This is a genomic window from Methanobrevibacter acididurans, assembly GCF_046197875.1.
Lineage (GTDB): Archaea > Methanobacteriota > Methanobacteria > Methanobacteriales > Methanobacteriaceae > Methanobrevibacter_A > Methanobrevibacter_A acididurans.
On sequence record NZ_CP166991.1, the window covers coordinates 722501 to 780171 of the forward strand.

The 57671-nt window shown below is 26.9% G+C and carries 49 protein-coding genes and 1 pseudogene (2 of these 50 running past the window's edge); 36 read left to right on the forward strand and 14 right to left on the reverse strand.

Going from position 1 to position 57671, the window contains the following annotated elements; translation table 11 throughout:
• The 7 genes from ACA135_RS03695 to ACA135_RS03725 all read left to right on the forward strand — a co-directional run.
• A protein-coding gene (locus tag ACA135_RS03695; protein WP_409198950.1) for a carboxypeptidase-like regulatory domain-containing protein crosses the window boundary here: on the forward strand, window positions 1-770 show its 3' portion. It extends 199 nt beyond the left edge of the window; the window shows 770 of its 969 coding nt (coding positions 200-969); its start codon lies beyond the left edge, outside the window; it ends in the stop codon at window positions 768-770.
• A 167-nt stretch (window positions 771-937) separates the two neighbouring features.
• A complete protein-coding gene (locus tag ACA135_RS03700) occupies window positions 938-2815 on the forward strand; it encodes a sensor histidine kinase (RefSeq protein WP_409198951.1) in 1878 nt (625 codons plus the stop codon).
• Window positions 2812-4668 (forward strand): histidine kinase dimerization/phosphoacceptor domain -containing protein, encoded by a 1857-nt coding sequence (locus tag ACA135_RS03705; RefSeq protein ID WP_409198952.1) that lies wholly within the window; start codon window positions 2812-2814, stop codon window positions 4666-4668. Before ACA135_RS03700 ends, ACA135_RS03705 begins: the two co-directional genes overlap by 4 nt.
• A 31-nt stretch (window positions 4669-4699) precedes the next feature.
• Entirely contained in the window at window positions 4700-6562 is a 1863-nt protein-coding gene (locus ACA135_RS03710; protein WP_409198953.1) for a sensor histidine kinase, read from the forward strand.
• Window positions 6552-8435 carry a sensor histidine kinase gene (locus tag ACA135_RS03715; RefSeq protein WP_409198954.1) on the forward strand — a complete coding sequence of 628 codons (1884 nt, stop codon included), beginning with the start codon at window positions 6552-6554 and terminating at the stop codon, window positions 8433-8435. The genes ACA135_RS03710 and ACA135_RS03715 overlap by 11 nt, the downstream gene beginning before the upstream one ends.
• A gap of 180 nt (window positions 8436-8615) precedes the next feature.
• Entirely contained in the window at window positions 8616-8867 is a 252-nt protein-coding gene (locus ACA135_RS03720) for a hypothetical protein (protein WP_409198955.1), read from the forward strand.
• Window positions 8868-9050: 183 nt separating this feature from the next.
• On the forward strand, window positions 9051-11942 hold the full coding sequence (locus tag ACA135_RS03725; RefSeq protein WP_409198956.1) for a beta strand repeat-containing protein: 2892 nt from the start codon (window positions 9051-9053) through the stop codon (window positions 11940-11942).
• A gap of 66 nt (window positions 11943-12008) precedes the next feature.
• Here ACA135_RS03725 and ACA135_RS03730 read toward each other — a convergent pair whose 3' ends face one another.
• The gene (locus ACA135_RS03730) at window positions 12009-12716 is read right to left on the reverse strand and encodes a plasmid pRiA4b ORF-3 family protein (RefSeq protein WP_409198957.1); all 708 of its coding nucleotides are present in this window, start codon (window positions 12714-12716) and stop codon (window positions 12009-12011) included.
• A 202-nt stretch (window positions 12717-12918) separates the two neighbouring features.
• A complete protein-coding gene (locus ACA135_RS03735) occupies window positions 12919-14763 on the reverse strand; it encodes a helicase C-terminal domain-containing protein (RefSeq protein WP_409198958.1) in 1845 nt (614 codons plus the stop codon).
• A gap of 356 nt (window positions 14764-15119) precedes the next feature.
• On the opposite strand from ACA135_RS03735, the gene ACA135_RS03740 reads away from it, so the two are divergent.
• From ACA135_RS03740 to ACA135_RS03790, 11 genes are all read left to right on the forward strand, one after another.
• On the forward strand, window positions 15120-15287 hold the full coding sequence (locus ACA135_RS03740) for a hypothetical protein (RefSeq protein ID WP_409198959.1): 168 nt from the start codon (window positions 15120-15122) through the stop codon (window positions 15285-15287).
• Complete coding sequence (locus ACA135_RS03745) at window positions 15271-15396, forward strand: hypothetical protein (RefSeq protein WP_409198934.1); 126 nt, start codon at window positions 15271-15273, stop codon at window positions 15394-15396. Before ACA135_RS03740 ends, ACA135_RS03745 begins: the two co-directional genes overlap by 17 nt.
• A gap of 42 nt (window positions 15397-15438) precedes the next feature.
• Window positions 15439-15762 carry a hypothetical protein gene (locus ACA135_RS03750; protein WP_409198960.1) on the forward strand — a complete coding sequence of 108 codons (324 nt, stop codon included), beginning with the start codon at window positions 15439-15441 and terminating at the stop codon, window positions 15760-15762.
• A 45-nt stretch (window positions 15763-15807) separates the two neighbouring features.
• Complete coding sequence (locus tag ACA135_RS03755; protein WP_409198961.1) at window positions 15808-15981, forward strand: hypothetical protein; 174 nt, start codon at window positions 15808-15810, stop codon at window positions 15979-15981.
• Between the two features lie 46 nt (window positions 15982-16027).
• A complete protein-coding gene (locus ACA135_RS03760; RefSeq protein WP_409198962.1) occupies window positions 16028-16327 on the forward strand; it encodes a hypothetical protein in 300 nt (99 codons plus the stop codon).
• A gap of 98 nt (window positions 16328-16425) precedes the next feature.
• Window positions 16426-18765: a response regulator gene (locus ACA135_RS03765; RefSeq protein WP_409198963.1), complete on the forward strand. Its 2340-nt coding sequence runs from the start codon at window positions 16426-16428 to the stop codon at window positions 18763-18765.
• A 15-nt stretch (window positions 18766-18780) separates the two neighbouring features.
• Entirely contained in the window at window positions 18781-19377 is a 597-nt protein-coding gene (locus tag ACA135_RS03770) for a hypothetical protein (protein ID WP_409198964.1), read from the forward strand.
• A gap of 277 nt (window positions 19378-19654) precedes the next feature.
• A complete protein-coding gene (locus ACA135_RS03775) occupies window positions 19655-20140 on the forward strand; it encodes a MarR family winged helix-turn-helix transcriptional regulator (protein WP_409198965.1) in 486 nt (161 codons plus the stop codon).
• Window positions 20133-21539, forward strand: a complete 1407-nt coding sequence (locus ACA135_RS03780; protein WP_409198966.1) for an MATE family efflux transporter — start codon at window positions 20133-20135, stop codon at window positions 21537-21539. Before ACA135_RS03775 ends, ACA135_RS03780 begins: the two co-directional genes overlap by 8 nt.
• Window positions 21540-21752: 213 nt before the next feature.
• A complete protein-coding gene (locus ACA135_RS03785) occupies window positions 21753-22733 on the forward strand; it encodes a hypothetical protein (RefSeq protein WP_409198967.1) in 981 nt (326 codons plus the stop codon).
• Window positions 22734-22889: 156 nt separating this feature from the next.
• Entirely contained in the window at window positions 22890-23177 is a 288-nt protein-coding gene (locus ACA135_RS03790; RefSeq protein ID WP_409198968.1) for a hypothetical protein, read from the forward strand.
• 8 nt (window positions 23178-23185) lie between these two features.
• On the opposite strand, the gene ACA135_RS03795 is transcribed toward ACA135_RS03790, so the two are convergent.
• Entirely contained in the window at window positions 23186-25183 is a 1998-nt protein-coding gene (locus tag ACA135_RS03795; protein ID WP_409198969.1) for a helicase C-terminal domain-containing protein, read from the reverse strand.
• Between the two features lie 179 nt (window positions 25184-25362).
• Here ACA135_RS03795 and ACA135_RS03800 point away from each other — a divergent pair, with 179 nt between their 5' ends.
• The 6 genes and pseudogenes from ACA135_RS03800 to ACA135_RS03825 all read left to right on the forward strand — a co-directional run bounded on the left by ACA135_RS03800 (window position 25363) and on the right by ACA135_RS03825 (window position 34126).
• Complete coding sequence (locus tag ACA135_RS03800) at window positions 25363-26505, forward strand: hypothetical protein (protein WP_409198970.1); 1143 nt, start codon at window positions 25363-25365, stop codon at window positions 26503-26505.
• A gap of 98 nt (window positions 26506-26603) precedes the next feature.
• Window positions 26604-27083: a DUF2299 family protein gene (locus ACA135_RS03805; protein WP_409198971.1), complete on the forward strand. Its 480-nt coding sequence runs from the start codon at window positions 26604-26606 to the stop codon at window positions 27081-27083.
• A 329-nt stretch (window positions 27084-27412) separates the two neighbouring features.
• Window positions 27413-31510, forward strand: coding sequence for a beta strand repeat-containing protein (locus tag ACA135_RS03810; protein WP_409198972.1), 4098 nt, complete (start codon window positions 27413-27415; stop codon window positions 31508-31510).
• A 414-nt stretch (window positions 31511-31924) separates the two neighbouring features.
• A pseudogene (locus ACA135_RS03815) lies at window positions 31925-32481 on the forward strand (TMEM175 family protein).
• A 180-nt stretch (window positions 32482-32661) separates the two neighbouring features.
• Window positions 32662-33012: a hypothetical protein gene (locus ACA135_RS03820; protein WP_409198973.1), complete on the forward strand. Its 351-nt coding sequence runs from the start codon at window positions 32662-32664 to the stop codon at window positions 33010-33012.
• Between the two features lie 283 nt (window positions 33013-33295).
• Window positions 33296-34126, forward strand: coding sequence for a DUF4013 domain-containing protein (locus ACA135_RS03825; protein WP_409198974.1), 831 nt, complete (start codon window positions 33296-33298; stop codon window positions 34124-34126).
• 41 nt (window positions 34127-34167) lie between these two features.
• On the opposite strand, the gene ACA135_RS03830 is transcribed toward ACA135_RS03825, so the two are convergent.
• Window positions 34168-34344: a hypothetical protein gene (locus tag ACA135_RS03830; protein ID WP_409198975.1), complete on the reverse strand. Its 177-nt coding sequence runs from the start codon at window positions 34342-34344 to the stop codon at window positions 34168-34170.
• Between the two features lie 9 nt (window positions 34345-34353).
• Window positions 34354-34695 carry a hypothetical protein gene (locus ACA135_RS03835; RefSeq protein ID WP_409198976.1) on the reverse strand — a complete coding sequence of 114 codons (342 nt, stop codon included), beginning with the start codon at window positions 34693-34695 and terminating at the stop codon, window positions 34354-34356.
• Between the two features lie 246 nt (window positions 34696-34941).
• Here ACA135_RS03835 and ACA135_RS03840 point away from each other — a divergent pair, with 246 nt between their 5' ends.
• The 4 genes from ACA135_RS03840 (at window position 34942) to ACA135_RS03855 (ending at window position 38006) form a co-directional block, all read left to right on the forward strand.
• Window positions 34942-35766, forward strand: coding sequence for a response regulator (locus ACA135_RS03840; RefSeq protein WP_409198977.1), 825 nt, complete (start codon window positions 34942-34944; stop codon window positions 35764-35766).
• 622 nt (window positions 35767-36388) lie between these two features.
• Entirely contained in the window at window positions 36389-36553 is a 165-nt protein-coding gene (locus tag ACA135_RS03845) for a hypothetical protein (RefSeq protein ID WP_409198978.1), read from the forward strand.
• A 503-nt stretch (window positions 36554-37056) separates the two neighbouring features.
• Entirely contained in the window at window positions 37057-37473 is a 417-nt protein-coding gene (locus ACA135_RS03850; RefSeq protein WP_409199085.1) for a sugar phosphate nucleotidyltransferase, read from the forward strand.
• A 152-nt stretch (window positions 37474-37625) separates the two neighbouring features.
• Entirely contained in the window at window positions 37626-38006 is a 381-nt protein-coding gene (locus ACA135_RS03855) for a hypothetical protein (RefSeq protein WP_409198979.1), read from the forward strand.
• Window positions 38007-38047: 41 nt separating this feature from the next.
• On the opposite strand, the gene ACA135_RS03860 is transcribed toward ACA135_RS03855, so the two are convergent.
• Together ACA135_RS03860 and ACA135_RS03865 are read right to left on the reverse strand one after the other, a co-directional pair.
• Entirely contained in the window at window positions 38048-38293 is a 246-nt protein-coding gene (locus tag ACA135_RS03860) for a hypothetical protein (protein WP_409198980.1), read from the reverse strand.
• A 30-nt stretch (window positions 38294-38323) separates the two neighbouring features.
• Window positions 38324-38515, reverse strand: coding sequence for a hypothetical protein (locus tag ACA135_RS03865; protein ID WP_409198981.1), 192 nt, complete (start codon window positions 38513-38515; stop codon window positions 38324-38326).
• Window positions 38516-38869: 354 nt separating this feature from the next.
• On the opposite strand from ACA135_RS03865, the gene ACA135_RS03870 reads away from it, so the two are divergent.
• The gene (locus ACA135_RS03870; RefSeq protein WP_409198982.1) at window positions 38870-40957 is read left to right on the forward strand and encodes a DUF262 domain-containing protein; all 2088 of its coding nucleotides are present in this window, start codon (window positions 38870-38872) and stop codon (window positions 40955-40957) included.
• 1661 nt (window positions 40958-42618) lie between these two features.
• On the opposite strand, the gene ACA135_RS03875 is transcribed toward ACA135_RS03870, so the two are convergent.
• Entirely contained in the window at window positions 42619-42816 is a 198-nt protein-coding gene (locus tag ACA135_RS03875; protein ID WP_409198983.1) for a hypothetical protein, read from the reverse strand.
• Window positions 42817-43089: 273 nt separating this feature from the next.
• Between ACA135_RS03875 and ACA135_RS03880 the strand changes: the two genes are divergently transcribed.
• Both ACA135_RS03880 and ACA135_RS03885 read left to right on the forward strand, forming a co-directional pair.
• Window positions 43090-43530: a hypothetical protein gene (locus tag ACA135_RS03880; protein ID WP_409198984.1), complete on the forward strand. Its 441-nt coding sequence runs from the start codon at window positions 43090-43092 to the stop codon at window positions 43528-43530.
• A 42-nt stretch (window positions 43531-43572) separates the two neighbouring features.
• Window positions 43573-44451, forward strand: a complete 879-nt coding sequence (locus tag ACA135_RS03885) for a hypothetical protein (protein ID WP_409198985.1) — start codon at window positions 43573-43575, stop codon at window positions 44449-44451.
• A 181-nt stretch (window positions 44452-44632) separates the two neighbouring features.
• Here the strand turns inward: ACA135_RS03885 and ACA135_RS03890 are convergent, their stop codons facing one another.
• Window positions 44633-46615, reverse strand: a complete 1983-nt coding sequence (locus ACA135_RS03890; protein WP_409198986.1) for an FUSC family protein — start codon at window positions 46613-46615, stop codon at window positions 44633-44635.
• 257 nt (window positions 46616-46872) lie between these two features.
• Here ACA135_RS03890 and ACA135_RS03895 point away from each other — a divergent pair, with 257 nt between their 5' ends.
• Window positions 46873-47784: an ABC transporter ATP-binding protein gene (locus ACA135_RS03895; RefSeq protein WP_409198987.1), complete on the forward strand. Its 912-nt coding sequence runs from the start codon at window positions 46873-46875 to the stop codon at window positions 47782-47784.
• 2 nt (window positions 47785-47786) lie between these two features.
• Window positions 47787-48524: an ABC transporter permease gene (locus tag ACA135_RS03900; RefSeq protein WP_409198988.1), complete on the forward strand. Its 738-nt coding sequence runs from the start codon at window positions 47787-47789 to the stop codon at window positions 48522-48524.
• A 25-nt stretch (window positions 48525-48549) separates the two neighbouring features.
• Here the strand turns inward: ACA135_RS03900 and ACA135_RS03905 are convergent, their stop codons facing one another.
• Window positions 48550-49929 (reverse strand): DHA2 family efflux MFS transporter permease subunit, encoded by a 1380-nt coding sequence (locus tag ACA135_RS03905; RefSeq protein ID WP_409198989.1) that lies wholly within the window; start codon window positions 49927-49929, stop codon window positions 48550-48552.
• Window positions 49930-50110: 181 nt separating this feature from the next.
• Here ACA135_RS03905 and ACA135_RS03910 point away from each other — a divergent pair, with 181 nt between their 5' ends.
• Window positions 50111-52633: a DUF3656 domain-containing protein gene (locus ACA135_RS03910; protein WP_409198990.1), complete on the forward strand. Its 2523-nt coding sequence runs from the start codon at window positions 50111-50113 to the stop codon at window positions 52631-52633.
• Window positions 52634-52651: 18 nt separating this feature from the next.
• On the opposite strand, the gene ACA135_RS03915 is transcribed toward ACA135_RS03910, so the two are convergent.
• From ACA135_RS03915 to ACA135_RS03925, 3 genes are read right to left on the reverse strand one after another with little or no spacing between them, the layout of a single operon-like run.
• The gene (locus ACA135_RS03915; RefSeq protein WP_409198991.1) at window positions 52652-53224 is read right to left on the reverse strand and encodes a zinc ribbon domain-containing protein; all 573 of its coding nucleotides are present in this window, start codon (window positions 53222-53224) and stop codon (window positions 52652-52654) included.
• Window positions 53225-53255: 31 nt separating this feature from the next.
• On the reverse strand, window positions 53256-53837 hold the full coding sequence (locus tag ACA135_RS03920) for a PadR family transcriptional regulator (protein WP_409198992.1): 582 nt from the start codon (window positions 53835-53837) through the stop codon (window positions 53256-53258).
• A 26-nt stretch (window positions 53838-53863) separates the two neighbouring features.
• Entirely contained in the window at window positions 53864-55081 is a 1218-nt protein-coding gene (locus ACA135_RS03925; protein ID WP_409198993.1) for an aldo/keto reductase, read from the reverse strand.
• Window positions 55082-55493: 412 nt separating this feature from the next.
• On the opposite strand from ACA135_RS03925, the gene ACA135_RS03930 reads away from it, so the two are divergent.
• Window positions 55494-55766, forward strand: a complete 273-nt coding sequence (locus tag ACA135_RS03930) for a hypothetical protein (protein ID WP_409198994.1) — start codon at window positions 55494-55496, stop codon at window positions 55764-55766.
• Between the two features lie 125 nt (window positions 55767-55891).
• Here the strand turns inward: ACA135_RS03930 and ACA135_RS03935 are convergent, their stop codons facing one another.
• On the reverse strand, window positions 55892-56338 hold the full coding sequence (locus ACA135_RS03935) for a hypothetical protein (RefSeq protein ID WP_409198995.1): 447 nt from the start codon (window positions 56336-56338) through the stop codon (window positions 55892-55894).
• 135 nt (window positions 56339-56473) lie between these two features.
• Between ACA135_RS03935 and ACA135_RS03940 the strand changes: the two genes are divergently transcribed.
• On the forward strand, window positions 56474-57671 hold the 5' portion of the coding sequence (locus tag ACA135_RS03940; RefSeq protein ID WP_409198996.1) for an MFS transporter. 179 nt of this gene lie beyond the right edge of the window; only the first 1198 of its 1377 coding nucleotides appear in the window; its start codon is at window positions 56474-56476; its stop codon lies beyond the right edge, outside the window.

Sequence of the window (57671 nt, forward strand, 5' to 3'; positions counted from 1 at the left end):
CAAATAAAACCATTCAAGTTAATATTAATGGTACTAATTTCACCCTTACTACTAATGTTAATGGTAAGGCTTATATGACTTTATCTAATTACACTCCAGGTCAATATATTGTGAAATATTATTTTGAAGGAGATAAGACTTATAATCCAAGTAGTGGTATTGAAACTATAAGTATTACAAATGGTACTGGTTCTATTGGTGGATTATATGGTGAAAATCTCACAATGGTTTATGGATCACTAGAAAATTACACTGGAAAACTCATTGGAGATGACGGAAACCCTATAATAGGTCAACATGTTTCTATTAAACTTTCTAATAGTCAAGGTCAAAGCAAAATTTACTCTGCCACTACTGATGTTAAAGGTGAGTATCAATTAGAAATCAATCTTTATCCCGGAGAGTATACTGCTCTTGCAAGTTATGGTAAATATTCATGTCTTAACACTATAAGTGTGGTTAAAGATTCAAACACTACTAAAACTGTATTAAGTGCTAATAAGTTTAAGGAACCTTATGGAGCTGGTCAAAACTTCACTGGAAAACTCTTAGATAATACTGGAAAACCTATTATTGGTCAACATATTGCTATTACTCTTTCTAATAGTCAAGGTCAAAGTAAACTTTATTGGGCTAGTACTGATTATAATGGTGAGTATCAATTAGAAATCAATTTATATTCCGGTGAGTATAAGGCACAATGTAGTTTTGGAGGCAATTCTATATATTCAGAAAGTAATGATTCAACAAGTATAACAGTTACTAGTTAAAATTTAAACCTTTATTTTTTCTTATTTTTTCTTATTCTTTTAATTGGAAATTTTAAATTATTTAGTTTTCTAAGCTAATCCATAAACTTATTATATAATAAATTTAATATTATATATTAATTAATTAGTACTTTTGTGAATATTTTTATTTATTCTTTAAAGGGACAATGTTTAATTTAAGACTAATTGAGAAAAACGATTTTGGAATCGATCAAGCTGTGAATTTTAAATCATGGGCTGATTTTTCTATTGAAACTGATCAGAATTATTCAGTTCCAAATTTACTTTATCCTAAACTTTTCAATGAAAAAGATTTAGGTGTAAATATTTTATCTTATTCTAAAGTTAAAGATGATTTTATTATTGTTAAATTATCTAATTTTGACACTATTAATAATATTACTGGTTCAAATTTCATTGGACAATTAACTGGGGATACTTTTCCATTATTAAAAATGGTTGGGCTTTTAGATTTAATTAAAAAATCTTATAATAATGATAAAGTTGTTGATTTTGAGGTTAGAATTTCAAAAAATGAAGTTTTAAAGTATAGTTTTCATTTTAAAACTTACTGTGAAGGTAATTTCTTTTTTTTAATTAGTAAAAATATTAAAACTCATAATATCCGAACTCAAAAGCATAATAATGTTTTTAAAAATTATTCTCAAGGTATTTTCTTTATTCAGAATAAAAAAATCATTTTAAAGAATCAGGCTTTTTTGCGTATGGAGCAGGATAATAATTATCTTAAACCTTTCACTTTTAAGGATATTCAATTTAAGGATATTTCTAATGGTGAGTGGTTGCGTATTTATAATGAGTTAATTAATCGTGATAGATTATTTTTTGAGGATATTATAGTTTATAATAATCCTATTACTCAGGATAAAGCTTTTTTCAATGCTTATTTTTCTTCTTTCACTCGTAATGATGTTCCTGGTGTTAAGGTTAATTGTGTGAATGTTACTCGTGAAATTCTTGCTCGGATTAAATATAATGAGTTTTTAGAGAATTTACGGATTGTTCAAGGTATAGGTAAATTTGCTATTATGTTTAGAACACGTGAAGAATTTATTAATTATAGTTCTGAGATTTATAATATTCTTGAGATTCCTGATCCTTCTATTATTCCTGAAGGAGCTGATGTGTTAGATGATTATGTGCCTTTGAATATTAAGAATGCTTTTTATTCTTTTGTTAATAATTCTAATAGTAAAAATGATTCTTTATCTTTTACTTATCCTGTGACTACTTTTAAGGGGAATAAGAAATATTTAACTAGTAACCTATTTTATGTTAGTTCTGATGTTGGTAATCCTAATTTAGATTATATTATTAGTGTTATTCAAGATATCACTAGTTCTGTTAATAATAGGGGTGAGATTATTGAAGCTAACAATGATTTGCAGAAATTATTACAGGATAAGGAAGTTTTAATTAATGAAGTTCAAACTCGTATTAATAGTAATTTAAATATTATTATTAATTCATTGGATTTAGATTTAAAATACTATAAAAATAATCCAGATTTAGTTATTCAAAATAGTATTAATCGTATTAACAGTATTGCTTTGATTCATGAATATATTTATAAATCTGATAATTTAAACAGTTTAAATATTCATGATTTCATAAAATCAGAAGTAAATTATATTTTAAATCGTCATTACTTACAATACATTGATAGGGTTTTGGATGTTGAAAATATTGAAATAAATATGAATAATATTGTTCCTTTAGGTTTAATTATAAATGAATTAATTCATAATAGTATAAAACATGCCTTTGATGAAGAATTTGATAAAGCTTTAATTAAAATTAAATTTTATAAGAAAAATGATGAATTCAATTTAATCATTTCAGATAATGGTAAAGGTTTACCTGAAGGGTTCAATATTTTAAAATCTGAAAATACTTCTGGTTTCACTATAGTTAATAGTTTAGTTTCACAAATAAATGGTGAATTAATTCAAATAGATAATTTAAATGGATGTACTCTTAAAATTGTTTATCCTGTAAATGAATATGATGAGGGAGTATTATGATTGAAATTTATCTTTTTTTAGGGAATAATTTAACATATTCTGCATCTTTTCACTATGAAAAGGACGGAACTGATTTTTTAAATTTAAATACCCCCTCTTATCCAGTTAAAGATTTACCTTATAATGGATTATTTGAAGATTTAGATTATGGAGTGAGTATTTTACATCCCACAAGTGATGGTGAAGATTTTATTTATGATTTAATGTCTGAATATTTGAGAAATCATTTTCATGTTTCTAATGAAGAAGTAATAGGACATAAATATAGTGAAGTTTTCTATCTTTTCGCCCATAATCTAAGAATTCTAGATTTAATGAAAAAAGCTTACTTTGATAATGAAAGAATTGATTATAAGCATGCAATTTTTGTTGATGGAGAATTAAAATACACTTTAGATAATACTTTACTTCGTGAAGATGATTTATTAATTTTAACTAGTATCATGACTTCTGCAGCAGTTAATAAATTTGACTTAGATATTTTTAATGAATATACTCAAGGATCTTTCATTATTCAAAATAAAAAAATTGTTTGTAAAAATAGTGCTTTTAATTTAATGGAACATGATAATGGTTCCCTACGACCATTTACATTTAAAGATATTAAATTTGAAGGATTAACATATAATGAATGGTTAAATATTTATGATAAGATTTTAAGTTGTGATTTACTAAATTATAATGGGTCTGTAAGATATTCTAATTATATTACTGGAGACACTACTTATTATGATATGTATTTATCTTTCACACTATTTGAAAATAAAGCTGCAATTAAAGTTAACTTAACTGATGTTACTAATTTTAGACAAGAAGAGACAAATGTTCGTAGATTAGAAGAACACCTTTATAATGTGAATGTTTTAAATAAATGTGCTATACTACGTTCAAATAGTAAAGGTAATCTTTATTGGACTCCTGAAATTTATAATCTTTTAGAAATGAGTATAGATGAAATTAGTAGGGTTAAAGATAATGAAAATGTATTAGATAGATATGTAAGTGAAAATGAGAGGAAAAAGTTTTATGATTGGGCGAAAAATGCAAAAACAGATGATGATGTTTATAAATCCCAATTTAAAGTTGTAACATCTAAAAATCATACTAAATACTTCTATGTTAGTGCTATAGTTAAACATGATGATGCTGATTATAATTCAACTTATTTAGTTAGTTTAGTAAGGGATATTACAGATACATATGTTGGAGAATTAGAGTTAAAAGAGAAAAATAAACAATTATTGGACTTATTAGAAGATAAAAAGATGCTCTTAAGAGAAGTTCATCATAGGGTTAAGAATAATTTACAAATAATTTTAAGTTACCTATGTTTAGATTTACATTTTAACAGGGATAATCCTAATGTAACTATTCATAATACTCGTGATCGTATTAATTCTATGGCTTTAATGTATAATAAAACGTTAAAATATAATGCTGTAGATTTAATTAATATTCATGACTTTTTAAAATCTTTAGTAAGTAAATTAATTGAAGTTTATAGTTATGGTAATATTAAAGTAAATTTAAATGTGTTAGATAAAGGATTAGATATAGATATTGTAACTCCTTTAGGTTTAATAATTAATGAATTAGTATTAAACACTATAAAATATGCTTTTCCAGATAACTGTGAAGGTGAATTAAATATACTATTTACAAATGATGAAAATAATTATAAATTAGTAATTTCAGATAATGGTATAGGATTGCCTGAAGATTTAAATATTACAAATCCAAGTACTTTAGGCATGGTAATTGTTCAAACATTAACTCAACAATTAGAAGGTAGTTTTACTAATTTAAAACCGAGTAACGGTATGGCTTTACAAATCATTTTCCCAAAGAAATAAAAACCAAATTTTTTTTTAGTAGGATATCCATATGATTACAATAAAAATAATAGAAAAAAATGATGAAGAAAATGAAGAATATACATTAGAGTTTCCTAAACCAAATTTAGTTAAACCTTCATCAATTAAATATTTAACTCCAGAGTTTCCTAAAAAAAGATTAATAGAAGAATTAGGTATTTCTGCAAATATTTTATCACCTTACCTTGAAGGTGAAGATTTTATTTTTATCCATAAATCTAAAATGTGGGAGGGTATTGATTTATATCCTTATGACGTGTTATCACAAAGATTTAAAGAAGTTTTACCAAATATGGGTAACAGTAAATACTTCACTTACTTAAAAGATGCATACACTAATGGGAAAGTAACAGATTTAATCATATCCTTTTATCATAATAACCATTTATATTTACAGGAAAAACAGAAAATTTATGCAGAAAAAGGTTTAGTTTTCATAATATGTGAAAATATATATTCAATTTCAAATCAAAATTATTTTAAACCAAATAATGATGATGTTCAATGTGTTTTTTGGGTGAAAGATAAAAAAATTGTTAAAAGGAATAATGCAATTTTAGAATTTCATGAAAAATATAATATAGGGCCAACTAATTTTGAAGACTTACATTTCAGAAACTTAAATCATGAAGAATGGTTAAATATTTATGATAAACTTATGAATAAAGATTTAAATTTATATGAGGATGAAATTGTTTATCATAGTTTATTCACTCATGAATTTTTCTATTTTAAAGTTTATTTAACTCCTATTACAGTTAAAGGGGAAATATTAATCCAATTTACTTGTTTTGATATAAGTAATATTCGTCGATCTGAATTAAAAGCTGAATCTTATAAGAGAGATTTAGATTTAGTTCAAGAATCTTCAAGGTTTGCGATACGTTATGGTCCAGTTAATGATTTAAATGATTGGAGTCCTATGATATATGATATTTTAGAAGTTCCTCAAGATAATCGGGCAAATGTTTCATTAGACTCTATTTTGTATAATATAATTTCTGATAATCATAAAAAGGCTTTAAATGATTTTAAACTTAATCCTGAAAAATATGATTATTTATTTAATGTTTATGTTCCAGTTAAAAGTTATTCTGGTAATGATAAATTTTTATCTTATCATGCAGTTTATATGAAAGATTTAGAGGATGATTCTAAATCTCGGATATCTTCAATTTTACAGGATTTTAGTGAAATTCATGAATCTGATGAGGAATTAAAAAGATCTAATGAAAAATTAAGTGAATTGTTAAATGAGAAAGGATTATTATTAAAAGGAGTTCATCATCAAGTTAAGGATAATTTACAAATTATTTTAAGTTTATTAAATCTTGACATGCGTTATAATAAAGGTAATCCATTAGAAACTTTAATTAACACTAAAGGTTATATTCAAACTATTTCCTTAATGCATGAGAAGACTTATGAATCCTCTAGTTTAAATGGTGTTAATATTCATCATTACTTAGAAGATTTATCTAAACGTCTTTTACTTAACTCTAATAAGCCAAATATTAATCTTCATTTAAAAATTGAGGATATTGAATTACCAAATGATATTATTATTCCTTTTAGTTTGATTTTAAATATTTTAATTGAAAATGTGATTAAATATGCTTTCCCTAATCATAATGATGAGGGTAATTTATGGATTAATTTAAGATTAAATGAGGAGGATATTATTTTCAATATTCAAGATGATGGTGTTGGTTTAAGTGATTCTAATGTTTTCAGTGATTTATCAAGTTTAGGTTTTACTTTAATTCAAACTTTAACTCATCAAATTGGGGGTAAAATTAGTGTAATCCCTTCATATAATGGTTTGCATGTTAGATTAGTTTTTAATAAGAATGGTGTTGTCTATGAAGATTAAGGGTCCTTTGAATGTGATTTATTTTGAGAAGGGAAATTCTGATTCATTTAAAACAGTTACTATAGATAATGTTAAAGATTTTACAGGTGTTCCTGAAACTTTTCATAATGTTAAGGAGATTGATTTTCAAGCATTATTTAATTTTTCAGATTATGCTGTAGATATTTATGAACCTTTAAATGAGGATTGTACTGATTTTATTATAGAATACTTAGCTAAAAATAATGATGATGATCGTTTAAGAGGTGAAAATTTAGAAAAGTTTTCAGGATGCTTATTATCTGAACTTTTACCAATTTATTTTGAATTAGGTTTTGTTAATTCTTTAAAGAAGGTTTATCAAGAAGATATTACTGTTAATTTTAAATTAATAGTGCAAGATTTAAATGATAATCTTGTTTTAAGTTATGAAGCTAAGTTATTTAAAATTCAAGGTTTGATTTATGCATTATATACTCATGAAGATGTGAATAATTCATTTATTAATGATGAATTTAAAGAATTTTATCAATTTAATCTTGCTTCTGCTATTAGTCAGGATTATATGTTTATAAAGAAGAATCAGAAGTTTGTTGATTTGGAAAAAATGTATTCTATTTCACCTTTGACTTTTGAGGATATGAGTTTTAAGGGTGTTTCTAATAGTGAATGGTTAAAAATTTATGATAATATTATTAAAGGGGAAGTTTTATCTTATTCTGGTGAGGTTAAATTTGAAACTGATAAAGGTTCTCCTTGTTATTTTATTGCTTATCTTAGTCCTGAATTTCATAATGGTAAATTAGCTGTTAAGTTTAATTTTTCAGATATTACCAGTTTTAACAAGACTGTTGAGCAAGGTAAAATTTTGAATGATAATTTAGTAGTTTGTCAGAAGCTTAATAAGTTTGCATTGTTACATGGGGATAATAGAGGTTTTTTCGGTTGGGATGATGAGATTTATAATATTCTTGAATTTGATTCGGAGGAAGTGGAGAAGATTCCTCAAGGTTATAATATTTTCGATGAATATATGAATGATGATGATCGAGAAATTTTTGATGGTTTATTAAATGGGGATTGTGATTTTCTTCATGAGAAAACTTTTAAAATCCGTACTCATAAAGGGAATGTTAAGTATTTAGTTATTTATAGTTTTGCTCAGGTTAGTGAGTATGATCCTAGTTACCGGTGGATTGTTACATGTGTTCAGGATGTTACTGACATAATTCTTATTCGTAAGCAATTAGAAGAAAATAGTGATAAGATTAAGAAGGCTATTGGTGAGAAGGAGATTTTGCTTAAAGAGGTTCATCATAGGGTTAAGAATAATTTACAACTTATTGTTAGTCTTTTAAATATTGATTTACATTTTAATAAGGATGATCCTGAGAGTACTATTTGGAATACTATTGATCGTATTAATAGTATGGCTTTGATTCATGATAAGACTTATCAGTCTGGTAATTTAGAGAGTGCTAATGTTAATGATTATATTGTTACTCAAGCTTCTCAAATTTTTAATTTATATGGTACTAATAATATTAAATTAATCACAGATATTGAGGATATTGAATTAGATATGGATATTATTATTCCTTTAGGTTTAATGATTAATGAATTGATTTTAAACACTATTAAGTATGCTTTCCCCGGTGATAGTAAAGGTCATTTAAGTATTAAGTTGAAACGTAGCGATGAGGGTATGTTTTTAAATGTTTGTGATGATGGTGTTGGTTTGCCTGATGATTTAGATATTAATTCTAGTAATAGTTTAGGTATGACTATTTTACAAAATTTAACTAGTCAAATTGGTGGGGAATTAATTGATTTAAAACCTAGTAAAGGTTCTAGTATCTTAATTAAGTTTCCTCTTAATTTAAATACTGATTAAGTTTTTATTTTATACTTTTTTTTTAAGGTTTTCTAAATTTTTTTTGGTGAGAGTTAAATAGGAAGTTATTTATTCAATGTTTTAAAGATTTTCTCATATAAATTCATTAAGAAAGATTTTTAATCTTTTTTTTATAGGATTTATTCATTGTTTTATTTTTTTTTATAGGAGAAATATAAGGTGAAGTTTAAGAAATCCTTAATAAGCATTAGTTTATTGTTAGTGTTTTTCATTGTTATAAGTAGTGTGTCTGCTGTTAATGATGATTTTACTAATTTTAGTACTAATACAAGTAATGTTACCTTTACTAATGTAGGGGATGAAAGTAACCTGTTAAGTGATAATGGGTTGAATACTAATTCTGGAGATGGTGTGGATAATTTAGCTAGTAATAATAGTAATATTATTTATATTAGTCCTAATGGTACATGAAGTGGAGCCAATAGTAGTGATGCTAGTAATTGGTCCAGTGCTTATGATAAAATTACAGATAATGGATGTATAATCTTTGGTGATGGTACATATAATCTTGTAAATCAAAGTATAAGTAAGAATTTAACTTTAACTGCAAATAATATTGGTAATGTTAGTTTAACTAGTTCCAATACTGGTTATGTGTTCAGTACTGGAAATTGTAGTGTTAATTTTAATGGTTTAACTTTTATTAATAGTTCAAGTGCTATTTTTGCAGATTCTAATAATTTAATATTTAATAATTGTTATTTCTATAATAATACTGCGGAATCTGGTAGTGCTATTTTTGCTTTTAATTCAAATCTCATAATAAATAATTCAGTATTTAAGAAAAATCATGCTCAAGATATTGGTGGGGCTGTTTATTTATTTAGAGGAAGTCTTTTAAATAATAACACTGTTTATTTAAATAATAGTGCTGGTGTTGCTGGTGCTATATGTGTAATTAGAGGTAATATTTCAAATATTAATTCTAGTTTCTATTCTAATACGGTTACTGGTTTTTCAGGACGTATTAATTCTACTGGTGGTGCAATTACCATTTTTAATGGAGTAATGAATAATAGTTATGTTAATTTCATTAATAATACTGCAAGTTTCTCTGGAGGAGCAGTTGAAGCACATAATAGTACTGTTTTTAATGATCATGTATTCTTTGGAGGGAATACTGCTGATTTTGGTGGAGCAATAGATTCAACTATTTGTGGTATAATCTATAATGTTAATGTGATTTTTTATAAAAACACTGCATTAAAAAGTGGTGGGGCTATTTATGTTCCTTTCTGTATAATCAGTAATAATGAAACTGTATTCTATTTAAATAATGCAAGTAATTATGGTGGAGCTATACGTATTGAAATAGGAGATGTTCTTAACATTAACTCTGATTTTATTAATAATACTGCTAGTTATGGTGGGGCAATCTTTGCTGATAGTGATGCTAATTATGATAATTTAACAAATAGTACTAACTGTGATATTTATAATCTTAACACTGATTTTATTAATAACACTGCAAATTTTAATGGTGGTGCAATATGCTCTACTAATGGTACTATTTTTAATAATTTAACTAATTTTGAAGATAACACTGCATCCATGGTTAATGGTAGTGGTGGTGCTATAAGATTAAGTAATGGATCCTTAGAAAATTATAATTCTAACTTTACAAGTAACTCTGCATTTGAAGGTGGAGCAATAAGTATGTATGAAGGGAATATTAGTAATCTTAACTCTAATTTCACAAATAACTTTGTAAGTGATTGTGGTGGTGCTATTAAGATAATTTATGCTGATTATGTTACAAATACAAATTGTATTTTCATTAATAATACTGCTAAAATTAATGGTGGAGCTATTCGTATAGGTCAAGAAAACCTTACAAGTGGAGAACTTATTGGTTATGGAGATATAATTAATAATAATACAAAATTTACTGATAATTCTGCTCGTTGTGGTGGAGCAATCTGTCTTACTTATGGGGATATAAATAGTACTTCTACTATTTTCACAGGTAATGTTGCTGAAAATTTAACTGAAGAATATGAATCTACTGGTGGAGCAATCTATCTTGAAGAGGGTATAATAGATAACTTCGAAACATTTTTCTTTAATAATAGTGCAAGTTTTGCTGGAGGAGCAATTGGAATATCTAATGGTATGATTATTAATAATCACGTAGGATTTCAAGATAATACTGCAACTTATAGTGGTGGTGCAATCTTAATTAATAATATAGGAAATTTAACTAACTTTAAATCTACCTTTATAAATAATAAAGCATTAAATGGTGGTGCAATTTTCATTGTTAATGGTACTAATATTAATAATGACTCTTACTTTAGTAAGAATTCTGCAGAATTTAATGGTGGAGCAATTTGTCATGTAATTGGTGAATCTATTAATTATTTAACTAATTTTAGATTTAATAATGCAAGTCTCCGTGCTGGTGCAATATTTGGAGAAAATGTTTATGCTAATTATTGTAGTTTTGTAAATAATACTTCACTTAATGGTAGTGCAATCTTTTATTTAGGTAATTTAAGTGCTGATAATAATTGGTGGGGAAATAACACACCATTTGAGGGTTCTAATTTAATTTATAAGTATGAAAACTTTACTCAAGGTCATATTGTAAATTTAAGTAATTGGATAATATTATCACTTAGTGCTGATCCATCTAATATTAATATTGGTGATTCTACAAGTTTATATCTTAAATTCCAACATTATGATAATGGAACAGTTAGTGATTTATTAAGTGAAGAATCTTTACCTTATTGTATTTATAATTATACAAGTGCTAATGGAGATATCATAAAATATTTAGGTGTTTTAAGAAATAATGTTACTTCTACTTTTACTAGTGGAATTTTAACTGGATTAGTTAATGTAACAGTTAATGTTGATAATCAATTATTAACATTATCTGTGAATGTTAGTGCTAAGGAAGGTATTTATGGTGAAAACTTAACTAAGGTTTATGGTGAAAGCACACCTTATAGTGGAGTGTTATTTGGAGCTGATGGTGAAATTTTAAGTAATAAAACTGTGACTTTAACTTTAATTCGTTTAACTAATGGTCAAAGTAAGGATTATATTGTAAGTACTGATAGTGATGGTAGATTTAGTTTACCTATTAATTTATATGCTGGATATTATAAAGCAATTGCTAAGTATGGAAATTACTCTTGCCTTAACACTATAAGTGTTTTTGAAAATTCAAGTGATAAAGTTAGTACTGTCTTAACTGCTAATAGATTTACTCAACCATATAATGCAGGATCTAAGTTCACAGGTAAACTTTACAGTAAGTTTACAGGTGAAGGCTTATCAGGTCAAACAATTTCATTAAACTTAACACGTTTAAGTGATGGTGCAAGTAAAATCTATAATGTTACAACTGACAGTAATGGAGAATACCAATTACCAATCAATTTATACCCAGGCCAATACCGTGCATACTGTACCTACGGCGGAACATTTATTTTTGATGAAGCAGGATCAGGTACACGTATAACAGTAACAGATTAAAAACAAAATTTAAAATTTAATTTTCTTTTTCTTCTTTTTATGAATCAAATTATTTATATAAAAAGTCTAAAATAATTTGCTTTGATAATCTGTTTCCTTTTTTTCAATCTTTTCATTACTTAAACCTTTTTTTGATATACTTGCATCATGTAAAAATTTTTTAAATTTTTTCTTTTCTTCATAAATTTTATTAAAAACTTCATCACTTTCTTCTAAAATTTTTCCACTAACTTTTCTTAAATTTAATTCTTTTAATTCATTTTGAGTTTGCTCTGGATTATATTGAATTTTTTCTATTAAAAATTCATTGACTTTTTCAGCATCTATCTCATTAGGATTTCCAAATTTTTTAGAAATGGAACTAATAATATTATTAATTTCATAACTATCATCTATTAAATTATTCCCTTTAAATCGTATAAATTCAGGGTAATCTTTATTAAAATCAACTTCACCCTTAATTTCAATAGTCATATCCCACATATAAAAATAATTATAAGTATACCCAATTTTTTTATAATTATCAAAAAATTTGTTAATACAAACAGAATCACTATCAAAAGCTAAAAATTGGTCTTCATTTGTTTCAAAATCAATTATATTATATCTTGAATCCTTAAATGAAAAATCATATAAGTGAGAATTATCGAATCCCATTATAATTTGAATTATTTCATGCAATCCTTTAAAAGTAATATTTGAGGGTATGATTAGATCACGCCAAGTTATTGGCTTAAAATTTTTTAATCTTACTTTGATGTTATAACCTTTCATATATAATATTATATTTTCATATTAAATCTTTTCTTAATTTTATAACATTTTATATGATGTGAAAAAAGATTGCTCTTTTAAACTTAATTTATTTTCTTTTTCTTCTTTTTCTGAATCAAAATATTTTCATAAAAAAAATTTAAAAATAGTATTTATCTTTATTTTAAAACATTAAAATAGCTAAAAAAAGAATTAAAATTTTTTATAATTCTTCTGGATTAATTATTGCTTCTTTAAAGGAGTCTTGTATTAATTTCTTGAAAAGTGGACGATTCATTATTGATTTTAATGATTTATCTATAATATAAGTAGTGCAGTAATCATCATCTGCACGCATTCCTCTTCCATAAGTTTGCATTAAAGTAACAGTTGTTTTATATTCATACCACCAACGTTCCTTCTTTCTTATAGCAATCTGTTTATCCTTTAAATTAGGGTAAGGTATTTTATATATAATTTGGAATCTGCACTTGTCATATGGTAAGTCCACTCCTTCATTCATAGAAGGTGAAACTAGTACTGCATTTTCATTGTTTTCTTCAAATTCATGTAAGATTCTTTCACGATTTCTAGGGTTATGATACATTAATCTTGAACTTGGTAAATTTTGTATTATATAATCCATATTTGAGTAACTATTAGTATGGATTAATCCTTTCTCATTTTCATGTTTACTTAATATTTTTCTTATAATTGGTAATGCTTTTACTTGTGATCTTTTAATCTTTCTATTAGTCATTTCTCCAGCAAAATCTAAAATTATGGGACGATTTTCAGTTTTAAATGGTGTTGGTACTTTTAAGAAGTATGCTTCTTCTTGTTTTATCCCTAACCATTTGCAGAACAATTTTTTTGAAAGTATTGTTGCACTCATAAAGAGTACAGTGTCACCATATTGTAATAAGTATTTTTTAGCTATTCTATCCACTTTTAAAGGTTTAAAAGTCACCATACCCTCTTTTGCATTTGCATCTATTATCCAATTAGAACTATCATTTATTAAGTTTTCCTTTAAATCTTTCAATTGATTAATAGTTTCTTTAACCTTTTCAGCTTTATACTTAGCTAAATCCCTAATTCTTATATCTTTATATGATTTAATTATTGCATCTAATTCTATAATCCAATCTTCAATTTCTCCATCTTTTAAAGTTTCTGGTGTTAAACGTTTACCAATTTCTTCTTTTAAAATTGAATTATCTAATTGTACTTCTAATAGTTTCATTAGAATATTTTCAACATTATGTGCTTCATCTAATACGAGTAAGTCACGTTTATGGAAGTGTTTCACGTGATTAAATTCTAATGTTGCATAATCATAATTCATAACTGTTATAGGGGAATTAACTCCATCAGCTTTTTGTTTCCAATAATTACATGGAGTATCACCATTGAAGAATAATACTTCTCCTTGACTATTAAATGCTTCAACACTTCCAAATGCTTTATTAGGTGTTAATCCATAAGGACATGCGAATTTTTCTTCTCCTAAACTAGTTCTACAAGTACCCATATTACAGTTATTTATATCATCTTCATTTATGCATGAGAAATTTCCCCGTCCTTTCACTATGGGGAATCCGAATTCACCATTGTATTGTCCCTGTAATTGTTTAGTACGTGTTAGAATAAATGCACTTCCAATGATTTTAGCAAGTGTGGAAGCTATAACACTTTTACCAGTACCTGTACCTGCTTCTAAGATAATGTATTTATAACCATCATCAATTGCATCAAGAAGTTCTTGGATAATGTCAAATTGACCATATCGAGGTTGTTTAAATGGAAAGTTCTTTATAATATCCTTATCAATAAAAGGATACTCTTTAGTTAAGGCATGAACCTGGCTTCGTGATTGTATATTGTCTTCAATACGGTATGGTTTACTATTTAATGGTTTATGAAATGTTTTAGTTTTATAATTAGTATTTTTAGAATATTTTACAGGGTTAGGTGTTTCGCGGATTATGCTTTTATTCTTTGATTTATCACATATACAATTAGATTTAAGCATACCGCAGTCTGGACAAAAAAGTGAATCCGTCATACTATATGATTATTATTTTTATAAATTATATAATTGTTGATTTTAAATTTATCTAAAAAAAATGGTGTTTAATAAAGATTTTAGAAGTGATATTTTTAGAATTATAACTGTATGAACTTATTTAGCTATTTTTAAATAAGCTTTGAGATTAAATACAAAAATTAAAATATCTTTCAATATATTTATTATTTTTTTAAGATTCTTTTGATTTAAGCCTTATATTGGCTCTGTCAAAAACTTAGTTGATTTTATTTTTTGAAATATTTTGTCTCATAATTTTTTTAAGCTTTTTTATGGCTTTAATTATGATTTAGAAATAGTAAATTTAATATATTAAGTGGAGCTAATATATTTATATGACTAATAAAAAAATAAAAGTTCCATGTTATACTATGGAGCCTATACAATTTAAACTTTACTATTTTTGTGAAGAGTTTTCTGGTTTTAGTTCTGGTGTGTCTAAAAAGTTAGTTGGGTGTCAGGATATGAGTCCTGAATTGATTCGTCTTGAAAAAAAATGGTGAAATAATTTTTAGCAATAGTGTTGCTGTTTGTCCAGTGTGTGGGTCTCACCACAATGTTAAAGATGGTAAAATGGAACGTGAATTGATTTTCATGAACTTAGGGAATTAAACTTGTAAAGTTCAAAGATATAAATGCATTAGATGTGGTAATGTGTTTAGTGCTGATTTGTCATCTATAGTTGAGGTTAATCGGAATATTACTAAGCCTGTGATTGATTTTATCTTTAAATCCTATAGTATTGGTGGTGATAGTATTCGTAAAATCATGCACAGGTTAAAAGAAATCCATAATGTGGATATTTCTTATCAAAGTGTTGAAAACATTTTATTAGGTTTTGAATATGATTTTGATAATGGTTTTTATAGTTTTTCTGGTTATTACTTGTTTGATGCTTTGTGGGTTAAAATTAACAGCACGTGGAATTATCTTTTGGCCTTATTCGACCTACATAGTAATACTATTGTATTCCTATGATTTAGTCTCTTCTGAGTCAGAAAAAAGTATTTTACAAGTTTTTAAGTGGAATCTACTTACAATCAAGATCGTAAATATATTGTTACTGATTTGAAACATGAATATCGTCAACCAATACGAAAATTAGGTTTTAAACATCAATTCTGTGTGTTTCACACAAAACAAAAAATAAACATGAGACATAAACGATTACTTAAAACAAAACAAATTAAGTTTTGAAGATATTGAATCTGTAAAAACTTTTAAACATGAAATTTTCAATATTATGGGTGCTCCAGACTTAGAAACAGCTAAAATAAACAGAGATAAACTTATCAAAGAACAAAAAACCCTACCTGAACCAATTTTCAAAATCTTATGGAAATTCATAGTCCCCTACTTCAAAAACTTAACATATTACATTAAAAACACTAACATTAGTTGTACGAGTAATAAAATCGAGAATATATTCCAAAAAGTATTCCCAAAACATATTAAAAGACTTATGAAAACAGAAACTGGATTAATCAACAGATTCAAACTAAAACTCGAATTCTGCAACATAAAAAATAAAAACCAAATTTAGCACACAAGTTTTTGACAGAGCCCTTATATTATCTATTAAAAACTATTTATAGGTTAAAAAATAAAAATAGGTATAGTATTTAAAGAAGGATGTAAAACATGAATTTAGAGAAAATATTAATCGTTGAAGATGAAACTTTATCTGCAACTGATTTAAAATATAAATTAGAAGATTTAGGTTATGAGGTAATAAGCATTGTTGATAATGGGGACGATGCAATTTACACTGCAGTTCATCAAAGGCCGGATCTTGTATTAATGGATATTGGTTTAAAAGGGGAAGTAGATTGTATTAGTGCTAGTCAAAAAATATTAGCTTTAGATATACCTGTAGTTTTCATAACTGCAAACATTAATGATGAAAATTTTAAGGAGGTAAATATTAAACCACCTTATGGTTTTATCACTAAACCTTTCAATGTTAAGAATTTAGAGAGAGTTATTAAGATTGCTATTAAACGTAGTAAAATAGAAGTTAAAAAAGCAGACTTAGCACGTGGAATCGTTAAAAATGAGGAATCAAATGATGGGGTTGATTCACAAATAGATTTAAAAGCTGAAATGGAATATCATGAAGGTTTGAAATTTAAAGATAGGGATGAAAATGTTTTAAAAGCAGTTGATGATCCTGTGAAGTTAATTCAAAATAAACCAGATAATATTTATTCTATTTTAATAGTTGAAGATGAAGCAATAACTGCTCTTGATTTAAAGGGAAATTTAGAAAAATCAGGGTACCATATAACAGATATTGTTGATAATGCTGAAGATGCAATAAAATCTGCAAAAGAAAACCCTCCATATTTAGTTTTGTTAGATATTAATTTAAAAGGGGAAAAAAGTGGTATAAGTATTGCAGAGGAAATAAACTTATTAAGTATACCAATTGTATATCTTACTGCTCAAACTGATGATGCAACTTCTAATGAAGCTATAGAAACTGCACCTTATGCTTATGTTACTAAACCTTTTAATAAACGAGACTTAGAATACACTATTGCTTTAGCAATTAATAAATCATTAAATAATATGGGTCAGATTTATAAGGTTGAAGATAAGGTTAAAGAAAAGAATGTTGAAATGAAAATAGAAAAGATTAATGTTCTTGTAATCTTTGGAGGATCACTTATATTAATTATTGCAGGTTTATTAAGTAGGAATGTTACCTGGTTAGAATGGGTGCTTTTCATTCCTTCAGCTATAATGGTTTTCCTTGCAGTTGCAAGTATGTTTAAACAAGATCCAGTTAAGGAATGGGATGTTAATCCATTTGTAACTTTACTTGTACCTGCGCATAATGAAGAATTCACAATACGTGAATGTGTGGATAGTTTAGCTAATATAGATTATACTTTAAATGGGGAAAAGAATTATGAATTAATTGTTATTAATGATGGTTCTGAAGATAATACTGGTGGAGTTTTAAATCAGTTAAAAGATGAATATGATTGTTTAAATGTTGTAACTAGGGTTCCTCCAAGATCTGGTAAAGGTAAAGGTTTTGTTTTAAATGATGGTTTAGAAATTAGTAAAGGAAGTATTATTGCTGTTTTTGATGCAGATGCAAGAGTGGAACCTGATTTTTTAAATATTATTATCCCTTACTTGAATGATGATAAGATACAAGGTGTACAGTCTCGTATTAAAATGTATAATAAGGATGAGAATTTTTTAACTCGTATGCAGCATGTGGAACTTGCTGGATTTGGTAATATTGTTCGTGCAAAAGATATACTTGGTAAAGCTGGTTTTCTTGGTGGAAATGGGCAGTTAGTTAAAAAAGAGGCTATAGTAAATAGTGAAGGTTGGGATGGTTTTGCTATTACTGAAGATTTAAATTTAAGTGTGAAATTAATGATTAATGGTTATGCAATCCGGTATTGTGGTGATACTTGGGTGTATCAAGAAGCTGTGCCTACATGGAGACAATTGTTCCGTCAACGTTCTCGGTGGGCTATTGGGAATTTTGAAACTTTATTTATTTATTCATCTAAAATTATTAATTCACCAATGCCTGTTTTTAGAATGTTTGGAGTTTTAGAGCATGTGGCTTTCTATGGTTTGAATATGCTTGTATTCTTTGGTTTTATTGTGTTTATTGTTAATATTGTGGCTTGGTTAGGATTTGGTCATTCTGTATTTATTCGGATGGATGCGCCATTGATTGTTGGGGTTATTAGTGCTTTTGGATTTTTCCCTAGTGCTTTTATTACTTTATCTCGTGATCGTGTGAGTTTGCCTAGAACTTTACTTGATGTGGTTGGTTATTGGATTTATTGTTTCCATTTAATTCCATTGTTCTTTATGACTTTTTGGCAAATGTTAACTCGTAAAGAGCGTACTTGGGCTAAAACAGTTCATACTGGTGATGAAGAGGATTCTGATGCTGAGTGTATTGAAGAGAATATTGATGTTGGGAAAATTGAAGTTGAAAAATGATTGGAGGGTTAGAAATTGAAACATAGAGAGAAATTTGGTGTTGTAATTGTTATTGTTGTCTTATTGTTGTTTTTAACTAATATGGGTGCGATTAATAATTTTTTAAGTTTTCATACAGATAAGACAGTGCAATTGGAACATTCTGGTTTTGTTGTGCCGGATGCTTGGAATACTAGTAAAGAATTAAACATGTCTAGTAAGGCTAAGTCTCCTTATAGTATTACTAATGGTTATATAATTTTTGATATTTTTGAGGATTGGTGTGAAAATTATACTGGGCCTCAGACTTTGAGTAAGCTTAGTAGTATGGAAGGGGGAAATTTTGAAGTAATTAAAAATGAGGAGGTACATTTAGGGAATTATAATGTTTCTAGATTGTATTATTCTAATCCTTCTAGGGATACTGATTATGTTTATGATCATATTGGGGTTGTTTATATTTTCCATAAGGAGGATTGTAATTATATGATTGATGGTCATTATATGACTAGTCATGATTATGAGAATAAGAGTTTTACTAAGGAATTAGATGATCGTGTTGAGGATATGATTGCGAATATGAATAATAAGCATTATAATTTTTGGATTTCTGAGTTTAAGAATTTGGTGTGATTTTTTCATTCTTTTTTAATTTTTTTGTGATTGTTTTCTTTTTTTTCTTTTCAGTTTTTTGTTTTTTGTTTTAGTTTTTCTTACTTTTTTAATTTTTTCTATTATTTGTTGGTGTTTTGTTCATTTTTTTATGGTTTGTTTTTGTGTTTATTTGATGTTGATTAATTCAATTATTGTATTTTTCAATTATTGACTTTATCAACTCTTTTATATAGTATCAATAACATATAATATAATATGTTCTAAAAAAAAATTTACAAAATGAGGGACAGAAAACTTGAAAAAAGATATAGATTATAATGAAATTCCAATAAGCGTACTTTTTAAAATAATAACCAGACATCAAGACATTTATGCAAAACACATTTTAAGAGATACAAATATTACACATTCACAAGTTTCAATATTAATGAATTTATTAAAAAATGATAATATATGTCAAGATGAACTAAGCCAACCTTTAGTCTTAGATAAAGGAGCAGTTGCAAGAACACTCCAAAAATTAGAGGATGAAGGATATATTTCACGTATGCAAGATGAGGAAAATCGTAGAAGAAATAAAATTTCATTAACAGATAAAGGACGAGATATAGTTATTCAGATTCAAGAATCAGTTAAAGAAAGAGAAGAAGGAATAATTAATAATATGCCAATAAGTTTAGATGAACTTCATGATTTATTATTAAAATTTATTCAAGAATCAAGAAAATTTAATCAAGAACATATAGACGATGATAAGTGGGAGGCAAAAAAAGGTGAGTGAAGAAGTAGAAAAAGGAAAAAACAGTAATATTGATTTATTATTAGGAGATTCACATGTGGCTATTCGTAAATTAGCATGGCCAATGATGGTTAGTATGTTCCTTATAATGGCATACAACCTAGCAGATAGTATATGGGTAGCAGGTTTAGGATCTGAACCATTAGCAGCAATAGGATTTATCACACCATTATTTATGATAGTGGTAGGATTAGGAAATGGGATCGGTGCCGGTGCAAACAGTTTAATTGCACGTTGTATTGGTGCTCGTGATAAGGAAAAAGCAGATAATGCAGGTTTACATAGTATTTTAATAACAGTTATAGTAAGTATACTATTCTCAATAATATTATGCATCTTATTACCATTTATATTACAAATTATGGGTGCAGGATCAGCAACACAACAAGCATTACAATACGGTTACATAGTATTCATTTTCCTCGTAGTATTCATATTCAGTAGTGTAGCAACATCATTACTTCGTTCAGAAGGAGATGTTAACCGTGCAATGTATGTAATGGCAGCAACAGCAATATTAAACATAGTATTAGATCCAATATTCATTTATATATTCCATTTAGGTGTAGCAGGAGCAGCAATAGCAACTGTAATATCCTCATTCTTAAGTTGTGCAATCTTAATATATTGGATTTGGATAAAAAGAGACACATACCTAGACTTAGGTAAAAGTCACTTCCATTATGAAACTTCAATACTAAAAGATATACTAATTGTAGCAGTACCTTCTACAGCAGAAAACTTAATATTCAGTATACTAGGAATTATAGAAAATTACTTATTAGTAATAGTAGCTGGAACAGTAGCGGTTGCAACATATACAGCAGGTATGAGACTTGTACAAATGGCAATGATACCATTAATGGGATTAGGAACAGCACTACTAACAGTTGCAGGTGCAGCATATGGAGGACATGATTCAGAAAAATTAGAAGATGCATTCAGATATACTTTAAAAATTGGAACCTTAATAAGTATAATAATGATAATTCTTTTATATGTATTCGCCCCACAAGTAAGTTTAATATTCTCCTACTCCAGTGCAAGTGCAGGACTATCAGCTAAAATAATAGTAATGTTACGTATACTATGTGTATTCATAGTTGGAGTAAACTTCGGTATGATGTCTGCAATGGTCTTCCAAGGTGTGGGAAAAGGTTTCACCTCTTTAGTTTTAACCACAATAAGAGCTTTGCTTATGGAAGTATTATTCTCCTACATTTTCGGTGTAGTAATGGGAATGGGAGAAATAGGAATTTATTACGGTGTAGTATGCGGAGTATGTTTAGGTGCTGTAATAAGTTATATTTGGGCTGAACTTTATATTAAAAAGCTTAAAAAAGTTTACCCTCCACAAAATGTAGAACCACTAACAGAATAAATTAACAATTTAAAGGGAAAACTTATTCCCTTTTTTCTCTATTTTTTTATATTAAACCATTAATTTAATGGCTTATTTTTATATTTTATTACTATTTTTTTCAATTTTTTCACATTTATCTAATTATAATCAATCGAATTTTATAGTAAACTTTATAACTGTATAATTTTAGAAATATATGTATTATTTATTTAAAAAGGGGGTGAATTAAGAATGGAAAATAATAAATTACTAATTTTATGTGTAGCAATTATCGTAAGTGTTTTAATTATATCTACTACAATATTTTTCGTTACAGGTTCAAATGTATATTCAAATCCATTTGCTCAAGAAGATCAAACTGATTCTTCTGGTGATTTGAAACTAAATACTCAAGGTTATGATTATAAATTAGTATCTAACAAATCAGAAACTATAATGGGTATTTTATGTTTAATAGAAACTTATACTGTAACTGGTCAAGGAGATACTTTCACTTTAACAATTAATATTGTTCCAGGTAATGTTGATGAAAGTACTTTAAAACAGATTAATGAAACTTTTATTAAGTCTCCTAATTTCGTAACAACTAGTAAAGAATTAAATGGTAAATATTATTTTATTCAAACAAGTGGAGCTGATAAAGGACATAATACTACAAGTTTTGCTGATTCTTTGGTTAGTGAAAATACTGCTTCTACTAGTAGTGGTTCTAATACTAATGCTTCTAGTACATCTAACACTACTGTGGCTAATAATACTAGTAGTGAACCAAATATTTTAAGTTCTGGTGATGTTGAATTAAATTTAACTGGTTATGAATTCCAAGAAAGTTCTAATACTCCATCAAGTGATGGTGGGTATAGTGAAACTTATAGTGTAACTGGTCAAGGAGATAGCTTTACTTTAACTATTACTGCTATACCTGAAACTGTAGATTCAAGTACCACTACAGGTGGAGATGTTTCATCTAGTTTTTATTTAAATGGTATGCATTATATTATAGAAATTACTGGTGGTAATTCTCAACATCACAGTCAAAGCTTCCTTGATTCAATACTATTAACTCAAGGTTCCTCAAGTCCTAGTACTCAAAGTACAGATACTACTACTAATTCTGTAGATGACAGTGAAATGGTAGAAGATCCTTATTCTGACTATAGTGGGGAAGGATTAGAAGGAGAACCTATGGAAGATTCAGAATATTATCAATAGAATAATTTTAAAATTTTTATTCTATTTTTATTTTTTTTTTAAAATTTTGTACTATTAATTCTTTAAATATAAAAAAAAGGGGTTTAGGAAACCTTAATTATTTCTTAAATTAAAAAAAATATAAAAATTAATATAAAAAAAGGGGGTTTATTGTTTATGGAAAATTCATTAGTTGAAATTGCTGAGAAAATAAAAGAATTAGAAACTGAAGTACTAAAATTAGAAAACCATAAAGAAGAATATATATCTCAATCATGGCATAACACTGACTTTAAAAGTATATTAAATAAAAGAAATCTCACAATACGTGATAAAGAATATTATATTAAAGCACAAGTAGAGTATAAAAATATAAATGAACAGTTAGCAGTTTCTACTGCAGAATTACATTTTCAAAGAAGATTATTCAATATTTTCTTCTATGAAAAATATAATCAAGATTAAAAAAAAATTTATTTTTTTAATTCTAAAAGATCTGGATTAATTATTGCATCCTTAAAAGATTGTTGAATTAATTTCTTGTAAATTGGTCGATTATATATGGTTTTAAAGTCTTCATCAATAATATAGGTCTCACAGGAATCATCTTCTGCTCTCATTCCTCTACCATAAGTTTGCATTAATTCTATTGCAGTTTGATAATCATACCATCTATCTTCTTTTTTCATTCTTTTATATACTTGTTTGTTTGTTAAGTTAGGGTAAGGTATTTTATATATAATTTGGAATCTACATTTATCATAAGGTAAGTCTACTCCTTCATTCATTGATGGTGAGACTAAAACTAAAGGTTTGTTTGATTTTTCAAATTTCTTTAAAATTTTTGTCCTATTTTTACGGTTATGTGTTAATAATCTTGAATTTGGAAGGTTACGTTTTATATATTTTTGATTATCATAACTATGAGTATGAATCATTCCTTTCTCATTTTCATGTTTTTTTAAGATTTCACTTATAATTGGTAATGTTTTAGGTAATGTTTTCCGCATCCTATTCCTATTCATTTTACCTGCAAAATCTAATTCTATAGGTCTTTTCTTACTATCAAATGGTGTTGGTATGCTTAAATAGTAAACTTCCTCTGGTTTTAAACCTAACCATTTAGAGAACATTTTTTTATCTAAGATTGTAGCACTCATAAATAGTACAACTTCACCATATTTGAATAAATATTTTTCCGCAATGCTAGAAACACGTAATGGTTTAAAGCTAACCATATCTTTCTGATTATCAATTATCCAATTTTCAGGTTCATTTTCCAAGTATTTAACTAAATCTGTTAATTCATTTATAACATCTTTAATTTTATCTGCATGATTTTTAGGAAGGTTTCTGGTTTTAATCTTCTGATAAGATTCTATAATGCTTTTAATTTCAATTATCCATTTATCATAATCTTTATTTTTAAGCATGTCATGGCTTAGTTTCCTATGAATATCATTTGCTAACTGGAAATTTTCAATTTTAACTTCTAAAGTGCTCATTAAAATATCTTCAACATTATGTGCTTCATCTAAAACTAGTAATTTTCTTTTTTTAAAGTGTTGAACATGGTTAAATTCTAAAATTGAATAATCATAATTCATAATACTAATAGGTGAATTAATCCCTACTGCTTTTTGTTTCCAATAATAACAGGGATTATCACTTCTTAAAAAAAGTTGCACTCTGTCTTTTTTGAATGCTTCAATGGATCCGAATGCTTGGCTTGTTGTTAAACCATATGGACATGTGAAAATTTCATTGAGTTTTGAGGTTCTACAAGTTCCCATATCACAAGTAGTTTCTAAGTTTTCATTTATACAATCAAAATTATTCCTACCTTTAACAAGAGGGAATTTGAATTCTTCAGTGTATTGTTTCTGTAATTGTTTGGTATGTGTTAAAATAAAAGCTGAACCTACAATTCTAGCTAAAGTTGAAGCTATAACAGATTTACCAGTACCTGTACCTGCTTCTAAAATAATGTATTTATACCCATTTTTTATTGCATTATAAAGTTCTTCAATTATTTCTAATTGTCCAGGTCTTGGATTTTCAAATAGGAAATTTTCCACAATTTCCTCATCAATTCCTGGGTGCTGTTCTTTTAAGTATTCAATTTGCTTTAAGGGTAAGTGATTATTTTCTATACTGTAAACACCATCACTTTCACCTAACTTTAATGGTTCATTTGGAATGTTTTTGGGTTTTTCCGTGTCTTTTTTAGGTTTTGTATTATCTTTAATTTTTTCTTTTTTTTCTTTTTTAGGTTTTTCCTGGTCTTTTTTAAGGTTCTTATTTTTAACTTTTTTCTTATCCTGTAAGGGAACATACTTTTTATATACTACTCCTTCAAATGGTTTAAATAATAATTTATCAAATTCTGCACTTTCTAAACTTAAAATTTTTTTAGCTTTATCCATACTCTTATTAGAGTATTTACCACAAACACAATCTTTTCTAAGCATACCACAATCTGGACAAAAAAGTGAACCTATCATAAATATAGATTATAGAAACAAGTAATATAAAAATATTTATTATCCCTTACTCTAATTTAATAAGTAAATTAAAATAGAAATATATAAATTAAAGATATTTTAATATAAAAATTAAATAATTAAAAATTAAAGGGGTTTTTTGATTTATGAAAAAAATAAATAAATCTGATTTAGGGAAAAATAAAGAATTAAATAATGAAATAGAAAATATTCCACCATTTATTCAAGAGGAAGCTATAAAAAGATTAATTGATAGTGAACCACACTTAAATCTAGAAGATAAAGAGATTTTAGAACAAGATTTAAAGCACCTTATAGAAAACTATTCAGAAGAAGATGAGTTAAAACAATTAATTGAAGATCATTTTAAAGAAAATTATCCAGAATATGATAATTATGATGAAAGTGGAGATTTACTTAGAAAAATTAATGATATAATTTATTATTCAAAACCATCTAAAGACTTTTACAATGAAACTGAGGAAGAGGAATATACAGATTACCCTGATGAAGATTCTAATTTCCTTCTAAAAAAGAAACCCCCAATAGATGAGGTTAATATTTTTGATGCTACAGAACAATTTAAAGAGGATCTTTTGGGTTTAGAAATAAATTTTGAGGATGATGCTCCGCAAACAACTTACACAGAAGAATTAGAAGATTTAGCTGATAAATTCTGTTCTGATTTTGAAACTGAAATAGATAATTTAATTAAAAGTGAACCTAAAGAAGATTTAAATGATTTAATTAAAAATGATCCCAATTTTAATTTAGATGAAAGAGACATTTCAAAAGAAGAATTAAAATCCATCCCAGATGATGAAGATTTATCTATTGATTTTGACTATGAAGATGCATTAGACCAAATTTTTTACACAAGTAAAGAAATGAAAATTTCAAATAATTTTTATATTCAAAATGAAGATAACACTCTCTCAATGAATTATATAAGTGACTGGGATGATGAAGAGGATAATTTAGATTTTCCTGAAGAAAATACTTGTTTTTACCTTCGAAAAAATGAAGATTCAGATTCCAATCCAGATTTTAATCTTGATACTTGTCAAGAAGACTTTTTTGATGAAATGTGTGAAGATATTGATTTCGATTTAATGTATGCTATAAATAATTCTGATGAAGGATTTATAGACTTAATTTTAACATTAAGTGAATTAGACGAGGAATCTGATAATATGGATTTAAATTTTTCTGAGGAAGAAGAAATTAAAGATTTAATTAATAAAGAACCATCATGGGATGTCAAGATTAAAAATAGGGTAATCTTATAAAATCCTATTCCCCCCCCTTTTTAGGTAAATTGTATTAAACCTGTAAAACATAATTAATTTATAAAAAAACAAAATTATAAAAGGAGTACTGATTATAAATGATAGATAAAGATTTAATCCAAAAATGGTTAGCAGATGAAGGTATGTTTAAAAGAGAAATTCCAGATGATGGTGCAGACTTCCATTTCATAGTTAATTTCCCAGAAAATCAAGGCATGGATCTTGTTAAACCTAAAGGAAAAGAATTAATCCTAATACTATGTGCAACTAATGTAGATTCTGGTCAAATGGATTTAATAAAAGCAGCATCTGATAGTGTTAAACAAGATTTCATTTGGGATTTAAGATTCACATTAAATAATTTACTTTTAGATTTTAATTTAAACCATCCTAATGATGTATTAGAACAATTCATAATTACAGATGATATTTTTGATGATGGATTAACTAAACATGTTTTAATGAAAACTATTAAAAAAGTTTTCAAAGGCAAATTAAATGTTATTTGGAAACTAGAAAAAACATTCTTAAATACTAATGGAAATGTTAAACCTAGTGACGATAGTATGTTTGCATAAAAATAAAACTATAAATTCTAATTTTTTTTAAAACTTTTTTTTTAATGTTTTTCTCTTAACGAAATGTGATAAGTTTTTTGCACAATTTAAGTTTTTAAATAAATTATTTAGTTAACTGTACTTTTTTTCAAATATTTTCATGTATTATTTTCTAATTTTGTATGCTTTTTTAATATTTTATTCTGAATTTATTAGTTTGTTTTATTTAGAAAAATATTTATACATGTTTATATAAATAAAATATCATTGATTAATAAAAATAGATTTTTTAATCAATCAATTAAAAAAAAAATTTTTTCTTAAAAAATGTAAAAGGAGGTGAAAAACTGTTGAAAAAAGAAAAAATAGACAAAAGACTTCCTATCATATTAATCATTGTATTAACTATGATATGTTCTTTAAGTATAGGAGCTGCTTTCGCATCCGATGTATCTATTACTTCAGATGATAACTCAGGGGACTTGAATACAATAGTATCATCACAAGAATCAACTACAAATGATTCTTTGAGTTTGAACACTGTTTCAAATTTAGGTTCTGATGAAAATTCCAATAATCAAGATTCAGCATCTATTTTAGGAAATAGTCTTAATCAAAACCAAGTTCTCGAAGCTAATAATAAATTTGATCGTGAAACTTTAAGTAACCAAACTATCACCATAACTGAAGACACCACTTATACAAATTCAGTATTCACTAATATGCAATTTATCATAAACGATGATAAAGCTAAATTAACTTTTGATAATTGTACTTTCTATAATTATGAAATGACTACTGATATTACTGCTAAAATGGGTAGTTTAAAAGTTAAGGATTCTACATTTATTAAACAAGATTTGTATAGTATAACTGATAATAAAGCTATTGTTTATGGGTATAATACTAAAATTAATTTAATAAATAATGAGTTTTATAATTATGCAACACTTAATAATGGTGTAACTGCTAAAACTACTTTAAGTGGTTATAATGAAAATCAGTTTAATAAGAATAATATTTTTAAAAAAGATTTCAGTCTTTCTGACTTGTTTAGAGTGTATTTCTGGGTGAGAGCTGATGGTAGTTATCCACCTCCAGAATTTAATTCTAATAGTACTTCTCAAGGTTATGATGCAAGTAAGTATTATCCTTATAATGGTAATTCTAATTATCGGGATTGGACTGGTCTTGTAAGTATTAGTCAAGCTACTAAGTATTTAGGTATTGATATTATTGGTGGAATGAGTCATCCTGTCTCTTCTAATCATTCTGTGGATATTAATAAGCTTATAACTGAATATCCTGAATTGATGGATAAGTGGATTAATGAAAATCAAGATCTTGCTAAAACTTTTGTAAATGAAAAATTTATTCAAGATTTCTTGCATATGTATTATCCTGAATACTATAATCAATATATGAATGGTAAATTAGATTTAACAAGTGAAGGTTATACTGTTTGGTGTTATGTTTTAAAAGCTCAAACTGATTCTTACCATGTAGATGGTGCTGTTGTGCCTAAGAAGTTATTAAATTTAATCCAGCAAAAAATTGCTGAGGTTGGAGCTGTTAATGATATAGGTTATGCTGGCACTGTTACTGGAGATCATGTTGTTAAAACTAATGATGCACTTAATGGTACTGCAAATATACTTGTATACAAAGATGGTAAGATTTATCAAAATATTACTGTTAAGGTAAAAAATGGTGTTTCTGAAAAGTTCACTTTAAATTTACCTGATGAAGGTGTTTATAATACTTCAGTTAACTTTACAAGTGATAAGTATTATATTCAAACTCCAGTATCTTATGGTTATTTAACATCTCTTCCATATGAGACTATTATAAGTGATAAGGAGTCTACTGGTGCGCCTTTTGATAAAGTTGATATTATAACTAATATTAAGGTTAATACTACTGGTTTTACTAATAAAGGAGTACCTAATGGTAGTGTTACTATTACAGGTCCTAATGGTTATGAGGAAACTGCTGAAATAATTAATGGTGTGATTATTGCTAAAAATTTAGTATACCCTGCAAGTGGTAAAACTAATGTTTATACTATAACTTATAATGGTGTTACTAATTTTAATGCATCTGTTGGTACTATTACATTATATTCTAAAGTTGATGCAACTGGTATGGAATCTGTAAATAAGACTGGTTATTATGATAAAACTATTGATGTAACAATCCAAACTTCTGGTATTAGTCAAGGTGAAACTATTAGTTTCACTGATAATAAGGGTACTCTTCATAGTGCTATTGTTAGTAGTGATGGTACTGCAACCTTTAAAGGTTTAGCTTTCCCTGATTATGGTACAACTTATACTTATAATGTAAGTTATGTTAGTACTTCAACTGGTAAATCTGGATGTAATAGTACTATAATTTTAAAATCTTTACAATATCCTACTATAGTGACTAATTTCACTATTACTGGTTATCGTGGAGAATTAAAGAATATCACTGTTACTATTTCAACTACTGGTTCAGAAATTATTGGAAAGTTAACTATTACTGATGTATTCGGTAATACTCTTAGTCAAAATATTAATATTACAGGAAATACTACTACTGTAACTTTTGAGGATGTTAATTTAACAACTGAAGGTACTTTTGATAATATTAAGGTTAATTTCGTAAGTAAGAATCTTAATTATAATAATAGTGCTAATACTAGTTTGATTAATGTTTTAGTTAACAGAACTTCTATGAATAATACTGAAAGTACTGGTTATTATGATAAAACTACTAGTATAACAATCACTACTACTGGTATTAAAGATGGTGAAATTATTAGTTTTAAGGATAATGAAAATAAGGTTCATAATGCTACTGTTTCTGGTAATAAAGCTACTTTCACTGATTTAGCTTACCCTGATTATGGTACAACTTATACATATAATGTAAGTTATGTTCCAAATAATACTGGTATTATCGGATCTAACTCTACTATAACTTTAAAATCTAATAAATATCCTACTACTGTTAGTGGATTTGATATATTCGGTTATCGTGGTGAACTTAAAGATATTACTATTACTATTTCAACTACTGGTTCCGAAATTATTGGTGAGTTAACTATTACTGATGTATTCGGTAAGACTCTTAGTAAAACTATTAATGTTAATAAGAATACTACTACTGTAACTTTTGAAGGTGTTAATTTAACTACTGAAGGTAATTTTAGTGGTATTAAAGTTGATTTCACAAGTACTAATGTTAACTATGATAGTAGTAATAATATTGGTAAGATTAAGGTTATTGTAAATGGAACTGGTATTTATGATGAATCTAGTGTTAATTATTATGATAAAACTGTTAATGTAACTGTTCATACTCTTGGTATTAAGAATGGTGAAAATATTAGTTTTACTGATAATAATGGTACTGTTCATAATGCTACTGTTTATGATAATAAAGCTACTTTCAATGATTTAGCATATCCTGATTTTGGAACAACTTATAAATATAATGTTACTTATAATCCTACTAATCCAAGTTTCACTGGATCTAAAGGTACTATAACCTTAGGTTCTAATCAGTACATAACTGGTGTGACTGGTTTCACAATTAGTGGATATAAAGGAGACTTTAAAAGCATTACTATTACTGTTTCAACTAATGGTTCTCAAATTATTGGTAATTTAAGTATTACTAGTGTATTTGGACAAATTTACAGTAAATATCTTAATGTTAATGGAAACACTACTAATGTAACCTTTGATAATGTGAATCTAGCTAGTGTAGGTAACTTTAGTAATATTAATGTTTCATTTATAAGTGATAATATTAATTATGCAGATAGTGAAAATACTGGTAATATTAGTGTGGATGAAATAATTGTACCGCCTGTAGATCCTGTTGACCCAGTTGATCCTGTAGATCCTGTGGATAATAGTACTCCGGAAGTTCCTGAAGAACCAAACCCAGATACTGGTGGTGTTAACACCCCTACAGAACCTGATGAAATCGTTGTCCCTATTCTTCCTGATACTAATATAGCTCCTTCTGATGAGCGTAAAGATGAAGATGAGGATGAAGATGATGGTGATGAAGTTCCAGATCCAACAGACGATACAGTCAATGATTCAGGTGACAATACAAATGCAAATCCAGGAAATGGTGGAAATACTAACACTACAACAAATCCTGTAAGTCCAATATTATCTGCTACTGGAAACACTGGAACAACTACCACTGCACCTGTTAATGCTGCAACAAATAACATAGCAAACAATAATGCAGCAATTAACACTGATAATGGTAGAGACATTAGTGTAACTGCAATTGAAAATCTTGATGAAAATCAAAAAGTTAATTCATCCTCTTTCCTTGGTGATGTAGCATACAATGAAAGCCTTGGTGAATTAAGAAGAAGAGAAGAAAAAGAAGTTGAACAAGCTGAAAAAGAGTTAGACAAAGAAGGAGTTAAATATTAAATGTATTTAATTTTTCCTTTCCTTTCCCTTTTTTTTAAATATTTAAATACCCATATTTTTTTTTAAATAAATTTTTAATTACATTAAAACCCTTTTTTTTTACATTAAATCTAAAATTTAAGTTTTCTTAAAAATACTTTAAAAATTTTATTCTTTAAAATCCTTAAAATAAAAATTTAACCATATAAAACTTTAGAAAAATGTTTTTATTAAGAATATTATTAAATAAATCAAAAAACATATAATAATATGGAAATGAAATATTTCTTTTTATGGGATGTGATTAATATCGTTGAATCAAAACAAATTTATAAACCTAGTGAAGTTGATGATGCTAAAGCTTCAGTTATTGATGCTGTAAATGTTGATCCAAGTAGGATGATGGCTTTAACTGATGGGATTTTTGGAATGGTGATGACCTTATTAATATTCAGTATTGAAGTTCCTGATATAAACTTTGCAAATTACATAGCTTTCAATACTTTCCTTGAAACATTATTACCAACAATAAGTCGTTACGCGGTTTGTTTATACTTGTTGGAGCATTCTGGTTATACCATCATGAATACTTACGTGTTGAGAAGTTAACAGTACCATTTGTATGGTTAAACATTATATACTTATTATGTATTGCTTTTATACCATTCTCTTCAATAGTTATGGGAAAATATGCATTATTTTTCGAGGCAGATTTACTATTTGGAGTGAACATTTTCATAATACTAACTATATTATCTTTAATGTTTGCATATGCAGGTAAAAGAGGTATATTAACTGAGGATGTAATGAAAGGTAAAAAGAATGCGTATAATACTTTTTTAATAGTTCTAATTATTACTGCAGCTGTAACACTTTTAAATTACTTAATACCAGGCCATTATATTTACTTATACTTACTTATACCAATAATCTCTTCAGTAAGAGATCGTATATTTAGAAAACATGTTTGGAGAAAAAAGATAAGAAAATAAGGATAATATTTTTAAAACCTTTATTTTTAACTTTTTTTTTTAATGAAAAATTTTATATTAATCCTTTAATAATAATATTATTTAACTTTAAGTTAATTTCTAAAAAAAATAATTAAATATAAAATTTTAGGGATTTTCCTTTTTATTTAAAATAAATAATGAAAAAGGGGGTGGATTCTTATGGATAAGGAAAATATTATAATAATAGCTTTAATTGTGATTATTTGTTTTTGTATAATAGGCGCTACTTTATATTTAAGTTTAAATAGTAGTGATAATACTCCAACAATCACACAATCAAATAATACTAGTACTGTGTCAACCACCTCTGATTCTAGTTCTTCATCAAGTTCTGATAATAATTATCAGGTAAGTAGTAGTTCATCTTCTAGTTCTGTAGAAGATGATTATAGAAAGTATGATTCTGATGATTATATTTATGATGCAGATGGTCAACGTATGTACTGGGTTCAAGATGATGGCTATGATGGTAGTTATATGCATGTTGAAGATACTAATGGGGCTAAATAAGAATTATGAAAGTTTTTAGTTGGGATTTTTTTATATAATAAATTTTACTTTAAATAATTTTTTTTGAATATTTTTTATTTTTTCACTAATTAAAATACATTATCCTTATTATTTTTCCCCTTTTTTTTGAAAGTTTATAAATAAAGTATAAATAATATGAAGTTTTAATTATTAGTATTACTATATATTAATAAATTAATTCATTTTTTGTATATTTTTTATTAATATAAGTTTTAATAATTTTTTTAAAATAAATAAATTTATAATCGGAGAGTGATTTTAAATGGGAATAACTGATATAATAAAAGAATCATTAACCTTCCCTACAAAGGATACTAAAGGTTGGATGATTATTGGTGTATTATTCTTAGTAATGGCAGTTGTTGATTATTTAATAGGTGTTTATCCAACAGGAATTATATACACTTTATGTGGAATAATTAGTTTAATATTATCCATATTCATTTTAGGGTATGGTTTAAGTTTAATTAAAAATACTATAGATGGAAAAGATAATATTCCAGCATTTGATTTTAGTAAAAACTTTGTTGATGGATTAAAAAGTTTAGTCTTATACATTGTATATTTCATAATACCAACCATATTAACTGCAATTGTTATGTGGATTACTGGAGTATTCTCTAATGGTTTCCAAATCATAGATTATGTGATGACTAGTCCAGCTTTAAATCAAACATTAACAGCAGGTGCACCTGTAACTGATGCTGTGATTCAAAATATAACCGGATCTATACCTACAACTTTAATTAACAGTTTCTTCAATGGATTCGTAATAAGTCTTGTTGTTGGAATTGTATTATTCCTCCTATTCACATTATTCACTTATATTGGTCTTGCACGTATGGCTGAATATGATAGTTTAAAAGCAGGATTATCTCTTGGTGAAGTATTTAAGAAAATAAGTTCTATTGGTTGGGGAAGCTATATTGGATGGTTCATCCTCTTAATAATAGTATCTGCAATTGTTGGATTTATTGGTGGATTAGTTAGTATGATTCCATATGTTGGAGTATTCATATTTGCATTAGTCTTCACATCATTCTTATTCATATTCGAATACCGGGCTATTGGATTAATCTACAATCAAGGATAAAATATAAATTTTTAATTACTTTACCCCTTTTTTCTTTTTTTTTATTTTATAAATCTTAATTCTCGCTCTATTATGCATTTAGCATTATCTTTAAGACTTATTCTTTGTGCTTTGTGTTTACCACTTTTATTAATAATAACTATTTTTCCAATTTGTCTTGCTTCTGCTATTATTTTATCTCCTTTTATGGTATCTCCAGCTTTAGTATAAGTTGACATGGTCTTAATTTACTCCTTGAGTCTTCCTTCATTTATAAGTTCATCAATTATATCATTAACTAAAAATATATCTAATTCTAAATCATCAGCTATATCAGATAATAAAACTTTTCGGTTTTCTTTACAATAGTTTATTATTTTATTTTTAGCTGTATCATGATCCATTTCTTTTATGTTTATTTCATTTATATTTCTTAATTTTTCTCTTATTGCTTCTCTTAAAAAATCTGCAGAATTTAAGTATAATCCTTTGTTAACTAAATTATTTATTTGATTATACTCCATTTCCGCTACTTTTGTCCCAATATTTCTGTTTTTAGGTCTTATTTTATCAGTTGCATTAGTTGACATGGTAAGTATTATATATATAATTATATATAACTTTTATTATTTTACAAAAATATTAAATTTTTTGTGTTCGTTTAATTAAATACTTTTTAATATTTATTTGTTTTTAGTGATTTTTGAGCAATTAATTTTATAAATATGAATAAATATATTAGTATAAAGAGATTTTTATACAAATTTTTAATATTTTAAAGATTTTAATTGGAATAATTTTAACAATATAAATATTTAAATTTAAGAGGTGAATTAATGGTTAATGAAAAAATTTTAATAGTGGAAGATGAAGCATTATCTGCAATGGATTTGAAAAACAAGTTAGAAGACTTAAATTATGAAGTAATTAAAATAGTGGATAATGGGAAAGAAGCAATAAACACTACAAGGGATTTAAAACCGGATTTAGTCTTAATGGATATAAGATTAAAAGGGGACATGACAGGTATTGAAGCTGGAAGAAAAATTTTAGATTTAAATATTCCTTTAATTTATTTAACTGGAAGTGCAGATAGTGAAACTTTTGAAAATGCTAATCTTAATCCTTCTTATGGTTATATAACTAAGCCTTACCTTATTAAAAATTTAGAACGGATTATTCGAATCAGTTTTAAGTGTGTGGAAATAGAGAAACAAGAATGTAATATGGAATCTTTAAATACTACTACAAACTTAAAAGATTCAAATGAAAATTATAATGTTTTAGTAGTTGATGATGATGCAATAACAGCATTAGATATTAAAACCAACCTAGAACACTTAAATTATAATGTAGTGAGCATTGAAGATAATGGTGATGATGCAATTAAAGCTGCAGGAAAATATCAACCTGATTTTATATTATTAGATATTAATATTAAAGGGAATAAAACAGGTTTTGATGTAGCAGAGGAAATGAACAAGTTAAACATTCCTGTAGTGTATTTAACTGCTTATCATGATGATTCAACAGTTGATTCTGCTGTTAAAACAGGATCTTATGGTTATATTATTAAACCTTTTAATAAGAAGGAATTCGAATACACTTTAAGTTTAGCTATAAGTAAATCATTAAAGGATAAAAGTTTAAAAACAGTTTAATTTTTTATATAATTTTTAACTATTTTTTCTGTTTAAGGAGGGGGTTAGTGGATTTTTAAATGTAAAAACTTATATTCTGGTTTTGTAGAAACCCTTTATTTTTTTTCTAATTTTTTTTCAATTGAAATTGTACCTTGAGGTTTTTGTTTTTTTAATTTCTTTTAATTTAGGTTTTAGAATTTTTAAGAAGGTTTCAAGTCTTTACATTTGAAATAGTACCTGTGATGTTTAAAATAAGTAATGAATAAGTATTAATATTAAAATGGAGAATAAATATTAATATGACAAGTAAAAACATTAATTTTCCAAGTAATTCTTTGTTTTTCAAGCAATTAAATCTTTCGGATTTTAACTTTGAAAAACCTTACAAAAAATTTTATAAAAAGTACTTTTAAAAAATCGTAATGAGGATTTAACAAATAATCAACTGTTAAAATTTATTGAAACAACTTTTAACTATGCAAAAATGTGCTTAAATACTTATTCTAATTATTTTAGCAATCATTTATACACACAACCTGTTTTATTCACTATTTTAGCACTTAAAAATTTTATACTAAAAAGCACATTTCGTGAATATAACTCAATTTTTTACAGTTATCTGACCAATATAATTAAATATTTGCGGATAAAAAAGGTCCCACATTACACCACAATCCAAAAATTCTTCCAAAAACTCCCATCTGGTACTTTAAGAAAAATCAACCAATTAATATTATCTCAACATGGTATAAGTGGAGAAATAATAGCCCTTGATGGATCATGGATTCACCAACGATTATGCTGACAAATATTATGCAATAATACGAGCTAAAGAACGAAAAAGCTATGTTAAAAACCATAATTGCAATAGACATAAAAACTCTTTTAATCCTAAATTATGCAACTCAAAGAGGACCTAGAAGTGACACCAAGTTCGCAATCAATTCTATAAAACAAACCAAAAAAAATATCATCCACATTTACATATTAGCAGACATGAGCATACGACACAGAACCCATAAGAAAATGTATAAACGAATACACTGGAGCTTTCGACCATAATACCAATAAAAACCAGAGCCAAAAAAGGACACTACAGACTCAACAGCATATCCATCTTCAGACCCAAAATATACAGACTAAGAAGCAATGTAGAAGGAGTATTCAGCGTAATAAAAAGACTATTCAACGGAACAAACCGAAGCCGAACACTAAAACTATCAAACAAAGAAACAAAACTCAAAAACCTAATCTACAACATCCACAGATCAACACAACTACCAAAAAAATAGGGTTTCTACAAAGCCTATTTTTAAGAAAGATTTCCTTATAAAAGTTTTAGAAGAAGATATGATGAATGAGGAATCTTCCCATGATTTTGGTAAAGACATTATACCTAAACTTGTAAAAGAAGATCGTAAAGTTTATGCTTGTCCATTTGAAGGTTACTGGGTTGATGTTGGTACTATTCCTAATTACTATGATGTGAGTATGGACTTATTAAACCCAGATTCCAAAATATGGGAAATGAATTGGGATATGAAAATTTTAAGTTCACTAACCCCCTCATACATTGATGATTCTGCAAATGTTAAAAGATCATTAGTAAGTAATGGAGGTGCTATTAAGGGTAAAGTTTCTAATTCTATCCTATCTGATGATGTTTATATTGAAGAAGGTGCAATAGTTGAAGATTCTATTTTAATGGGTGGGGGTGAAAATTAAAAAAGGTTGTCATGTGAAAAAGGCTATTATAAGTGAAAATCTTACTGTAAATGAAAATCTTGGAGATGGGAAAGAGATTATACTTGTAAATTAATAAAATAAAAGATTTAACTAAATGATTGATAAATATAAAATTTATAATGGTGAAATCAATGGAGTTTAAAAAAGATTACATAATTTATATACTTTTAGCAGTGATTATTGTAATAGGTGCAGTGTATATTTCAGGTACTGTTTTTAGTTTATTTGATCCACAAAGCAGTGCTACTGGAACCTTACATAATTCAACCATAGTGGTTAAAGAAAAATTTATTAAATCTAATCCAGAAACAGGTGAAGATCAATACTTAATTGCTGATACTAATAATCATGTTTATATGGATATAGATAATAAAAATTTTAATAAAACAAATAGTACGGATATTTATGTTCAAGCTGAAGCTGGAGGAACTTATAATATAACGACTGTAGGTATAAGAAACTCAACACTCTCGGAATATCCAAATATTATAAGTTTAACTAAGATTTCCTAAAAAAATCTTAGTTATCCTTTAAAATCTTATTCTATTTTTTTTTATATGGATGTGATTGTTTTAATATTATCTTCTTGGATGGTGCAAGTTTCAACTTGTGTTCTGAAACTATAATAGCACTCATTTTCAAAGTAATAAATACTTTTAATATTTTTTAAGAATATTTCCCCATTAATAAATAAGGTTATTGGTGTTTTAAACCGTATTAACTTATAAGTTTGTCCATTTTCCACACCAATTCCTGTATGATGGACTGGTAATTCTTTTTTCAATTCTTTAGGTAACATTATTTAAAATACTCCCCTATATCATTTTTTTTATATGATTTTTTCTTTAGGATAAGCTACTATTTCTTCTTTCTTATACATTCTCCGAGTTTTAGGATTAGATTCAATTGCAAAATATTTACTTGAATCTTTGCCATGTTCTGGATAAATCTTATTTTTCAACCAATACTTTTTTAATTCCGGAGGGTTCATACCAATATTCCAGTAAGATTCATCAGGCACGAAACCTGTTTCTTCTTTTATGTGTTCTAATGTTTCCTCTTTATACTTTAAAGGTCTTGCAGTAATTAAGATTACATAATTATTTTTTACTGCTTTTATTAATCCTTCTTCATATTCTTGTTTATGGATTCTTTCAGGATAAGGTCCACTAGATGTTCTACTATTACTGATTAATGTATAATTTAGGTCAAGTAAGATTATTTTATCTTCTGGTACTTCTATTTTAATACTAATTCACTTCCCCTTAATTTTTTTTAGTATAATATTGTATATAGTTTATTTTATTATAAAAACTTTTATTAATAATAATTTTATAAGTAATAATATATATTTAATATGTTAAAGGTGTAAAAAGTGGACGCAAAACAAATAAACTTACTAAAATTCATGCAAGCAGATTATCAATTATACATTCCAATTTTCCAAAGAAAATACTCATGGAATATAAGTCAATGCAACCAACTATTTAATGATATATTAACTGTTGGTCGATTAAACGACAATACAACCCATTTTATTGGTTCAGTAGTCTACATGAGAAACAATTCAGACTTCGCAGATGTAATAACCCAAAGAATGATAATCGATGGACAACAAAGACTAACAACAGTAACAATACTAATAAGCGCCCTAGCCTTATACTTAAAAGAACACCCCTTAGGTGAAGATAAATTAAACTACACAGATTTGTTGGTGTATTATTTAACAAATAGTCATGCACATGGAGAAAACAAATACAAACTCATCTTAACAAATAAAGATAAAGACACTATTATAAAAATCATTGACAATATCTCCTCTAGTGATGTTTTAACATTTAATCTTAATGATTCTAAAAAAATTAAGGATAATTTCACCTTCTTTAGAAACAATATTACAAAAGACAATGTAAAAATCATATTAAACGGTTTAAAAAGATTAAATATAATACAAATATCACTTGAACAGTACCGTGACAACCCACAATTAATCTATGAAAGCTTAAACAGTACAGGATTAGAATTAACCAAATCAGACCTAATCAGAAACTATGTACTAATGAGCTTCCCACCAGAAGAACAAGACGAAATATATAATAAATACTGGGTAAGTATGGAAAAAGGATTTGAAGGAACTAATTTCTTTGATAAATTCATACGTGACTACTTAACAGTGAAAACCAATCATATTCCTGGTATGGGTAATGTTTATAATGAGTTTAAATCTTATAATTATGAACAAGATGATATGCTAAATTTATTAAAAGATTTAAACAATTATAGTAAATACTATTTCGCAGTAGCCTTCGGTAAAGATGAAGAACCAGAAATACAAGATGCCCTTAAAGAATTCAACCAATTAAAAGCACAAGTCAGTTACCCCTTCCTCTTAGAAGTTTATAAAGACTATACAGAATTGAAAATTACAAAAAACGATTTAATAACTGTAATTAAATTAATTGAATCCTACATTTTCAGAAGATTAATCTGTGGATTACCAACTAGTTCACTTAGTAAACCATTTGCTTCATTATATAAAAGTTTGAATCCTGATGATATTGTTACAAGTTTAGAAGCACAATTATTATTAATGGATGCAGGTAAAAGATTTCCCGAAAATAATGAAGTTAAAACCAATTTCAAAAAACGTGACCTATATCATTCTAAAAACATATTATACCTTTTAAGTAATCTTGAATCATATAAACATCCAAAGAATTATTTAAACTTCTCCAATTACACAATAGAACATATAATGCCACAAAACCAAAATATTTCAGATGAATGGAAAGAAAGCTTAGGAGAAAACTATGAAGCAATTCATGATAAATATATACACACAATAGGAAACTTAACACTTACTGCTTATAACTCCTCATTAAGCGATTCTTCATTTAAGCATAAACAAAACATGGAAAATGGGTTTAAAGACAGTCCATTATTCTTAAACCATTATATTGCACAAGTTGATGATTGGAATGAAGAAGAAATAAAACAAAGAGCAGAAACACTATCTAATCTAGCACTAGAAATATGGCCATACCCCAAAGTCAATGAAGAAACATTAAAAAAATATTCAAAAAAGAATAAAGAAAATAATAAATTAACCCTAGATAACTATCCTCGGTTAGAGTTTTCAAGAAACTTATTTAATACTTTAAATAAGGAAATTTTAAGTTTAGGGAAAGATGTGAAATTAAACCTAACAAAATCTTATATTTCATATAAAATCACCAGTAATTTTGTTTATATAAAACCACAATCTGATTCATCATTACTTGTACATTTAATAAAACCATTTGACACAATAGAAGATCCAAAAAAGATAGGCAAAGATATAACAAAGTTCAATTTAAATGGGAATATCACTTTTAGTTTTAGAATTTACTCTTTAAATGATATAGATTATGCAATGAGTTTAATAAAACAATCCTATGATTATTTAAAATCAGTTAAAAAATAATTTAGTTTTTTTAGTAAATACTTATACTGGGGAAGTGAAAAATAATCCTGAAGGTCACTATGACTTAGCTGGAAATTATTATGCACCAGGTGAAGGCCAATAAAATATATTTTTCCTATATTTTTATATTTTTTTCAGTTTTTAACTAAGAATCATTTTTCCCATTTTTTAAAAAAATGTATATATATTTAAAGTTATACTATTATTTAGGCTTTGTAGAAACCCTATTTTTTTGGTAGTTGTGTTGATCTGTGGATGTTGTAGATTAGGTTTTTGAGTTTTGTTTCTTTGTTTGATAGTTTTAGTGTTCGGCTTCGGTTTGTTCCGTTAAATAGTCTTTTGATTACGCTGAATACTCCTTCTACATTGCTTCTTAGACTGTATATTTTGGGTCTGAAGATGGATATGCTGTTAAGTCTGTAATGTCCTTTTTTGGCTCCTGGTTTTAATTGGTATTATGGTCAAAAGCTCCAGTGTATTCGTTTATACATTTTCTTATGGGGTTCTGTGTCGTATGCTCATGTCTGCTAATATGTTAATGATGGGTGATATTTTTTTTGTTTGTCTTATGGAATTGATTGCGAACTTGGTGTCACTTCTAGGTCCTCTTTGAGTTGCATAATTGAGGATTAAACGAGTTTTTATGTCTATTGCGATATGGTTTTTAACATAGCTTTTTCGTTTCTTTGGCTCGTATTATTGCATAATATTTGTCAGCATAATCGTTGGTGAATCCATGATCCATCAAGGGCTATTATTTCTCCACTTATATCATGTTGAGATAATATTAAATTTGGTTGATTTTTCTTAAAGTACCAGATGGTAGTTTATTGTGAAGAATTTTTGGATTGTGGTGTAGTGTGGGACCTTTTTTATCCGTAAATATTTAATTATATTGGTCATGATAATTGTAAAAATTGAGTTATATTCACGATATGTGCTTTTTGTATAAATTTTAAGTGCTAAAATAGTGAATAAAACATGGTTGTGTGTATAAATGATTGCTAAAATAATTAGAATAAGTATTTAAACTTATTTTTGCATAGTTAAATGTGGTTTCAATGAAATTTTAACAGTTGATTATTTGTTAAATCTTCATTATGATTTTTTAAATGTCCTTTTTTATAAAATTTTTTGCAGGTTTTTCAAAGTTAAAATCCGAAAGATTATAATTGCTTAGAAAACAAAGAATTACTTGGAGAATGGATGTTTTTAATGGTCATATTAATATTTATTCTCCATTTTAATATTAATACTTATTCTTTACTTATTTTAAATATCATAGGTACTATTTCAAGTGTAAAGACTTGAAACCTTCTTAAAACTTCTTAAAACTAAATTAAAAGAAATCGAAAAAACAAAAACATCAAGGTACAATTTCAATTGAAAAAAAATTAGAAAAAAAATAAAGGGTTTCTACAAAACCATTTTTTTAGAATTTAGCTAGATATGTGCTAATTGCCCTACATACTTTTTTTTTATATGAGGATTTAAATTCTTTAAATATTTAAAGACTAATTTTTTTTAAGCTTATAAATTTTTTTTAAAAAAAACAGTTAAAATGTTTTTATTTTGATTTAAAAAGAGTAATTATTTGTAATTTAAGAGGTTTGTTTTCTCTTAAATTACTTTAATGATTTTTTTAGGTTTAATTTTAATTTTTATTCGAGGTGAGTTTTATGCCAGCAGTTTTCTGTCATTTCAAAGTCACCAGAATCTTTGTTCATGAAGGTTCTTTTTTCATCAATTAATGTTTGTAAATTACTTTGTGCTTCTTGATATTTTTTATCATCATCTGTTTTAAGTAATGTTTTTCTTGCAATTTTAATTTCCTTATTGATTTCTTTTAAGTCTCTCATTTAATTCACGTCCATATTATTGAATATTTTTTTATATCAATTACCTAAATTAATATTTAATTATATATTTAGTGTTTTTAAATAAATAAAGTTTACTATTTAAACCTTATTTTATTCCAGTTTTTATTTTTTTAAAACTATTAAGTTTAAATATAAAATCTTATTAATTATAAAAGAAATATTAAGTATTATGATTAAATATTTATAAATTTATTTTTACATTATTCATTAAAAAACTTAATAAACCTAAATTATGGGGGGGTTTTATTTACTATGTTAAGGGTTAAGATTCAGGAAACTAATGGGGAATTTGAAAAGGAATTTAATTTAAACACCACCAAATCTGATTTTTATTATAATAAGATTCCTAATACTTCTTATGTTTTACCTAATTTTTCTTATAAATCTTTACTGGATCAATTGAATATTTCAGTTGATATTTTAAAACCTTATAATGATGGTGAAGATTTCATATTCTTATATGCTTCTAATGTTTGGGAGAAACTTAAGATTCCAAATGATTTTATTGTTTCTAAACGTTTCAAATTAATCGTTTGTGATAATGGTATTGGTTTACCTCATGATTTAGATATTAATAGTACTAAGAGTTTAGGTATGACTATTTTGCAGAGTTTAACTAAGCAAATTGATGGTGAGTTAATTAATCTTAAACCTGATAAAGGTACAGCTATTATGATTAAATTTCCAATTTAATGGAAAGATTTATATAAATATGAAGGAGGATAATTATATATTATGAAGTGTTCAAGATGTGGATTTGAAAATCCTGATGGATTAGATTATTGTAAACGTTGTGGTAAAAGTTTAAATAATCCTGTTAGTGATAATCGTAGAAATATTTCTAATAGTAAACATCCAGAGAATGTTTCAAATCCAAATAAAAAGGATAATAGTATTTATTATATGGTTGGTATTGGTTTAATTGTTGTTTTATTGATTGGTGCTGCTGTTGCTTTATCATTTAATAATCCCGGTACTAATAGTACTAATAATAGTACTGCTTCTCCAAGTAAAGGGCTTGTTCCTTACACTAATCATGTTACTGGTTCTGGTGTAAGTCAAGAGGATAATAATGATGGGGAAAATCTTACTAGTCCTGTGAATGATTCTAGTATTCAGGAAAATGTGAGTTCTATGGTTAATGATACTACTAATTCTAGTGTTGCTTCAATATTTAGGGAGGAGAATGATTCTAATTCTTTGAAGAATAATATTGTGCAAGGTGTGAATGATTCATTAAGTAGTAGTAATGTTAATGTTGATGATTTAGCTGGTTTAGTTGAAAGTGCTCCTTCTGGTTTTACTAGTGTTGATACTGGTGATGCTAATATTAGTACTGATGATGTTACTTATTTATTAGCTAGTAATATTTTAGATCATTCTAGTTCTAGTGATACTAGTAGTGTTAGTGGTGATTCTAATATGATTACTAGTAGTGAGTATGATAATATGGCTAGTGAGGTTGTTAATTCTATTCAGGAAAATGGGAATGTTCCAAGTAGTGTGGAGTTTGGTGATAATGGTGCTTCTTTAAGTCATGATGAGTATGTTAAATTATTTGCATATATTGTTTCTCATGGTTTTCCAAGTGAAGTGGATTTAAATAATATTTAAATGAGGGGAATTTATTTTTTTTTAATTTCCTTCACCTTTTTTTATACTCTTTTAAATTAAACTTAACACAGTTTAACTTATACTTGCACTTGTTAAGTATAAGTTTTTTAAATCATATCCTTATTATTTTACAATGGTAATGTTTATTTTAAAGTTTAAAACTTAAGAATATACATGTAACTTATATCATTTGATTAAAACGTGTGAAAGTACCAACCTTACGACCAGTTTTAACAAGATCATAAACCATTTCCATATCCTCATAAATCCATTTAAAATATCTTAAAAGAATAATATCCCGATTATCTGTATACTTAGTTTCTAAATAATCAACAATACCATTTAATTCTTCAAATTCTTCTTCAAAATAAATATCCTCATCCTTTAAAATCACAGTATTAATATTAGTAAAGAAATTATCAAATAAATTTAAAGCCTTCTCAAACTTAAAATCACGGTTAGTACGGAAAATATAACGTTTAAGACTTAAAAAATTTCCATGAATCTGATTAAGAGAACTTGATAATTCAATAAATAAATCTATATCCTCACTTATATCTGCGTATTCTTCACTAATACGATCTATACTTCCACTCATACGTAAATTATTATCATGAATAAGTTTATTATCTAATAATAAATCCTCTTCATTTTCATTTAGGATGTGGATGATTAAATTTTTATTAAATTCAATTTTATTTGCAATTAAAATACTTAAATTATTCTTAGTCACATTAGGTAAAATAAACATTCCAACAATAAAACTAATAAGGGCTCCAATTGCTGTTCCGAAAATACGATACATTGCCTGAGATACTAATAAATTTGAGGGTTGGATGAAAACTACCATCATCATTGCAAAAAATATTCCAATACTATAATTATTCTGCATATATGCATAAAAAAGACTCATAGTTATAACTGCTAAAACTGGGATTAAATAAGATAAGTTAAAGTTTAAAAGAATTATAGCTATTAAGGTTGCAAGTGCACTACCTGCAAGTGTTGCAATTATTCTTTTTATTACTGTTATTTTTGTAAATTTTGCATCAGGTTTCATTGTAAAGAAACTACTAATAGTAGCTGCATACTGTATTATTCCTCCAGTTAATATATCAAAGATAAATGATAAATTAGTGGCGATTGCAAATCTTATACCGTAGCGGACATTAATATTTTTTAAGGTTAAATTATCTTTTAGGTTTGTCCATGTACTTTCATCATCATTTTCAGGTAATGGTATATTTTCTTCTGTGTATGCACCTGTTAAGGCTAGGTTTAATTTTTGAAATGTTTTTAAGTAGGTGTGTATAGATTTTTTAACATTTAATGATTCGGGTTTTGTATCTTTTATTTGATTTATATCCTCAACGATTCTTCGTAAATGTTTTAAATTTAATATTAAACCTTTATCATTGTTTTCTATTATTGCGGTGCTTATTAAGTCTTGTAGTTTATCTACTTCTTTTATGAAATTTTTAAAGTATACCATGTTTTCTTTGCTTATATCATCTTTAACGTATTGGAGGTTGAAACGTGATATCATTAGACTCATAGCTAAGTGTATGAGTGTGAATGTGTAATCTGATTGGTCTGCTTTTAATATTAATGTACGATTTTTTATGAATTTATCATATTTAATTTTAGGAGAGTATAGTTCTGCTAAGATTTTCCTTTTTGTAGGGTCATGTCTTAAGATTTTGATTATTATTGTTGGAATGGTTTCAAGGAAAATGGCGAATGCTCCTATTGTTCCACAGTATAGGGCTAAGTGTATTATGTGTAATGGGCGTGTTGTGCTTGTTATGTTTAGGACATTAGTTAGTACGATGTTTAAGCTTATGAAGTAGGTAAACATTGTAAATAGTCCAATGGTCCGATTTAAGCCTCCTTTTATGCTCATTATTATAAAGAAGATTAACCATATTATGAAAAATAGTATTGCGATGAAGGTGTTTAGGGTGGCGAATGTTGCTGTAAAGACTGCTAAGCCTCCACAGATGGTCATTATTATTGCATGGTGGGTTAATGTTTTTACAGGGTATGGTGTGTTGACTAGTAGGCCCATTAGTATGCTTGTTATTATGAATAGGTATATTAGTTGGGGAAATAAGAGGTAAGCTATTGTGCAGGATAGGGTTAATCCTAGTAGCATATTAATCATTTTTGACCAGTTTGGCCTTTTTTCTGATTTTATTAGTCTTTTTATCCGGTTTTTGTATGTTATTTTTTCCATTTTAAATATTTTTATTTATGTTTTTTATTGTTTTTATATAATTCTTAATCTTTTTGTGGTGGGGTTATCTTTATATACTAGAATTGTAATATATTTATTACATATGTAATGTATTTTTTACAAATGTAAAATTTTTATTACATATACCCTAAATTTCACCTAAAAAAAAGGAAGTGCCACAAAAAATGACAAAATACATAATAGAAACCACCCAACTAACAAAAAAATATAAAAAAACCACCGTAGTAAACAACATAAACATGAAAATAGAAAAAGGAAAAATCTATGCATTACTCGGAAGAAACGGAGCAGGAAAAACCACAACAATGTGCATGCTCCTAAACCTAATAAAACCAACTAGTGGACAAATACACATATTTAACAAAAACACACAAAACCACCAAAAAGAAATCTACAAAAAAATAGGATCCATAATAGAAACACCAGGATTCTATGAAAACCTCACAGCAAAAGAAAACCTAAAAATATTTACAAAAATCAGAGGAGACTACAATGAAAAACAAATACAAAAAGTCCTAGAAATAGTAAACCTCAAAGAAGAAAATAAAAAATATAAACAATACTCACTAGGAATGAAACAAAGACTAGGAATAGCAGCAGCAATAATCCACAAACCAGAACTCCTAATCCTAGACGAACCAATAAACGGTTTAGACCCAGTAAGCATACGGGAAATACGAAAACTACTACAAAAATTAGTAAAAAAATACAATTTAACAATCCTCATAAGCAGCCACATACTAAATGAAATCGAACACCTAGCAGACGTAATCGGAGTAATGGATCATGGAGAATTAATACAAGAAATCACACGTGAAGACCTACATGAAAAAACCAATAAAAAACTATTAATCGAAGTAGATAATAAAGACTTAGCTAAAAAAATTTTAACAAATAAAGGATTAACAGAAAATATAGACTACAAAATAAAAGATGAAATAGAATTATACAACCACTTCAACGATAGAAGCACCTTAAATAAAGAATTCATAAACAATGGAATAAATGTAAACCGATTATCCCTTGAAGAGGAAAACTTAGAAGAATACTTCACAAATTTAATAGGAGAAATATAAAAATGTTAACAAATTTTATTGAAATGGAATTTTTAAAACTAAAAAGAAGTAAAATATTTCTAGTAACCCTACTTGGATGCTTAATTATACCATTTTTATTATCAGGAGAATTTCTATATATGCAATCACAAGGTAATCAATTACTATTTGATTTATTCTTAAGCGAATCAAATCTTTATTTCTTAAGTATGTTTGGAGTAGTACTCTTTGCAGTAATAGCTAATCACCTATTTACACGTGAGTATAATGAACACACACTTAAATCAATATTAACTTTACCTGTTTCTAAAACTAAATATTTAACTGGTAAGTTTTCAATGTACCTACTATGGATATTAATATTATCAATCTTCACTTTCCTCTCAAGTTCATTATGTTTTATCCTACTTGGAGGAGATGGATTTACCTGGACAATATTCTTTAAAATGTTTAAAGAATTAATATTTGGAAGCATATTACTTTATCTTGCAATGTCACCATTAGTATTTTTAAGTATTCTAATGAAAAATTCAGTATTCATAATGATTGCAAGTGCAGGTATAGTGTTTGGAAACATGTTAGTATATGGTAAAGTTTTCGCACCATTATTCCCATGGATATCACCATTTATAATATCTGCAGGGAAATTAGGAGAATACACCTATGGAACCATAACACCATCATTAATAATCCTAGCCACATTCATTATAGGAGTTTTTATTACCTGGTTATACACTTATAAAAGCGACGTACCATTATAAAAACTTTCCATTCTCTCTTTTTTTTTTATTGATTATATGATGGATGATCATTTTGAATATATTTTAAAATAATTACTAGTGCAAATAACATTAAAATTACTTGTATTAAGAAGCTTATATTTATCCCATAACAGTCTACATTTCCGTTTAAACTGAAAAAGGTTACTATTGCTACTAGTATGTTTGTTCCAAGTGCTCCTGTGATTTGTCTTAAACTGTTTAGGATTGCGGTTCCATGACTATAATCGGACCGTGGGAATGGATCTACTCCATAAGCTTGAAGTGGTGTTATAAGGAAACTTAAACCTATCATACGGAAACAGTAAACTATAGTGATTAGGACTAAATTACTGTTCATGTTAAAAAAGACAAAAGGTAGTGTTCCTATTATAATAAAAACAAAACCAAGTAGACTACTTGTTCTTGCACCATAATCATCTTGGAATTGTCCAGCTTTAGGGTTTACAAGAGCATGTAAAATACTTCCAGGCAGTAAGATTAAACCTGAAGTTATAGCGCTTAATCCTCTTGCAGATTGAATATATAATGGTACAAGTAAGGTTCCACTCATCATTAAAATATAACTTAAACAAACAACAATAGTACTTGCAGCGAAAACATTACATTTAAATAATTCTAATTTTAATAAAGGAATACTTGCATGTAATTGTCTATGGGAGAATAAAAGTAGGAATATTAATCCAATAATGATAGGAGGTAATGATAAAAGGTTTTCTAATCCAATATTTACTGCATTAGTTACACCATACATTATAAGAGTAAAACCTAAACCATACATAATTACAGATAAGAAATCCATTTTCACAGGATATTTCTCTTTAATATTCTTTAATTCCACACTACCTATAATGAATAATATAATAGCTATTACTGAGAGGATGCTGAATATTGCTCTCCAATCAAAGAAATCCACAATAAATCCACTAAATGTTGGTCCGAATGCTGGTCCTGCACCTACAACTAAACCCATATAACCAAAAGCTTTACCATGATCCTCTAATGGGAAATAATATAAAATAACAACTTGTGATAATGGATATAGGATTCCTGTTCCTGTTGCTTGTATTATCCGTGAAATTAAAAGTACATTGAAGTTAGGTGCAAAAAAAGCTAAAATACAACCAATAATGAATAATCCTAAAGCACCCATAAATACATGTTTAGTATTATACCTGTTAATTATAAAAGCACTTACACAGGTAACTAAACCTAATATAACAATGTAGATTGTAGTTAACCATTGGCCTGTAGTAGCATTTATACTGAAATCACTCATAATATTAGGTAGTGCACTTGTAAGTAAACTTTGACCAAGTGAACCCATAAAACCAGCAGTTAATAATATAATAAGTACTAAATTTCGTCTGTTTTTAAAAAATTCCATAAAATATCTAATTAGAATATTTATTTTTAAATATTTTTAAAATTTTCCCCTCCCCCAAAAAAAATACTATATTTAAAGTTTTAAAGATTTCTAAATATAATATTTATTAACTTTAAAAAACATAAATCAATATTAATTAAGAATTAAATTATTTTAACTATTTTTTTCGGAGATTATATAAGTGGTATTACAAGAATTATTAGCACCAGCAGGATCATATGATGTACTTGTTGTTGCAATTAATGCTGGAGCAGATGCAGTATATATTGCAGGACATAGGTATGGGGCAAGAGCATTTGCTCAAAACTTCACTAGTGAAGAATTAGAAAAAGCAGTACAATATGCACATTTAAATGGTGCAGCTGTACATGTAACAGTAAACACCTTGTTTAATTCAAGTGAAATCTTAGAAGTACTTAAATATGCTCAATTCTTATACCGTATCGGAGTAGATGCCTTAATCGTTCAAGACTTAGGATTAGTATACTTACTTAATAGGTTTATTCCTAATATGGAAATACATTCCTCAACACAAATGACCCTAAGAGATTATAATAGTATAAAATGGGCTAAAAATCAAGGAATGAATCGTGTAATATTACCAAGAGAAATGAGTGTAGAAGAAATAAGTCAAATTAGAGATAAATTAAAAACTGATAATATTGACTTAGACCTTGAAGTATTTGGTCATGGAAGCCTCTGTTACTGCATATCCGGGGATTGTTATATTTCCTCATTTATAAATGGTAGAAGTGCAAACAGAGGAGCATGCTCACAACCATGTAGAAGTGATTATAAATTAAAATATAATAATCATAGTGTGGCAAATGGATGTTTAATAAGTACTCATGATTTAGCAGTTTATAAGGATTTAAAATCAATATCAGATGCCGGAGTATATAGTGTAAAGATTGAGGGAAGACTTAAATCTGATGATTATGTAGCAACAGTAGTTCATACTTATAGAACCTTACTAGACGAATTAGATGATACAAATCCTGAAACCTTAAAACTTTTACAAAGAGACTTAGATTTAACCTTTAATCGGTACTATACTAATGGTTATATTCTTGATGATGAACCACCAGAAGTAATGGGAAGAGAAAGTAGTTTCCATCAAGGATTATATCTTGGAGACATTATTAGTATTAACGGTGAAAGAGTAGATATTAAATTTGTTGACCCTAATCATCCAATTCTTATAAGTGGTGATGGTATAGGATTTAAACATAATAATCATATTCGTGGAATCTATTTAGATAAAATCGTAGAGCAAAATGATAAACATATCTTAATTGAAACCACTCGAGATATTAGAGTTGGATCTAAAGTTTATATAAGTTATAGTAAAGCATTACATGATAAGCAAAAACAGTATAAGAAAGAGGAAATAAAACCTCACATACCATTATCCCTAAGTATTAAGCGTAATAAAAAAAATAAGATGCTTATTAATGCTAGTTTTAAAATTGAGAATAATTTAATAAATTTTGAATATATGAGTAAGAAAGCGTTTGAGAAATCTATTAACCGACCATTAACAACTGAGGCAATAGAAAATCAGATGCGTAAAACTGGAAACACCCCATTTATAGTGGATAATATTTTATTTGAAGATTTCCCAACAGACGTGTTCATGTCTATGAGTAGATTGAATAAGATACGAAGATCAGTCCTGGATATTGCATCTGATATTTTACTTGGATATTACTTGCCTGAAGAAGAAGAATCTGAGGATATACGGGTTAAAATTAAAGATTATACTCATGAACTTAAAAGTAAACAAGTCCCTGCTAAATCTAAGGATTATATTGGATTTAATATTTATGTTGATAATTTTAACTTATTAAAACTTGTTGCAAAACATTCATTCCAAAGAGTATACTTTGATCCTTCTTACTTATTTACAAATAGTACTGATTACTTTAATAAAATTGAGGGAATTCTTAGAAATGCTGCGGGAATCTGTTTTGATAAAGAATTAGTATGGGTATTATCTGCTTTCACTTCTGATGAAGATTTAGAAAAAGCAAATACAATAGTAAATAATTTAAGTAGGGAAAATATTCATATTAGTATAATGGGTGATTCACCATCCTTACCTTTAATTTTCAATACTAATGTGTATGGTGCTCATAATTTGAATGTTTGGAATAATTATACTGTTAAAACCTTAAATAATACTGGTTTTAAAGGTTTAACAATTAGTAGTGAATTGAATAAAAAGGAAATTAAGGATTTAATAGAAAATTCACAAGAAGAAGATATTCAATTAGAATTAATAGTTTATGGAAACCAGGAAATCATGGTTACAAAGGATGATTTCAGTGAATTAATCAACGAGAAGGATTATCATATAGAAGCTGGTGAGTATATGGTCTTACAGGATAAGAAACGTAATAAGGCTAAGTTTAAAATATTTTTAGATTATAATAAACAAAGTCATTTTTACAATGATGATTGCTTATCACTTATTGATGAAATCCAGGAGATTAAGGATATGGGTATTGATAATATCACCTTAGATTGTAGATTCACAACTCCTAAATTTGTATCTAGAATTATTTCTCTTTATGAGCAAAAATTAGGTAATCCTGAAGAAGAAATAGATTACTTTGATAGTATTGTGAATATGTCTAATTCTACTATTAATAAGGGGAATTATGTTAATGGTAGGGAAAATGAGAAAAGAAGAAAAAAATAGGGTTTAAATCTATTTTTTTTATTTTATTTTCACACTGTTTAAAAGATTAGTACTGTCAGGGTTTTCTGGGTTTAATGTTATTCTCACTATTTTATCATTTTTATTGAAGATAAACACGGTACTGTGACTATTATCGGTTAAACTGGTTTCATTTATTTCAAGTCCAGGATTTCCAAGTACGTTTACACTTTGAGAATTATCCACACGTGTTTCGCTATTACTGGTTGTCCAATCATCTGCTGATGTTTCACTTAATTTTTCATCATGAATTGCACTTACACTTCCAATGTATGTGCCGTTTGCACTGTAAAAGTCTGTGAATTGTGTTTGTGGGTTTTCTATTACTTTTCCAAACATTGGATGTTCAACGGTAAAATTGTTTGATGTATAAGTTGTTGAAGCTAAATTATAAGTTGTAAAACTTATTATTATTCCCCCTATTAGGAGGAGTAAGATTATAATTATCAGGTATTGTAATCGTTTATATTTTTTCTGATAATTAGGATTATGGTCTTTTTTTAAGGGTGTTCCACATTTTTTACAGAATTGATTTTGAGGTTCGTTTTTTTCACCGCATTTTGGACAATACATTTTTCCCATTTTTTTTATAATTAATTAAATTTTATTTTTTCTCATCAATATTTTGTGAATAAACATTAACTGCTACTTTTTTAAGTCTTTTACTTAAATTTAATAAGTCATCTTCATAATTTTTTAGTTCATCTTCGTTAATGTTTTCGATTTTTGTTATTGCAAAGTCTAAATCTGCAAGTGTGTTTTCTAATGGGTTTTCATTAAAGTATACTTCTTTTTTTTGTAAAGTTTCTAGTACTTCATGTAATTTATCATTTCCAAGTTTAGTGTTTTGATATTTACCATTACTTAATTTAACTATTAAGCCTTCTTCTCTCATTTTTTTAAGTTTAGGGTATAGGCTTCCTGGTGATGGTTTTGATTTAACTTTTCGTGTGAATGGATCATTTAAGTCTTTTTCATGTTTAGTGTAGTAGATTTGTTTCTTTTTTTCATGTAATTTTTTATTATGGATTTCTATTTGTTTACTTATTTCTACTCCATTTAATGGTTTGTCTTTTAGTTCGTATAATATGACTATTCTTAGTCCACCGTATTTATGGAAGTTTTCTATCATTTCATATAGTAGTCCCCAGTATTTAATGGTTTTATCTGCTTTTTCTTCTGGCATTTTGATTTGGCTCCAATATATTTTTTTTATATGATTTTGAATAATTTTAATATTTGTCTTAATAATGGTAAGGTTTTCTTTGTTAGGTTTCCATGGAATTCTTTATTCACGGTTTCTAGGAGGTTGGGTATTGGTAATTGTTGTGGACACTTACTCACACAGGCATTACATTGCGTGCAGAGACTTGCATCTTGTGCTGGTCCTACTGTTCCTAGTAATCCTCCTATGTAATTGATTGTTGCTTCATGGATTCCGAATTGTTTTTGGTTGAATAAGTATTTTTCATTGTATGTTTGGAAACATTCTGGTATGCTTACTCCTCTTGGACATGGCATACAGTATCCGCAGCTTGTGCAGTTGATTTTATTTAATTTTAGTATTATGTTTTTTATTTCTTCTATTGTTTTGAGTTCTTCTTTTTTTAGGGTGTTTACTTGTGTTGTGTTTGCTATTTTTATGTTTTCTTTAACCATTTCTAAACTGTTCATTCCGCTTAGTATGCAGGTTATTTCTTTTTGATTGAGTAACCAGCTTAGTCCTAAATCTGCATTTGAGCGGGTGATGTTTTTTTCTTTTTTTAGTTTTTCTACTTCAGGTGGTAGTTTTCCTGCTAGTAGTCCTCCTTTTAATGGTTCCATTATTATTATTCCTATTCCTTTTTCGTGTAGGTATTGTATTCCTTTTTTTCCTGCTTGGAAGTTTTCATCTAAGTAATTGTATTGTAGGAGGCACATGTCCCAGGGGTAGGAGTCTACTATTTTTTGGAATTGGTTGCTTGGTCCGTGATAGGAGAATCCTATGTTTCGGATTTCTCCTGTTTCTTTTTTTTCTTCTATGAATTTGTTTAGATCATTTTTTTGGAGTTTTTCTATGTCTTCGTATCCTATTATATTGTGTATGAAGTAGTAGTCTATGTGGTCGGTTTGTAGGTTTTTTAGTTCTTGGTTGAACATTTTGTGCATATCATTGTAGGTTTTTATTCTTAGCCGGTTCATTTTTGTGCTTATGTTGACTTTGTTTCTTAGGCCTGTTTTTTTTAGTATTTCACCTATGGCTTTTTCGTTTTCTCCGTTTCCGTACATGTATGCTGTGTCTATTAGGTTTACTCCATTATTTATTGCATATGTTATTTCTTGGCTTGCTTTTTTTAGGTCTGTTCCACTCATGGTGGTTGTTAGTCTCATTGCTCCGAATCCTAGAGGTGAGAGTTTTTCTCCGGTTTTGGTGATTGTTCTGTATTGCATTTATTTTTTCCATTTTTATATTATTTTTTATCGGTTTTCGATATTTTATGTTTTGTTTTTTTTCTCTTATATATACTTTCATTTTACTTTTTGGATTGTTGTTTTGTCTTATTAGGGGTTTTTAATTTGTAGTTTTGTCTTGTTTTTTTATTTTTTTAGTGGGATTGTTTTTTTTTATTTTTTTATTTTAATTTCGATATCTTTATATATGAGTTAATTCTAATACTAAGATAAGACTTTTAAAACTGACTATGTGTCTTATTAAATATTGAGATTTAATACTTTATTCATTTAATTAAAAATTTTTTAGACAAAATAGTATAATGTTAAAAGTAATAACAATATTTAAATATAACATTAAACATAGTTTATATTACATAAAGTAATAATAACAAAATTGAGGTGAATGTCAATGAACATAACTGATACAAGATTTTTAAATAAGCTTAATACTTTTTTCAAAAACCAATATCCTGGTGGAAAAAATTTTGAGTACACAATATCTCCAGATGGAGATTACCTTTTTGTTACTTCCATGGTATATGGAGGTCAACAAATGATTGCAGAAGATCTAAAAGAAATAGGAAAAGCTATAGGAGCCACCTATGATGACATGATTGTATGTTTAGACAGATACTTCATGATGTTTAAATTAAACAATTACAACACGATGGCAGCTAAATAAAACATTCAAAATTTAATAATCATTAAATCTATAAAAACTTTTTTAGGTTTAATGATTATTCTTTCACCATTAATATAAATATCATTTTAAGTATTACATAATTTTATTAAAAAAAATTAATAGTATTAAACCTTAATACTATTAATCAATTGATTAGCAAGATTAGAACTACTACTAACATCCCAATTACTTAAATCATTAGGTAAAACACCTACAATAAAATTATGATTATCCTTATTAAAACCATAAGCATAACCAGTTTTACCATTATAACTTACTTTATATTCAGTAACAGGAATATTATTAACAGTTAAACTATTCTGAGATAAGATTTTACCACCATACTGACCAATAAGATCATTAGACATAGTTTGATCTTCAACAACAGCAAAATAACCATCATCTCCAGAATAAACAACTAAAGACCCATCTAAACCAGTAGTGACTTGAGTATACCCATCAGGACAAGTAAAACTACTGTTATTTAAATTCACAGTACTAACTGCAAATATAATTCCAGTAGAAGCTAAAATAGTGCTAATTAATAAGATAGTTAATATTTTCTTATTCATAATAATTCCCTCCCCATATTTAAATGTGTATAAATTATATATAGTTTCTATTAAATAAAACATTTGATTATCTTATATAAAAAAAAATTTAATTAAATAATTTAATAAAAAAAGAAAAACATAAAATAAAAGTATATGAATGAAATAAGCAGAACTAAAAAGACCATAATATTAATAATACTATTTTCTGGTGCTTTCTTTGCAAGTTTAAGTCAAAGTTTACTTACAAGTGCAATTCCAAGTATTATGTTAGAATTTAATATTAATGCTAGTCTTGCTCAATGGTTAACAAGTGCATATATACTAGTAATTGGAATAGTATGTACTTTCACTGCTTATTTAATTAACAGATTTAACACTCGTGATTTATTCATTTCATGTATGGGTATTTTCTTAATAGGATCTGTTTTATCATATTTCTCACCAAACTTCATAATTCTATTATTAAGTAGAATTTTTCAAGCATTCGGTACAGGTGTGCTTTTCACTTTAATGCAAGTAGTGCTCTTATATTTATATCCAAAATCTGAGCATGGTAAAGCTTTAAGTTATATTGGTTTGATTATAGGTTTCGCACCAAGTATAGGACCAACAGTTTCTGGTTTAATAGTAGATTATTCAGGATGGAGAAGTATTTTCTTAATGCTTACAATTGTTACTATAATTATAATAATATTAGCATATTTTTACCTTGTAAATATTGGTGAAAAATACTGTGTAAAAATGGATTTTCCCTCAGCAATAATAATAGGAGTGAGTATTACACTTTTAATGCTTGGTGTAACCAATATAACATTTAATAATTTAAATATCTTTTATGATATTATCCCAATACTTTCAGGATTAATCCTCTTTGCTTACTTTGCCCATAGACAATTAAATTTAGAAATTCCATTATTAAATCTTAAATTATTTAAAAATCATAGATTTTTATATACTAATATTATAATTTATATTGGTTTTCTTTCTTGGATGTGTGGATACACTCTCCTACCATTGTTTTTACAATCTTCTCTTGGTGATAGTGCTACTCTTGCAGGACTTGTAATGTTACCTGCAAATATTTTGTATGCTCTTTTAAATCCTTCTGGTGGTAAGTTTTATGATAAATTTGGTGGTAGAACTACTTCAATTATTGGTGTTTTAATCTTATTAATAGGGTCTATACCTTTCATGTTTTTTAATAAGAATGTGAATTTATTAATTGTTACATTTTTCTATATATTAAGGTTGATTGGTTTAGTATTCCTAATTATGCCATTGTTTGCTTATGCTTTAAGTGAGGTTAAAAGGGAGGATTATACTCATGGAACCAGTATTATTAATAGTAATC

Coding starts and splice junctions, on each gene's coding strand:
- ACA135_RS03855 (WP_409198979.1), top strand. CDS start 37,626: ATGGAGTTTAAAAAAGATTACATAATTTATATACTTTTAGCAGTGATT.
- ACA135_RS03890 (WP_409198986.1), bottom strand. CDS start 46,615: ATGATTAATATGCTACTAGGATTAACCCTATCCTGCACAATAGCTTAC.
- ACA135_RS03905 (WP_409198989.1), bottom strand. CDS start 49,929: ATGGAATTTTTTAAAAACAGACGAAATTTAGTACTTATTATATTATTA.
- ACA135_RS03885 (WP_409198985.1), top strand. CDS start 43,573: ATGAAGTGTTCAAGATGTGGATTTGAAAATCCTGATGGATTAGATTAT.
- ACA135_RS03875 (WP_409198983.1), bottom strand. CDS start 42,816: ATGAGAGACTTAAAAGAAATCAATAAGGAAATTAAAATTGCAAGAAAA.
- ACA135_RS03830 (WP_409198975.1), bottom strand. CDS start 34,344: ATGTCAACTTATACTAAAGCTGGAGATACCATAAAAGGAGATAAAATA.
- ACA135_RS03880 (WP_409198984.1), top strand. CDS start 43,090: ATGTTAAGGGTTAAGATTCAGGAAACTAATGGGGAATTTGAAAAGGAA.
- ACA135_RS03710 (WP_409198953.1), top strand. CDS start 4,700: ATGATTACAATAAAAATAATAGAAAAAAATGATGAAGAAAATGAAGAA.
- ACA135_RS03915 (WP_409198991.1), bottom strand. CDS start 53,224: ATGTATTGTCCAAAATGCGGTGAAAAAAACGAACCTCAAAATCAATTC.
- ACA135_RS03860 (WP_409198980.1), bottom strand. CDS start 38,293: ATGTTACCTAAAGAATTGAAAAAAGAATTACCAGTCCATCATACAGGA.
- ACA135_RS03825 (WP_409198974.1), top strand. CDS start 33,296: ATGGGAATAACTGATATAATAAAAGAATCATTAACCTTCCCTACAAAG.
- ACA135_RS03785 (WP_409198967.1), top strand. CDS start 21,753: ATGGAAAATAATAAATTACTAATTTTATGTGTAGCAATTATCGTAAGT.
- ACA135_RS03935 (WP_409198995.1), bottom strand. CDS start 56,338: ATGAATAAGAAAATATTAACTATCTTATTAATTAGCACTATTTTAGCT.
- ACA135_RS03765 (WP_409198963.1), top strand. CDS start 16,426: ATGAATTTAGAGAAAATATTAATCGTTGAAGATGAAACTTTATCTGCA.
- ACA135_RS03700 (WP_409198951.1), top strand. CDS start 938: ATGTTTAATTTAAGACTAATTGAGAAAAACGATTTTGGAATCGATCAA.
- ACA135_RS03900 (WP_409198988.1), top strand. CDS start 47,787: ATGTTAACAAATTTTATTGAAATGGAATTTTTAAAACTAAAAAGAAGT.
- ACA135_RS03840 (WP_409198977.1), top strand. CDS start 34,942: ATGGTTAATGAAAAAATTTTAATAGTGGAAGATGAAGCATTATCTGCA.
- ACA135_RS03800 (WP_409198970.1), top strand. CDS start 25,363: ATGAAAAAAATAAATAAATCTGATTTAGGGAAAAATAAAGAATTAAAT.
- ACA135_RS03715 (WP_409198954.1), top strand. CDS start 6,552: ATGAAGATTAAGGGTCCTTTGAATGTGATTTATTTTGAGAAGGGAAAT.
- ACA135_RS03805 (WP_409198971.1), top strand. CDS start 26,604: ATGATAGATAAAGATTTAATCCAAAAATGGTTAGCAGATGAAGGTATG.
- ACA135_RS03920 (WP_409198992.1), bottom strand. CDS start 53,837: ATGCCAGAAGAAAAAGCAGATAAAACCATTAAATACTGGGGACTACTA.
- ACA135_RS03735 (WP_409198958.1), bottom strand. CDS start 14,763: ATGACGGATTCACTTTTTTGTCCAGACTGCGGTATGCTTAAATCTAAT.
- ACA135_RS03895 (WP_409198987.1), top strand. CDS start 46,873: ATGACAAAATACATAATAGAAACCACCCAACTAACAAAAAAATATAAA.
- ACA135_RS03790 (WP_409198968.1), top strand. CDS start 22,890: ATGGAAAATTCATTAGTTGAAATTGCTGAGAAAATAAAAGAATTAGAA.
- ACA135_RS03820 (WP_409198973.1), top strand. CDS start 32,662: ATGGATAAGGAAAATATTATAATAATAGCTTTAATTGTGATTATTTGT.
- ACA135_RS03925 (WP_409198993.1), bottom strand. CDS start 55,081: ATGCAATACAGAACAATCACCAAAACCGGAGAAAAACTCTCACCTCTA.
- ACA135_RS03705 (WP_409198952.1), top strand. CDS start 2,812: ATGATTGAAATTTATCTTTTTTTAGGGAATAATTTAACATATTCTGCA.
- ACA135_RS03795 (WP_409198969.1), bottom strand. CDS start 25,183: ATGCTTAGAAAAGATTGTGTTTGTGGTAAATACTCTAATAAGAGTATG.
- ACA135_RS03930 (WP_409198994.1), top strand. CDS start 55,494: ATGAACATAACTGATACAAGATTTTTAAATAAGCTTAATACTTTTTTC.
- ACA135_RS03730 (WP_409198957.1), bottom strand. CDS start 12,716: ATGAAAGGTTATAACATCAAAGTAAGATTAAAAAATTTTAAGCCAATA.
- ACA135_RS03760 (WP_409198962.1), top strand. CDS start 16,028: ATGGGTGCTCCAGACTTAGAAACAGCTAAAATAAACAGAGATAAACTT.
- ACA135_RS03740 (WP_409198959.1), top strand. CDS start 15,120: ATGACTAATAAAAAAATAAAAGTTCCATGTTATACTATGGAGCCTATA.
- ACA135_RS03835 (WP_409198976.1), bottom strand. CDS start 34,695: ATGTCAACTAATGCAACTGATAAAATAAGACCTAAAAACAGAAATATT.